The organism is Streptomyces sp. NPDC000941, from assembly GCF_053599555.1.
The window spans coordinates 55881-112767 of record NZ_JBSFMM010000005.1 but is presented as its reverse complement, the minus strand read 5'-3'; the positions used below and the strand labels follow the sequence as shown (position 1 = coordinate 112767).

Here is a 56887-nt window from a genome sequence, read left to right as displayed (position 1 = left end):
CGATCAGAAGCTTCTGACAGCCTCGGTTTCAGGCGGATGGCAGTTGAAGATGATCAGGGGGACCACGGCACATGGCAGTCAAACGCGGCTGTTGCGAGCACGGTCCAGGTAGTCGGCCAGCTCTCGCCAGTCGTCAGCCGGAGCACCGGAATCTTCAGCCATGGCGGCCGGATCATCACGCCAGGCAGCCCTGACACCAGCGGAAATATCGGCATCGCCGCCGGTGAACAACGCGCTCAGCTCATCCATGCGGGCCACCAGTCGGCGGACCTTCTGATCAGCCGGAGGAGTTCCCGCCGCACGGAGCCGGTCGGCCCTCCGGTACAGCTCAGGCCACTCGACCTCAAGCAGGTAATGCATCGCAGGCCCCAGGGCGGCGGCACGAGTGCGCAGGACCTGAACCTGGTCGGCATCCAGGTGGCGGCCCAGCGTGTGCATGCCCTCCGGACCGGTGCCTCCGATCGCCCGCAGCGCATCGAGCAGATCCGTAGCTGCCGGGGCCCGGTCGGCCGACAACTCGTCACCAAGTCGTATGAGGCGCTCCCGCAGGACACCGAGCGCGGCGATGGATGCCTCCACACCGGCCAAGTGGTCCCGGACCAAGCGCGCCGGGTCGACCCCGGCGTCGAGGCAGACGGCGATGGCGTCCAAAGCGAGCCCCAGACTGCGCAGCGCCAGCACCTGATAAAGACGGACCAGGTCTTCTTCGCTGTATTCCCTGTGCCCTCCCGTAGTGCGCTGTGAGGGGCTGAGCAGGCCGATGGTGTCCCAGTGGTGCAGCGTGCGCACGGTCAGCCCGCTGGCTTCGGCAAGCCGACCTACTTTCCAGGTTGCAGAAGTGGTCATGGAGCAACGATGCATCCTCACACCGCGTGAGGTTCAAGCCGTAACAGCGACCGATCCTGCTTCTTGAACACGTTCTGGGGAAGTAACCACTGGCCGTGTTCATCGGTCGGTCAGGCCACGGGGTGCGCGACGACCGGGGCCGCCGGGGGACCCGCCCCCGCGCCCTGGAGAGGTGACTGGGGCAGGGGGCGGGCGGCCGTCTCAGGAGCGCTTGAAGCGGTTCGGGTTGTTGTGTTCGCGATGGCGGGGGCACTGGCATGGTGGCCATGCCTGTCCTAGTCCGTAGGGGTCGGTCTTCTCCCCGACGAGGACGGTCACCATCGCGCGCCGTGCGGTGACGATTCCGTCGCGCGCGACGGTGTAGACGCGCATGGTCATCTTTGGTCGTTCGCCCCCGTCGGGTTGGTTGTCGGCGTTCACCGGCTTCCCCTCTCCCTCGACCGGTGCGAGGAGCTGGAGCACCGTGCGCAGGATCCGCTTCACCGCGTCCAGGTGGTAGGCCAGTTCTTCCGGGGCGGCGGTGGCGAGTTCGAGGGATTCGGCCCCTGCCAGGGTCTCGACCAGACCACCCAAAACCGCCGATCCCGCACCAGCCCCCGCACCCGCAAACGCCAACGCGACCGCTACCCATCACACACACCAGCCACCCCACCTCACAGAAAGCCACCTACGAGATCAACATCCACACCCCCGTGACAACCCTCAACACCACCTAACCTCCCGGCATTGACCTCCGGGTCCAAAGCGCCAGCAGCGGGAAGGAAGGGGGCGGCTGGCCCCGTGTCCCGATTCCTTGACCCGGTGGGTGGTTGAGCTCAGGACAGGCTCCGCTGCGACTGCTGCCGCGCGGGGGGCTGGGCGGTCAGTCCAGCGGTGCGCTGGACCGGGGGTGCGGGAGCGCGACAGATGAGCGAGCACCGGCAGCCAGGACCGCCTCTCCACCCACCTGCTCTCAGAAAGACGTTTGATGCAGTACTTGATGTAGAGCAAGTAGTTTTTTGAGAGGGGGCGGGTGGAGGACCCGAACCGGACCGGCGTCCACCGCTTCGGGCGCCCATCCGCCGTCCCCCCGCCCGCGAGCCGGTGACGACCCCTTGGGCTGGACGGCGACGATGCCCCCGGCGCCCCCTTCCCTTCCCGTTGTTGGCCGCTGTGCGCCGAAGGCGCGAGACGATGCCCGCACGCGGCGTCCGGACCATGCCGTCCAGCGATCGCCGGCCCGTTCGTCGCGCTCGCGCGCTCCCGGCACAGCGCACCGCTGGACCGACCGGCCAAGCCACCGCGCGGCAGCAGCTGCGGCGGAGCGCAGCGGAGCCAGTCGTAAGCTCAATCACCCACCGGGCCAAGGAACCGGAACACCGGGCCGGCCGCCCCCTTCCCCTCCTGCTGGCGCTTTGGACCCGCAGGGTCCGAGACGAAACCCGCACCCGCACAAGCCGAATGCCGCGAGACGGCGCACAGGCGCAGCCAACCCGCAGCGCAGCTCCTCCGTGGTCTGCCGGACGCTGGTCAGCGCCGGGTCCACCTGCCGGCCCGCCGCCTGGAGGGCCGCGCGGCAAGGACGGGCCCTGGGGGGCGGATGGGTCAGGTGGTCGTGCCCGGTCGCTGCCGGGGCAGTTCGGCGTGCCGTACCGCGTCGGAGGCCAGCGCCATGGCCGCGCCCAGGCCGGCGAGGCCGCCGCAGCCGATGAACACCGGGGCTGCGCCCCAGACTCCGATGGCGGCGCCGACGAGGGGATAGCTGAGGGGCGCGAGACCGACCATGGTGAGCATGACGACGGAGGTCACCCGGCCGAGATAGGCCGGGTCCGTCGCGGTCTGGATGAGGGCGTTGCCCAGGCTGCTGAAGACGCCCGCGTTCAGCCCGATGACCGCGGCCAGTACCGCGGCGAGCCAAAGGGTGGGCACCAGCGCGATGGTGGCCGCGCCCGCGCAGCCCACGAGCAGTGTCCCGCCCATCGTCAGGCCGGCACGGGGCAGCCAGCCGGCGATGGCGAGCAGTGAGGCGCTGGCCGCGGCTCCTGCGCTGAAGCTGCCGACGATCCAGCCGTAGCCGGAGGGGCCCCAGCCGCGTTCGGCGTTGAGGAGCACCATGCCGACGTTGAGGGTGCCGATGAGCCCGAGTTCGCAGATGGCACTGGCAGCGACGAGCGGTCTTATGAGGCGGTGGTGGCGGATGTAGCGCAGGCCGTCGACCAGGTCCTGCCGCGCGGTGCCGGGCTCCGGCCGCTCCGCGTCGGGCGACCCGAGGGGCCGTATCCGTAGCGTCAGCAGGAGCGGCAGGGACAGTGCGAAGAGCAGGCCGGCGACGGTGAAGGCGGCCGCAGGTCCACCGAGTCCCATGGCCAGGCCGCCGATCGGCGGGCCCGCGATCTGGCCGAGGCGCATCGACAGCGAGCGCATGCCGGTGACCCGGGCCAGCTGGTCAGGGTTGGTGATCCGGGGCGGGAGGGCACCGACAGCGGGTACGAACAGCGCGTCCACGGCGCCGAAGACGAGCGCCACCGCGACCAGGATCCACAGGGCCGGCGCCGTCAGCGCGATGGCGGTGGCCACCGCCAGGATGAGCAGACAGCGCAGCGCATCGCTGCCGAGAATCACCCGGCGGGGGTCGAACCGGTCGGCCACCACGCCCCCGGCGAGCATGAGTAACGCCCGTGGCAGCGCCCCGGAGGCCATGACGAGGCCGACTTCGGTAGGGCCGGCGGCCTTCTGGGCGGACCAGCCCAGGGCGACGAAGTACACGCTGTCGCCGACGAGAGAGACGGTGTATGCGGCGAGCCAGCGCAGCACGTTGCCGTCGCGGTGGGCCGGTGTGGTGGCGCGTTCGGGCAGGGCGGTCTCGGCGGCGGCCATGGTGGGCTCCTGGGCTTCGGCGCTTCGGCGCTTCGGCGCTTCGGCGTTTCGGTGCTTCGGTGCGTCGCGGATACGGCTGTGTCAGGGCCGGAAGGGGAAGCCGTAGAGGTGCACGGACACGTGCTCGCGGTCCTCGGTGCCGGTGCCGGTCCCGGCGTCGCCGGCCGCCTTGGCGGCCTTGCCGCGCTCCCGCCAGCGCCGGGCCAGCGCCTCGAGTTCGTCGCTCATCTCGGCGAGTTCGGCCGGGGTGAGGTCGAGCAGCCACTCGGAGCTGAAGGACGCGTCGGTCCACGCCTTTCCCCAGGCGGACTTCTGGTCGAGATATGCGCGGTACTGGACGATGCGGGTGTCGAACATGCCGCGAGTCACCGCGCTGACGGCGGCGGCGCCCTCGGGCGTGTCCGCGAAGTCCGAGTCGCGGAAGCCCCAGCCCTCCTCGGACGCCACCTGCCACCACCGCTCGCGGCCGTCGGTGCCCTGGCCGCTCGCCTGGGTCACGAAGCCGTGCTCGGCCAGTTTGCGCAGGTGGTAACTGATCAGCGACGGCGTCTCGTCGACATGCTCGGCGAGCTGGGAGGCGGTCGCGGTGCCCGCGGCGTACAGCAGCCGGTAGAGCCGCATCCGCAGCGGGTTCATGAACGCCCGCAGCCGTGACAGCTCGGTGATCTGCTCGGGCTCGTGCTTCGGTCGCATGCCCTCACCGTAGGTATGAAGCGAAAACTTCGCAATAACTGCTTCAGAGTTGGGGCTGCGAAGCTCTTGTGTGCCCTAACAGATGCACCCCCGCTGCTGTGGGCGGCGGGGGTGGATTGTCGGTCAAAGGCGCGACCGAGGCGGTCAGCCGAGGCCGTCAGCCGAGGGCGTCGAGGTCGACGATGTCCCCGGTCGGGGCCTTGGCGTCGACCGGCTTGTCGAAGTCGCCGAACGTCACCGTGCCGGGCTCCTTGCCGCCCTTGATGACCATCTTGAGGATGTACGGCTTGCCCTCGGTGGCGACGTAGGTGGTGTACGTCTCGTCGCCGTCGGTCTCGGTGAGGGTGATGGCGGGCTTGCCGTCGACCGTGGTGGTCTCGCCCTTGCGGGCGAGGTTGGGGCCGGCCTCGAAGCCGGACAGCATCGTGTCGGAGTCGCAGGCGCTGGCGAAGTCCTTGAAGTCGGAGCCGGACGCCTTGGACTTGGTCCAGCGGTCGCCTATCGTGTCGGCCGCCGCCGCGCCGTCCTCGCCGCCCTGGGACTTCCAGAAGGCACGGTCGAACTTCATGTAGATCAGGTCGCCGGTTTTGACCAACTCGACCTTGCCCTCGGTGCCGAAGGACATGTTGCCCACGCACTCGCCCTTGTTGTCCGAGGACATGCGGTACTTCATGGGGCCGCCGTCGACCGTGCCGTCCAGGGCCGTGGTCAGGGACGTCGCCGACTTCATCGCCTTCATCGCCTTGTTGGCGATCTCCGGCCCTGTCAGCTTCTCCAGCTCGGAGCCGGGGGCCTTGGGGGCCTTGCTGGAGGATGTGGCCTTCGAGCTCGCCGAGGCCGACTGCCCGGACTTGCCTTCCTCGCCGCCCTTGTCGTCGGTGCCGCAGGCGGTCAGGGCGAGTGCGGTCACGGCGCACAGCGCCGCCAGGGTCGTGGTGGAGCGCATTAGCTCGTCTTCTTCCAGTTCTTGCAGCCGTTGGTCTTGAAGTATCCGTCGCCGGCGGCGATGGTCACCACGCCGTTTCCGGAGACGTTTTCGTTGGCGATGATCGAGTCGATGCCGTGCAGGGCGTCCTTGCCGCGCTCCCAGTAGCAGGTCGCGTCATTGGCGTTGCCAGCCGACTTGTACGTACCGGGGGCGATGTCGGCCCCGATCCGGTACATGCCGCCGTTCCCGTCCACCTCGGACTTGGGGGTGCCGGAGGCCTTGGCGGGGACGGCCGCCCAGTCATGGCAGCCGTTCGACTTGAAGATCTTGTCGCTCGCCTTGATCGTCACATAGGCGTTGCCCATGACGTTGTCGTTGGCGATGAGCGAATCGGTCTCGCCGCTGGAGTCCTTGGCACGCTCCCAGTAGCACATGCCGTCGGTGTTGTCGGTGGACATATAGGTGCCGGGCTTGACGTCGGAGCCGACCTGGAAGGTGCCGTCGCCGCCGATGGCGGGCTCGGCCTTGGGCTTGTCACCGCCCTTGTCACCGCCCTTGTCGCCATCCTTGCCACCGGACTTCGAGCCCCCGCCGGACGTGGCCCCCTGGGCCGCGGTGTCCTTGCTCTTGTCCTTGTCGTCGTCTCCTCCGCCTCCCGCCAGGGCGCCGCCGATGGCGATCACCACGACGAGCGCCCCCGCCCCCGTCAGGACCTTGTGCCGGGCAAACCAGTTCTGCTTCTGCTGCTGCGACATGCGACAGCCCTCCCCTTCTGAGTCCATCCCGGAGCCGGACCGGCCTCCGTGAACCGATGGGTCAATCACAGCAGAGTCTGTGAACCGAGTCAACAAGAGTCAGCGTCGAGGTAGGATTCACAATGTGAACGGGTCTCTTTGAAGATCGCTTTCGGTATGCTCGATGTGACAGCCGCACCACCGGACGGAGTCAGCCAGGTGCCCGACAACGCAGCAGAGGTGACCGCCGCCGGGATCGCCCGGCTGGCCGGGGTCGGCCGCGCCGCCGTCAGCAACTGGCGGCGCCGCCACGCGGATTTCCCCAAACCGGTCGGCGGCACCGAGACCAGCCCGACCTTCGCCCTCGGCGATGTCGAGCAATGGCTGCGCGACCAGGGCAAGCTCGCCGAGGTGCCGCTGCGTGAGCGCGTCTGGCAGGCGCTGGCCGGGCATCCGGACGGGGCCGCCGCCGCGCTCGGCCCCGTCGGCGCCGTACTCCTCCTCGTACGGGACCGGCCCGCCCAGTGGCGCCGGCTGAGCGACGCCACCGACCCGCAGCTGGCCGAACTGCTGCCGTCCGCGCTCGCCCCGGTGCTGACCGCCCGGCTCGGCGAGGACCACCCGGTGCCCGTCGCGGACCCGGCCGGGTTGCGGCCCTTCGTACCGCTGCTGCGCCAGGCCGTCGAGCTGGCCGCGGAGACCGGTCCGCGCGAGATGTATGAGTTCCTGATCGGGCGCCATCTGGATGCCAACCCACGGCAGTACACCGTCACCCCGCCCGAACTCGCCGAGCTGATGGCCGCCCTGGCGGGTCCGGCGGGCGAGTCGGCCGGCGCCGCCCCCACCGTTCTCGACCCCGCCTCGGGCACCGGCGGGCTGCTGTGGGCCGTGCTGCGCACCCATAGCGTGGCCACGCTGTACGCCCAGGAGCTGGACCGCGACCTCGCCGCGCTCACCGCGCTGCGGCTGGCCCTGACCCACGAGGGCCAGGGCACACGGGTGCGGGTGCACGGCGGCGACAGCCTGCGCGCGGACGCCCTGCCACAGCTCGCCGCCGACGCGGTCGTCTCCCATCCGCCGTTCAACGAGCGCAACTGGGGCCACGACGAGCTCGCCTACGACCCCCGCTGGGAGTACGGCTTCCCGGCCCGCACCGAATCCGAGCTCGCCTGGGTCCAGCACGCCCTCGCACACCTCCGCGACGGCGGCACCGCGGTACTGCTCATGCCCCCGGCCGTGGCCTCCCGCCGCTCCGGCCGCCGTATCCGCGCCGATCTGCTGCGGCGCGGCGCGCTGCGGGCCGTGGTCGCGCTGCCCGCCGGGGCGGCCCCGCCGTACGGGATCCCGCTGCATCTGTGGGTGCTGCGCCGCCCCGGGGCCGGACAGCCCACCGCGCCGCGGCTGCTGCTGGTCGACGCCGCGGCGGCCGTGGCGTCGGCGGCGGGCCCGGCGGACGGCCCGGCGGCGGTCCCCGGATACCCGGCGGGCGCGGCCTCCCCGGGCCGGGACAAGCTGCCCTGGCAGACCGTGCGCGACACCGTCCTCGACGCCTGGCGCGCCTTCGACGGCGTCGACGGCGTCGGCAGTGAAGGGGGCGACGGGGGCGATGGGGCTCCGGAGCGGGCGGGCGTGTGCCAGGTGCTGCCCGTCATCGAACTCCTCGACGACGACGTCGACCTCGCCCCCGCCCGCCATCTGCCGTCGCCCGCCGCGGGCGGCGGCGCCGAGGAGCTGGTCGCCGTACGCGACCGGCTCACCGCCACCCTGGCCCGTACGGTCGAGCTGACCCCCGTCGCGCCCGGCGGCCCGGATGTCCTGGAAGAGCAGCCGCAGGGCTCGCGCTGGCCCATGACCACGGTCGGTGAACTGGCCCGTGCGGGCGCCCTGGTGCTGCGCACCGGCGGCGCGGTGACGGTGCCGGGGCTGGGGCGGCAGTCGGCGGGCTCGGAGCCGGAGGCGCCCCCGGTGCTCACCGAGGCCGACGTGCTCGCCGGAACCGGCCCCACCGGCGCCCGCCCCGCCCCCGCAGCCGGTGAGCGGCCCGAGGCGGCCGCCGAGGAGCCGGTGCTGACCGAGCCGGGCGATGTCGTGGTGCCGCTCGTGGGCGGCGGTACGGTCGCCCGCGTGGTGGACGAGGCCGCGGCCGGGGCCCTGCTCGCCCGCAATCTGTGCCTGTTGCGGCCCGACCCGCAGGCGCTCGACCCGTGGTTCCTCGCCGGGTATCTGCGCGGCGGCGCCAACCAGCGGCAGGCCAGCAGCTACGCCTCCACCGCCACCCGGCTCGACGTACGCCGACTGCGGCTGCCCCGGCTCCCGCTCGACGAACAGCGGCGCTACGGCGAGCACTACCGCACCCTCGCCTCCTTCGAGGAGGCGCTGAGGCTCGCGGGGCGGCTGGGGGACCAGTTGGTACGGGGGCTGTACGACGGGCTGGCCGACGGTACGGTCCAGCCCCATTGATCACGATTGTGTGATCAAAGAGACGGCGGATCCGTACAACCCGGGCTCGGCCCGCCACGTCGATGTATACGCTCAAGCGCGCACGCACGCGCGCGAGCACCCCTCGGCACCAGGTCCTCCAGGAGCAGCCATGCACGGCCCCGCCCCCGCGCCGCCGCCCCGCCCCGCGTCCACCGCGACGGTGGCCATCCTGCGGGTCGTCTTCGTCGGCCTGTCGTTGCTGACGTTCGGCCTGCTGTCCTGGGTGACGATGATGCGCGTGGCCATCCTGCGCCGCCGCGCGCTGGACTGGCTGCTGTTCTGGGGCACGTGTGTGGTGGTGGTGCTCGCCTTCGTGGAGTTCGGGACCGGCCCCGACGAGCCCGACGCGCTGGCGTACGCGACCCTGACGGGGATGTTCCTGCTGTCCTGCGCCGTGGCGACGCACTTCCTGATCGTCGACATCAAGCACCACCGCCCGGCGGCCATCGCCGCGCCGGGGGTGGGGCCGTACGTCCCGCCGGGGTATCCGACCGGGCCCGTGCCGTACGGCTATCCGGTCCCGCCCCACCAGCACCAGGCCGTACCGCCGCAGCAGCCGCTCCAGCCGCCGCAGCCCCTGCCGCCGCACCAGCCCGTCCAGCCGCAGCCCCAACCCCAGGCTCAGCCGCAGCCCCAACCGCAGCCGCAGCCGCAGCCCCAACCCCAACCGCAGCGCATCCAGCGCGTACGCGCCGAGCTGGATGAGCTCAGCGACTACCTCCGCAGAGAGCAGGGCCGTTGAACGGACGCGTCGTCGCCGACCGCTATGAGCTGGCCACGCTCCTCGGCCAGGGCGGCATGGGCCAGGTGTGGACCGCGTACGACCGGCGTCTCGACCGCCGGGTCGCGGTCAAGCTGCTGCGCCCCGACCGGATGGCGATACCCAGCGACGGCGGCGACGGCGTCGACGATCTGCGCCGCCGTTTCGTACGCGAGTGCCGGGTCACCGCGCAGGTCGACCACCGCGGTCTGGTCACCGTCCACGATGCGGGCAGCGATGGCGACGACCTGTATCTGATCATGCAGTACGTCGAGGGCGCCGACCTCGCCGACCACCTCGCCGAACACGACCCCTACCCCTGGCAGTGGGCGGTGTGCGTGGCGGCGCAGCTGTGCGCGGTGCTCTCCGCCGTCCACGCGGTGCCGATCGTGCACCGCGACCTCAAGCCGCGGAACGTGATGATCCGCCCCGATGGTTCGGTGACCGTCCTCGACCTCGGCGTCGCCGCCGTCCTCGACACCGACACCACCCGCCTCACCCACACCGGCTCGCCCATCGGCAGCCCCGCCTATATGGCCCCCGAACAGGCCATGGGCGGCGCCGTCGGCCCGTACACCGATCTGTACGCGCTGGGCGTGCTGATGCATGAACTCCTCATCGGCGATGTGCCCTTCGTCGGCTCCACGGCCCTGGGTGTGCTGCACCGCCATCTCTACGAGCCGCCGGTCCCGGTCCGCCAGGCGCGGTCCGAGGTGCCCGAGGCGCTGGAGGCGCTGGTGCTGCGGCTGCTCGCCAAGGACCCCCAGCACCGGCCGGCCGACGCCCAGGAGGTCTACCAGGCGCTGGTTCCGCTGCTGCCGTACGCCGCCGCGGCGCCCGGTGTCGCCGCCACCGGCCCGATGGACCCCACCCGCCCCTTCCTGCGCCCGCACGCCCCCTGGCCGGACCGCCCAGGACCGCCGGCGGCCGCTGCTGTTCCGTCGGCGGCGCCCCCCGCCGCCCCGGCCCGGTCGGATGTGGCGGGGGCCGTCGACGAGGTCAAGCGCCTGCTGGACCAGGGGTGGATCACTCAGGCCGTGGACATCCTCGGCGCGATCCTCCCGTCGGCCGCCGCGGAACACGGCGAGCTCTCCCCGGTCGTACGGTCGCTGCGCAAGCAGTACGCGGTGACGCTCATGGACGACGGGCAGTACCGCCGCGCCCTGCCCGAGCTGCGCAGGCTCGCCGACGAGTACGCCGCCGAGTCGGGCCCCGAGGCGCTGCGCAACTCCCTCCAGTTCCGCTACGAGGCGGCCCAGTGCCTCGAACAGCTCGGCGAGGCGGCCCAGGCGCTGCTCGAATACCGCACCTTGCTCCCGTACTTCGAGCAGTACGCGGCCACCGACCCGGCCACACCGCTGGAAATCCGCCGCAGGATCGGGCACTTGCTGCTCTCCCTCGGCGACCGCCCGGCCGCCCACGACATGCTCGCCCGCCTGCTGTTCGACGCCGAGCGGCTGCACGGTCCGCACCACCCCTTTCCGGAGGAGATCCGCCGCACCTTGCACTGGCTCGGGCAGGTCCGGGGCTGAGCGGCCCCGGGGAAGTGGCCGGAGCCGTGGCGAATCGTTGTCGAATCAGTGGCTTAGGCCGCGCCGACTCCATACCATCGATCAAGCCAGGTCGATCTATGCCGGGAGACTTGATGCTGCATCCCTTTGGGGGGCGTCCCCCATACCGCCGCACGAAAGCGGCTTCGCCGCGCGGCCGCGCCACCCTCGCCGTCCCTGCCGCGTCCGCCATGCTGCTCGCCGCCCCGTTGCTCACGGCCTGTGGCAATGACGCGCACCCCGGGGCGGCCGCCGTCGTGGACGGCAGCCGGATCACCGTCTCGCAGCTCCAGGCGCGGGTCAACGACGTCCGGGACGCGCAGCGCGACTCCGCCAAGTCCGAGCAGTTGGTGGCCAACAGCGGTCAGCTGAGCCAGAACACCCTGATCCGCATGATCCAGTTCCGGGTGATCGAGCGGGCCGGCCAGGACAACGGGGTGCGGGTGACCCGCCGCGATGTGCAGCAGTGCCGCAAGGCCGTCGAGTCGGCGGGCGGCGCAGAGGTGCTGCGCGGCCTGCAGACGGGGCAGACGACGAAGTGCGACCCGACCGGCGGGGCACAGCCGGGCGGCGCCGCGGCGCTGCGCGACTTCTATCTGGAACAGGGCATCGCCCCGGACCGGATCGACGACGCGCTGCGCATGGAGCTGTTGCGCAACGGCCTGGTGCACAAGCTCGGCACCGCCAAGGTCAACGCGGTCTTCGCCGCCACCTCCAAGAAGCTGGCCATCGACGTCAACCCGCGCTACGGGACGTGGGACGACACCCGGGGCACAGCGGTGCTGACCAAGGAGTCCTGGCTGCGGACCTCCGAGGACGCGAATCAGCAGGCGTAGGTTACGTTTCAAGGGTGACCGCCTCCGAAGCCCCGGGCACCGCCCCTGCCGCAGGCCCTACCGGCCGTATCGTCCTGCTCACCACCAGCCACCGGGTGGCGCCCGGGCTGCTGTCATGGCCCGCGTGGCAGACGCTGCACGGCGCGGACCAGGTGCTGTGCGCGGACCCGGCCCATCCGCAGCTGCCGTATCTGCGGGATGCGGGCGTCGAGGTGGCGGAGGCGGCGCCCGGTGCGCGCGAGCTGGTCGACTACTGCACCACCGCGCCGGGCCGCACCGCAGTCGTGCTCACCTCGGCGGACGGGGAGTCCGCGCTGACCGACGGGCTGGCCAGGCTCGCCGGGTCCGGCCGGGAGCGGATGCCGGACCTGGAGCTGCTGCCCGGCGCGTACGACCTGCCGGGCGCCCGGCTGCTCGACCTGGTCCAGGTGATGGACCGGATCCGGGTCGAATGCCCGTGGAGCGGCGCCCGCACCAGCGAGGAGCTGGTGAAGTACGGCATCGAGGAAGCGTACGAGCTCGTCGAGGCCATCGAGCAGGGCGACCGCGAGGCGCTGCGCGAGGAGCTGGGCGATGTGCTGCTGCAGGTCGTCTTCCACGCCCGGATCGCGCAGGAGGACCCGGACGAGCCGTTCTCGATCGACGAGGTGGCGGGCGGGATCGTGGACAAGCTGATCCGCCGCCATCCGCATATCTTCGGCGAGGAGGCGGCCGAGACCGCCGAGGACGTCAGGGAGCACTGGCTGCGGACCAAGGCGGTCGAGAAGCGGCGCGACTCGGTCACCGACGGAGTGCCGCTCGGCCAGCCCGCGCTCGCGCTGGCCGCCAAGCTGGCCTCCCGCGCCCGTACGGCGGGTCTTGAGGTGCCGCTGCCCGCGGGGGAGGACGTCGGCTACGAACTGCTCGCCCTGGCGGTGCGGGCGGCCGAGCGGGGCGTCGAGCCGGAGACGGCGCTACGCGCCGCGGCCCGTACGTACCGGGACGCGATCCGGGCGGCCGAAGGGGTGGGCGGCGGCGGGGAGTAGCGTCCTGGTCGCACACCCCGTGTCCCAACAGCAGATACCCGCCCCATGGGGCGGGTATCTGCTGTTGGGCACGTCACACTTGTCACGCCTTCCACCAGGTCAGGAACGAGCTCCAGAAACCTGCCTTCTGGGGTTTCTGGTGCGCCGGAGCCTGAGTGCTGGCGGTCGTGTCAACTTCCGGAGAAGCGGGAGAAAGCGTGTGCTTTTCCGCAGGTGCCGGCGTAAAGCGGGTGGGAAGGGCGGTGAGCGCCCGGTGGAAGCAGCCCGGGCGCCAGGTCAATGTGTTGGCGGGCACGGCGAGTTCGACATCGGGTAGACGGTTGAGCAGCTTCTCGAGGGCCGTGAGGGCGATCAGCCGGGCGGGGTCCTTGGCCGGGCACGCGTGCGGCCCCGCGCCCCACGCCAGGTGTGCCCGTTTGCTGGACAGTTGCCGAGGTGCGGACACCGCGGGATCCGTGTTGGCGGCGGCGAAGCTGATCATCACGGGATCACCTGCCCTCAGGGTGATCCCGGCGATCTCGGTGTCGTGTATCGGATAGTGAACGGCGTAGTTGGCGATGGGCGGGCTGTTCCACAGGACGTCGTCGATGGCGTCCTCGACCAGAAGCCCACCGCCGTGCTGGTCGTTCGCGTAACTGTCTTCGGTGAGCAGCAGGTGGAAGGCGTTGGCAATGAGGTTCTGCTGGGGCTCCGTGCCGGCACCCATGAGCAGCACCAGCTGATGGATCATCTCCTCGTCACTCAGCCGCGACGGATGCTCCATGAGCCAGGAGGTGATGTCCGCCCCCGGCTGCTGCCGCTTGACCGCGATCAGCTCAAGAAGGCTCTGGGTGACCTCCGCGTTCGCCTTCTCCACGTTGATGCCGTCGAACAGGTCGGCCAATCCCGACACCAGCCGGTCACCGATTTCCGCAGGGCAGCCGATGAGCTCATTGAAGACCAGCAGCGGCACCAACTTGGCGTAATCGTTCAGGAGGTCGGCGCTGCCCCGGGCGCTGAACTGGTCGATCAGGTAATCAGTGATCCGCTCGACTTGGCGGCTCACATGGTGGCTGTCCAGGCTGCCCAGGCTGTGGGTCACCGCCTGACGGAGCCGCATATGGTCCGCGCCATCGGCGAACAGGGCGTTCGGCCGGTACCCGATCAAGGCCAGAACCGGACTGTCCTGTGGAACCCTGCCCTCGTTCAGGGCGCGCCAGCGGCGTGAGTCCTTCGCGAAGGTGTCGGGGTTCTGTAGTACCTGGAGGGCCGCCGCGTAGGATGTGACGAGAGTGGCCTCCACTCCCGGAGCCAGTTCGACGGGCGCGACCGGCCCGTACTGACGCAGATGCGCGTAATAGGCGTCCGGCTTGGCGGCGAACTCGGGGCCGTACAGCGGCACCCGCTGGCCGCTGCTATGTGCTGGGCAACCGGGTGGTGGTTCGGGGAGAGCCGATTGGTTGTTCATGCTTGCTCCTAGCGGGCACGATCCTGCAGATAACGCACCAGCGTGATCAGCGCGTTGGCCGATGACTTCTCATCGCGCGCGTCACAGGTGACGACGGGGGTGTCCGGAAGCAGATCGAGAGCTTCACGCAGCTCATCGTCGGAGCGGTCCGGTGTGCCGTCGAAGTGGTTCACGGATATCGCGTAGGGGAGTCCGTACTGCTCGACCAGGTCGATGACGTCGAAGGACTCCTTGAGGCGCTCGGGGTCGACCAGTACCAGCGCCCCGAGGGCGCCGCGGGTCATGTCCTCCCAGACCTGCACAAAGCGCTGCTGTCCGGGGGTGCCGAACAGATACAGGACAAGCCGGTCGCTGAGGGTGAGCCGGCCGAAGTCCATGGCGACGGTGGTCGTGGTCTTGCCCTGGACACCGCGCAGATCGTCGATATGAGCCGCCGCCTGCGTCATGGTTTCCTCGGTACGCAGCGGGGGAATCTCCGACATGGTGCCGATGAAGGTCGTCTTGCCCACCGCGAAATGCCCCACCACCAGGATCTTGGCAGCTATCTGCACATTGTTGCGCAGATAGACGTCCTCATCCGAAGCGGGCCTGGAGACCATCGAGCACCTCCTGAAGGACCGATACGTCGACGAGTTGGGCGGGGGGCGCCGGGGCGCGCGTGACGAGATAGCCGTCCGAGGAGAGATCGGACAGCAGAACCTTCACGATGCCGATGGGAAGTCCCAGGTGTCCCGCGATTTCGGCGACCGAGAGATAGCCGCCGCCGCACAGGTCCAACAGGCGGAGCTTCTCCGGGTCGTAATGGCTCGGCGGCCGTCTTTCGGAGGCGGTGACCAGTGTGATCAGATTGAACTGGTCGTTCTCCGGCAAACCGCGACCGTTGGTGATGACGTACGGTCGCACTAAGGGCGCGGCCTCTGGCTCTTGCTCACCCGGTGTAATCATGCCTGAATACTTGTGTTCTCTCGAGGCGGAGTGCTGAGGGCCTTCCCGAGCTGGCCGACGAGCTGCTGCATCCGGAAGGTGATGTCCGCCATGTCGACATCGGGGGCGGACGAGACGGCCAGATAGGCGCCTTCTCCGGCGGAGATCAGAAAGACCCAGCCACCGTCGAACTCCACCAGCGTCTGACGCCAGCTCATCCGGGGATCGCCGCAGAAGCTGGACATCGTGCGGCTCAACGACTGGATGCCGCTCATCGCCGCGGCGATCGAGTCGGCCTCGTCCTTCTGGACGTCTTTGGAGCGGGCCATCAGCAGACCGTCGGCGGAGACCAGGAGCGCATGGCGCGCGCCTGGTACCTCCAGGGCGCTGTCAAGCATCCATGACAGATCGTTGTTCACGAAAGATCGTGCCCTTCCCTGCTCGGGTTTGCGGAGCGGCCGGACTGAGTGCCGCGCTGGAAGGCGCCCATGATCGAGGCGGTTTCCTCGCTCGACCGGGCCTGGGCGGGCGTGAAGTCCGCTTTGGGCACGATGGAGATCGAGCCCTTGCGCCGGCGTTTGGGCAGTCCCCCGGAGGTGGAGGGGTCGGCGGGAGTCTCCTCGTCGCGGCCGCGGTCGCGGTCGCGGGCGGCGGGCTGGGCGGCCGCCGGCGGCTCCTCCGGCTCGGGCATGTTGGTCAGAAGGTCCTCGGGCAGAAGTACCACCGCTCGCACACCACCGTAGGGAGAGGCCGAATCCACGGAGACAGTGAAGCCATATCGGGCGGCGAGCACACCGATGACCGCGAAACCGAACTGCGGGGGGTTTCCCAGGCCCGTGACGCCCGACGCGCGCTTGGAAGACAGGAGCTCATCGGCCCTGTTCTTCTCTTCCTCGTTCATACCGACACCGGCGTCGTCGATGATGATGCAGACGCCCTTGGGCACGGTGCGGATGGTGATGTCGATCGGGGAGTCGGGCGCCGAGTAGCTGGTCGCGTTGTCCAGCAGTTCGGCCAGCGCCAGCGCGACCGGTTCGACGGCGCGGCTGACCACCGCGAAGTTGGACTGGGAGCGGATCTCGACGCGGGTGTAGTGACGGATACGGCCCTTGGCGCTGCGGACCACGTCGTACACCGAGGCGACGGTGCGCTGACGGCCGAGCCAGCCGTCACAGAGCACCGCGATGGACTGGGCACGTCGGCCGAACTGCGAGTTCATGTGGTCGATCTCGAGGAGGTCCTGGAGCATGTGGTGCTCGCCGTACCTCTCCTGAGTCTTGGAGATCGCCAGCTGCTGCTCGTTGGCGAGACCCTGGAGCGTGCGCATCGCGGACTTCAGCGCGCTCTTGGTGGCCTCTTCCGCGCGGGTATGGGCTTCCTGTACCGAGGCCGAATAATTGCTCTCAAGCTCGGTATAGCGATTCTGGAGCTCGGTCTTCTCGTTGACGAGCTGTGTACGCGCCTTTCTCCCGCGAAATATGGCAGTTGCGGCGAGAGGGGTACCAACGATCAGAGCCCAGAGCGCTGGATCCTGTATGTATTGCGTCATGAGACTCTCTTTAAGCGACTAGACCGCCAGGGACTGAAAGGGTTTCGCACGGTGCGTTCCGAATTCGTGGGCGGGACGGCGGCGAGTCAGTGTCCGGACGGCGCCCGCTCGGCTCGAGGACAGCGCGCACGTCTCCACGGCGCCAGCGCGGGGGCATCGGTCTGCCGGATCGGCCCCACATGCCCGACTGGCGGCATAATGCTCCTCAGAGTGATGACCCTTTTCGGCTTTTTGCCGGATCGCCGCGTGTCTACGCGCCCATGGCTCGCCTGGCAAGCGCGGTGATCGTATCACCAGGGTCAGGGGCCGATGTGCATGTGCCTCCGGCCCATTCGCGTACCTGACGCCGATTCAGCCATCTGCTCTTCGCCGGGTGTTCGCGGAGGCGGCCGGGGTGCGGCAGGACATCGCGTGGCCGGGCGAGCCGAGGGTGCTGCCGGGGGTGCCGCCGGGGGTGCGGTGGCGGTCTGATATCGGCCAATCGGGCCGCGCTCGAGCGGTCGATCGGGCATCCGCACGGACATCGGATAAACGCCCGGCGTTTATGCCCTTTTTATGCGGAATCAGAGATTCCGGACCTTGCCGTATTGTCGGGGGATGTCAGACCGGCACCACCCCGCCTACTCCCCGACCCTTTTCAGCTGGGAGTTCGCCACCGATCCGTATCCCGCGTACGCCTGGCTACGGGAGCACGCACCCGTCCATCGGGCCACTCTGCCCAGCGGAGTCGATGCGTGGTTGGTGACCCGCTACGCCGACGCTCGGACCACGCTCGCCGACCCTCGGCTGTCGAAGAATCCGATTCATCACAGCGAAGCCGCCCACGCCAAGGGCAAGGTGGGCATTCCGGGCGAGCGCAGTGCGGATCTCATGACACATCTGCTCAATATCGACCCGCCCGACCACACCCGGCTGCGGCGGCTGGTGTCCAAGGCGTTCACCCCCCGCAGGGTGGCGGCCTTCGCCCCGCGGGTGCGGGAGTTGACCGACGGCCTCATCGACGGGTTCCGGATAAGAGGAGAGGCGGATCTGATCCATGAGTTCGCCTTCCCGCTGCCCATCTACGCCATCTGCGATCTGCTCGGCGTACCCCGGGAGGACCAGGACGACTTCCGGGACTGGGCCGGGATGATGATCCGGCACGGCGGCGGGCCGCGCGGCGGGGTGGCCCGGGCGGTGAAGCGGATCCGCGCCTATCTCGCCGATCTCATCCACCGCAAGCGGGAGTCGCTGCGCGAGGATGGAGAGGGGAAGGCAGACGACCTGATCTCCGGGCTGATCCGCGCCAGCGACCACGGTGAGCAACTGACCGAGAACGAGGCCGCGGCCATGTGCTTTGTGCTTCTGTTCGCGGGTTTTGAGACGACCGTGAATTTGATTGGCAATGGCATCTATGCGCTGCTGCGCGACCCCGTCCAGTGCGACCGGCTGCGGCGGGCCGCCGAGGAAGGGGATGAGGGGCTGCTGACGACCGGTGTCGAGGAACTGCTCCGCTATGACGGGCCGGTGGAGATCGCGACCTGGCGGTTCGCCACCGAACCCGTGGTGATCGGCGGGCAGCGGATCGCCGTGGGCGAACCGGTGCTGGTGGTGCTCGCCGCCGCCGACCGCGACCCCGAGCGCTTCGACTCACCCGATGTGCTCGATCTCTCCCGGGCCGACAACCAGCACCTCGGATACGGCCATGGCATCCATTACTGTCTGGGCGCACCACTGGCCCGTCTTGAGGCCCGGACCGCCATCGGCACCCTGCTGCGGCGCCTGCCCGATCTGCGGCTCGCGGTGGAGCCGGAAGAGATCCGCCGGCGCGGCGGTCTGATCATGCGCGGGCTGCGTGAACTGCCCGTGGCCTGGGGCCCGATCACCTAGCAAACGCCCTTGGTGCCCGGCATATGTGACATAACGTCAACGACGTGATCACTGCGTGACCTGGGATACATCTGCTTGTGATGATCAGATGGCGTCGCTATGTTCAACCGACGACTCAGCCGCCACACGAGAGGCAGAACGCATGCGCTCCGGGAACGGTCGACACCGCCGCCCCCGTCAGGCTCCGGCAATCGTGATCGCAGCGGGGGTGACGGGTGCGAGCATCGCCATGCCGCTCTTCGGCGCCGTCGGCGCCCAGGCCGCGGACACCACCCAGGCGTGGGACCGCGTCGCCGAATGCGAGAGCGGTGGGATGTGGAGCGCCAACGGAGGCAATGGCTTCTATGGCGGTCTGCAGATCACCTTGGACATGTGGAAGAAGTACGGCGGCCAGCAGTACGCCCCGCGCCCCGACCTCGCCAGCCGCTCCCAGCAGATAGCCATCGCCCGGGCGATCCTCGCCGACCGCGGCCCGGACGCCTGGCCGAGCTGTGCGCTGGACGCCGGGCTCGCCGGCCTCGGCGACGCGCTGGATGTGAACCCCGGCGGGAAGGGGACGCCCGAAGCCAAGGAGGGGGCACCGCCCAGCGGTAGCTGGGGGACGGAGGAGCCCACCGGGATCGGCGACTCCGATACGGACGACGCGTCCGACGACTCCAGTCGGGGCGATCGGTCGGACAGCTCCGATGGTTCCGGTAGTTCCGAAGATTCCGATACGTCCGACAAGACCGGTAAGTCGGACCCCTCCGCGACTCCCGGCGACAAGTCCGGTGAAAAGGGTGGGAAGTCGGGCGCTTCCGGCGAAGCGTCCCGCGACGAGGGCGACTCCGCGCCCGACAAGGGCGACGAGCGCTCCGACCGCGACGCGAAGGGCGAGGACTCCGCCACCTCTCCCACCGGCCGTCACCGCGGCGCGCCCGACGCCCGCGAGCAGGGCTCCGCGGGCACGGCGGACGACGACGCCCGGTCCTCGGGCCGCCATGCCTCGCGCGACGACGCGGAGCGCACCGAGATCCCCGTTCAGCCCCTCGGCCGCGAGGACTACACCGTGCGCGGCGATGACAGCTTGTCAGACATCGCGGACGACCGAGACGACCAAAAGGCTGACGGAGGGCGGCCCGAGCTCTACGAGGCCGACGAACCGCTCATCGGAACCGACCCGGGCCTTATCCATCCTGGTCAGCGTCTCGATCTCGGCGCCAGGTAGCGGCAGTTCGGGATGAATTGCCCGATCTGGCGGTGGTGAGACATACATCTCGTCACATCGCCCGGCGTGCGTAGCCTGTCCGATCTTTCCGCACCCGGCCTCACCTGCGTAGATGTGGGATGGCTGGGTGCGGATACGGCCTCATTCGCTGGGATGTCGGGGTTTGAACCTCATCGGAAGGTGTGTTTAACGTCTTTCCGCTCGCCACCGCGGGCACCGTCGATCGTCACGCCGAGTCCTGCCGGCGGTCGGGGGGAAACCGACGCTTATGCGCCGAAGGCAGGAGCGGGGGAACCAAGGTAGGCGCCGTAGCGGCCTGGAGACGGGCCCGTTCGGCTCGGGGTGAAGCCAGGGTGCGGTCAAGCCGCATCTGGGCCGGGCAACTCACAGTCCGAACCCGACAGCTCACCTCGTAGGCGTCGGTGAGGAACGAACATGCGTAACGACAAGGGTAAGCACCGCCGTCCCTCCAAGGTCACCCGCATCGCCGCGCTCGCCGGCGTCGCTGGTGCGGCCGTCGCCGCACCGCTCCTGGGGGCCACCTCCGCCTCGGCCGCGACCACCGCCCAGTGGGACACGGTCGCGCAGTGCGAGTCCGGCGGCAACTGGTCGATCAACACCGGCAACGGCTTCTACGGCGGCCTCCAGTTCACCAACTCCACCTGGGCCGCGTACGGCGGCACCTCCTTCGCGGCCCGCGCCGACCTGGCCACCAAGGACCAGCAGATCCAGATAGCCGAGAAGGTCCTGGCCGGACAGGGCAAGGGCGCCTGGCCGGTGTGCGGCACCGGCCTGACCACCGGCGGCACCCCGACCCCCTCGACGTCCACCACCCAGCCCGCCCAGCCGGCCGAGACGGCCAAGCCCGCGCAGCCCGCCAAGCCGAAGGCGCAGCCCCGCGAGGAGAGCGAGCACGCCGGGCGCGGGCACGCCCGCCACGCGATCAAGAAGGGCGACGGCGAGTACAAGGTCAAGTCCGGCGACACCCTCTCCAAGATCGCCGACGCGCACCACGTCGACGGCGGCTGGAAGAAGCTCTTCGAGCTGAACAAGGACATCGTCGAGGACGCCAACCTCATCTTCCCGGGCCAGCTGCTCCACCTCTCCTGACCCACCCGGCCGGGCCTCCCCCCACCCCGGCAGCCGGGCCTCCCCCCACCCCGGCACCCTCCCCGGCCCCAACACCCCCGAAGACTGCCCCGGCCGGGCGCGCCGCCCCCCAAGCGAGGCGCGCCCCGCCGGGGCTTCGTCGGGTGGGCACTCCGGGCCCGTTAGGCTCATGCCGCAGAGACAGACCCATACGAAGGAGATCCTCGTGTCGTCCATCGACGTCGTCGTAGCTCGCGAGATCCTCGACTCGCGAGGCAACCCCACGGTCGAGGTCGAGGTCGGCCTCGACGACGGCAGCACCGGCCGTGCCGCCGTGCCCTCCGGTGCCTCGACCGGCGCCTTCGAGGCCCTTGAGCTCCGCGACGGCGACAAGAGCCGTTACGGCGGCAAGGGCGTCGAGAAGGCCGTCCTGGCCGTCATCGAGCAGATCGGTCCGGAGCTCGTCGGCTACGACGCCACCGAGCAGCGCCTGATCGACCAGGCGATGTTCGACCTGGACGCCACCCCGGACAAGTCCTCGCTCGGTGCCAACGCGATCCTCGGCGTCTCGCTCGCGGTCGCGCACGCCGCCTCCGAGGCCTCCGACCTCCCGCTCTTCCGGTACCTGGGCGGCCCCAACGCCCACCTGCTGCCGGTCCCGATGATGAACATCCTCAACGGCGGCTCGCACGCCGACTCCAACGTGGACATCCAGGAGTTCATGATCGCGCCGATCGGCGCCGAGTCCTTCTCCGAGGCGCTGCGCTGGGGCACCGAGGTCTACCACACCCTGAAGTCGGTGCTGAAGGAGCGGGGCCTGTCCACCGGCCTCGGCGACGAGGGCGGCTTCGCGCCGAACCTGAACTCCAACCGCGACGCCCTGGACCTGATCGTCGAGGCGATCAAGAAGGCCGGCTACCAGCCGGGCCAGGACATCGCGCTGGCGCTCGACGTGGCCGCCTCCGAGTTCTACAAGGACGGCGCCTACACCTTCGAGGGCCAGACCCGCAGCGCCGCCGAGATGACCGCGTACTACGCCGAGCTGGTCGACGCGTACCCGCTGGTCTCCATCGAGGACCCGCTGAACGAGGAGGACTGGGACGGCTGGAAGACGATCACCGACCAGCTCGGTGACAAGGTCCAGCTGGTCGGCGACGACCTGTTCGTCACCAACCCGGAGCGGCTGGCCCGCGGCATCGACAGCAACACCGCGAACGCGCTGCTGGTCAAGGTCAACCAGATCGGCTCGCTGACCGAGACCCTGGACGCCGTCGAGCTCGCCCAGCGCAACGGCTTCAAGTGCATGATGTCGCACCGCTCCGGCGAGACCGAGGACGTCACCATCGCGGACCTGGCCGTCGCCACCAACTGCGGCCAGATCAAGACCGGTGCCCCCGCCCGCTCCGAGCGCGTGGCCAAGTACAACCAGCTGCTGCGCATCGAGGAGATCCTCGACGACGCGGCGGTGTACGCGGGCCGCTCCGCCTTCCCGCGGTTCAAGGGCGCGGTCCTCAAGGGCTGAGCTCCGCCGAGCCTGACGCACGTCCCCGGCCACGGTCCCGTACCGTGGCCGGGGACGGCGTACGCAGCGAAGTCACGACCGGGGAGGCGACGTGCCGGCGGATCGGGATCGGTTCTCCACCGCGACCAGGCTCAGGGCGCTCGGCGAGCACGCCGCGGCCCGTGTCTACCGCGCCCGTATCCGACGCCGCCGCAGCCGGCTCACCGGCCGGGCCGCGCTGCTCGCGCTGGTCGTCTGCTCGCTCGTGGTGGCCCTCGCGTACCCGATGCGGCAGTACATCTCGCAGCGCTCGGACATCTCCGACCAGCGGCGCCAGGCACAGAAGGAGCGCGAGGACGTCAAGCGGCTGCGCGAGCAGAAGGCCAGGCTCCAGGACCCCGCGTACGTCCAGCAGCAGGCCCGTGAGCGGCTGCACTTCACGCAGCCGGGGGAGACGGGCTACAGCGTGGTCGACGGCAGTGGCCGGACCGAGCGCTCCGCCGACCAGGGCGCGGCCGACCGCCCGTGGTACAGCAACATGTGGCGAACCGTCGACCAGGCTGACCAGGCTGACAGCGCTGACCAGGCTCACAGCGCTGGTGCGGCGGACGCCGCTGACAAGGCCGATACCGCGGGCCGTGTGAAGCGCTGACCGAAGAACCGGCCGCCGGAGGCGACCGGCCCCGAACCGATCGAAGAGAACTTCCGACCCATGCACACGCCCCCTCCGCAGACGGAGCCCACCGCGCCCACCGACGCGGACATCGCCGCCGTCAAGGAGCAGCTGAACCGCCTTCCGCGCGGGCTGCGCGCCGTCGCGCACCGCTGCCCGTGCGGCAATCCGGACGTCGTGGAGACCGCGCCGCGGCTCGAGGACGGCTCGCCCTTCCCGACGCTCTACTACCTGACCTGTCCGCGCGCCGCCTCCGCGATCGGCACGCTGGAGGCCGAGGGCGTGATGAAGGAGATGACGGCCCGGCTGGCCACCGACCCCGAACTGGCCGACGCCTACCGGGCGGCCCATGAGGACTACATAGCGCGCCGTGACGCGATCGAGGTGCTTGAGGGCTTTCCGAGCGCGGGCGGTATGCCGGACCGGGTCAAGTGTCTGCATGTCCTGGTCGCCCACTCGCTCGCCGCGGGCCCCGGGGTCAACCCGCTCGGGGACGAGGCCATCGCCATGCTGCCGAAGTGGTGGGCGAAGGGGCCGTGCGTGGCCCCGTGCGGCGCTGTGACGGACGACGCGGGGGACAGATCATGACCCGCGTCGCGGCCGTGGACTGCGGCACCAACTCGATCCGGCTTCTGGTGGCCGACGCCGATCCGGCCACCGGCCGGATCACCGAGCTCGACCGCCGGATGCGCATCGTCCGGCTCGGCCAGGGCGTGGACCGCACCGGGCGGCTGGCCCCCGAGGCGCTGGAGCGCACCTTCGCGGCCTGCCGTGAGTACGCGGAGGTGATCGGCGGGCTCGGCGTGGAGCGGGTCCGCTTCGTCGCCACCTCCGCCTCGCGCGACGCGGAGAACCGCGAGGAGTTCGTACGCGGGGTCGTGGAGATCCTGGGCGTGGAGCCCGAGGTGATCAGCGGCGACCAGGAGGCGGAGTTCTCCTTCACGGGCGCCACCAAGGAGCTGACGGACCGTGCGGGGTTCGCCCGGCCGTATCTGGTGGTGGACATCGGCGGCGGCTCGACCGAGTTCGTGGTCGGCGACGACCATGTGCGGGCCGCGCGCAGCGTGGACATCGGCTGTGTGCGGATGACCGAGCGCCATCTGGTCGTGGACGGACGGATCACCGATCCGCCGACGGTCCATCAGATCGCCGCCATACGGGCGGATATCGAGCGGGCCCTCGACGTCGTCGAGGAGACGGTGCCGATCCGGGAGGCGGGTAGTCTGGTCGGGCTGGCGGGTTCGGTCACCACCGTCGCCGGTATCGCGCTGGAGCTGCGGGAGTACGACCCCGCCGCCATCCACCACTCGCGCGTCTCCCTGGACCAGGTCCGCGAGATCACGGACAAGCTGATCGGCTCCACCCATGCCGAGCGGGCGGCGATCCCCGTGATGCACGAGGGCCGGGTGGATGTGATCGCCTCGGGTGCGCTCGTACTGCTGACGATCATGGAGCGGTGCGGGGCTCAGGAGGTCGTGGTGAGCGAGCACGACATCCTCGACGGGATCGCCTGGAGCCTCGCCTGACGGGGTCCGGAGGGGGTGTGGACCCCCTGTGAGGGGCCGGTGGAGACCCGGGCGCGAAAAAGTTCGTGAAAAGCTTCACATGAAAAAGGCCCCTGGTGACCGCCTGGTGTGAGTCCGGAGGCCGGTTCGGCGGCGGTTTCGGGGGCCGGGCCCGTCCGGCGGCCCCTGCGACACCTGTTTCGGCCATATGACAGACCCGTCCCGGACCCCGGTGGTCTACTCCCGCGTTGCCTCACAAGTGCAGATCAGCGGGGTTGTCAACGCGCCGCCGGAGCTGGTGGTTCCCCTGTGCGGATATGGCGTGTGTCACGGGGGCCGCGGAGTGTAGCAGACCCTCCCACCATGCTTGTGAAGGGGCTCACGAGGCACCCCCCTGAGGGTGCTGGATACTCGAAACATGAGCACCACGGAGCGTCCCAGGATCCTCGTTGTAGGCGGTGGGTACGTAGGCCTGTACGCGGCACGCCGCATCCTGAAGAAGATGCGGTACGCCGAGGCGACCGTCACGGTCGTCGACCCCCGGTCGTACATGACGTACCAGCCCTTCCTCCCAGAAGCTGCGGCCGGCAGCATCTCCCCGCGCCACGTCGTGGTCCCGCTGCGGCGCGTGCTCCCCAAGGCGGAGGTCCTCACCGGCCGGGTGTCGACCATCGACCAGGACCGCAAGGTCGCCGTCGTCCAGCCGCTCGTCGGCGAGGCGTACGAGCTGCCCTTCGACTACCTGGTCGTCGCTCTCGGCGCCGTCTCCCGCACCTTCCCGATCCCCGGCCTCGCCGAGAACGGCATCGGCATGAAGGGCATCGAGGAGGCCATCGGCCTGCGCAACCACGTCCTCGAGCAGCTCGACAAGGCCGACTCCACGACCGATGAGGACATCCGCCGCAAGGCGCTGACCTTCGTCTTCGTCGGCGGTGGCTTCGCGGGTGCGGAGACCATCGGCGAGGTCGAGGACATGGCGCGCGACGCCGCGAAGTACTACCCGAACGTGAAGCGCGAGGACATGCGCTTCGTCCTCGTCGACGCCGCCGACAAGATCCTCCCCGAGGTCGGCCCGAAGCTCGGCCAGTGGGGCCTGGAGCACCTGCAGAAGCGCGGTGTCGAGGTCTACCTCAGCACCTCGATGGACTCCTGCATCGACGGCCACGTCGTGCTCAAGAACGGACTCGAGGTCGACTCCAACACGATCGTGTGGACCGCCGGCGTCAAGCCCAACCCGGCGCTCGCCCGCTTCGGCCTGCCGCTCGGCCCCCGCGGCCATGTGGACACCGCGCCGACGCTGCAGGTGCAGGGCACCGAGTACATCTGGGCCGCGGGCGACAACGCCCAGGTGCCGGACCTCGCCGTCGGCGAGGGCGCCTGGTGCCCGCCGAACGCCCAGCACGCGCTGCGCCAGGCCAAGGTGCTCGGCGACAACGTGATCTCGGGTATGCGGGGCTTCCCGCAGCGCGAGTACAAGCACGCCAACAAGGGCGCGGTCGCGGGGCTCGGTCTGCACAAGGGCGTCGCGATGATCGTCCTCGGCAAGACCAAGATCAAGCTCAAGGGCCGGCTCGCCTGGTACATGCACCGTGGCTACCACGGCATGGCCATGCCGACCTTCAACCGCAAGATCCGGGTCTTCGCCGACTGGACGCTGGGCATGTTCCTCAAGCGCGAGGTCGTCTCCCTCGGCGCCATGGAGAACCCCCGCGAGGAGTTCTACGAGGCCGCCGCCCCGGTCTCCGCGGCCGCCGCCGCCAAGCAGGCCGAGAAGGCCAAGGCCTCCTAGCACCGCGATAACCGCGGCAACCGCGGCAACCGCGACACCTCTGAACGCCGAAGGGCGTCCGCCATCCGTGGGGCGGACGCCCTTCGGCGTTGTGCCGACGGATGGTTTTGCCGATTCCAGACGTGTCGGCGGGACTGTACGGCGGGCCTCATGGTGTTTACGTGGTGAGTGAATCTTCCTGACTCACCATCACGGAGGTGTCTGATATGCCCGACGCCGCCCAGCGGCTCGCCGCACTGGCCGAGGAGGGGCTGGGAACCCCGCTCCCGATCCGGATCCGCGCCTGGGACCACAGCGAGGCGGGCCCCCCGCACACCCCCGTCCTGGTCGTAAGGCGCCGCAGGGCGCTGCGCAGGCTGCTGTGGAAACCGGGCGAGCTGGGCCTGGCCCGCGCCTGGGTGGCCGGCGACCTCGACGTCGAAGGCGATCTGTACGAGGCCCTGGACCTGATGGCCGGACTGGTGTGGGAGCGCGACCCCACAGCCCAGCGGCAGTCGAAGGCCGCCGCCGCCCTCAAGGCGCTGCGCGACCCCGCGCTGCGCTCCGCCGCCCGCACCCTGGTCGGCCTCGCGGGGCCCGGGCTGCCGCCGCCCCCGCCCCGCGAGGAGGCGCGCCGCACCTGGCGCGGACCGCTGCACACGCTGCGCCGCGACAAGGAGGCCATCAGCCACCACTACGACGTCGGCAACGACTTCTACGAGCTGGTGCTCGGCCCCTCCATGGTCTATTCGTGCGCCTACTGGGAGGGCACCGAGGCCGAAGGCGCCACGCTCGAGGACGCCCAGCGCGCCAAGCTCGACCTGGTCTGCCGCAAACTGGCGCTCAGGCCCGGCCGGCGGCTGCTGGACGTGGGCTGCGGCTGGGGCTCGATGGTGCTGCACGCGGCGCGCGAGTACGGCGTGCAGGCCGTCGGCATCACGCTCTCGCAGGAGCAGGCGGCGTACGCCCGTAAGCGCGTCGCCGACGCCGGGCTCACCGACCAGGTCGAGATCCGGGTCCAGGACTACCGCGAGGTCACGGACGGCCCGTACGACGCGATCTCCTCGATCGGCATGGCCGAGCACGTCGGCGCCGCGCGCTACGCCGAGTACGCGGCCGACCTCCACGCCCTGCTCAAGCCCGGCGGCCGGCTGCTGAACCACCAGATCGCGCGGCGCCCAGAACCGGACGAGGAGGCGTACCACGTCGACGAGTTCATCGACCGCTACGTCTTCCCCGACGGCGAACTCGCCCCGGTCGGGCGGACCGTCACCCAGCTGGAGGAGGCGGGCTTCGAGGTGCGCGACGTGGAGGCGATCCGCGAGCACTACGCCCTCACGCTGCGCCGCTGGGTCGCCAATCTGGAGGCCCACTGGAAGCAGGCTGTACGGCTCACCTCGCCGGGCCGGGCCCGGGTGTGGCGGCTGTACATGGCGGCCTCGGCGCTGTCCTTCGAGCGCAACCGGATCGGGGTGAACCAGGTCCTGGCGGTCCGTACGCCGGACGGCGGCGCGTCCGGTATGCCGCTGCGGGCCCGCGACTGGCGGGGCTGAAACGCCCTGAAACGCCCTGAAACGGCCTGAGAAGCACAAGCGCCGGACGGGCTCGGCCCGTCCGGCGCTCAGGGGTGGGGCGAGCGGCTACTGCGACTTGATGGCCGCCAGCATGTTGAGCTTCGCCGCCCGCCGGGCCGGCCACAGCGCGGCCAGGATGCCGACGAACGCGGCCAGCACCAGGAAGACGGTCATCCGCCCCCACGGCAGCACCAGTTCGTAGGTGGGCAGCCCGTTCGAGATCAGCTCACCGGCGGCCCAGCCGAAGAAGACGCCGAGGCCGATGCCGAGCACCCCGCCGAAGAGCGAGATGACCAGCGACTCCAGCCGCACCATGCGCTTGATGCCGCGCCGGTCCAGACCGATGGCCCGCAACATGCCGATCTCCTGGGACCGTTCGAAGACCGACATCGCGAGAGTGTTGATGACGCCGAGCACCGCGACGATGACGGCCATGGCCAGCAGCCCGTAGAGCATGTTCAGCATCAGGGTGAAGAACTGCGCGATGCCGTTGGAGATGTCCTGCTTGTCCTGGACCTGGATCGCGGGGTTGTCGCCGAGCGCCTTCTCGATGGCGTTCTTGGTGGCGTCGGAGGCCCCGTCCTTGGTCTTCACCATCACCTGCATATCGGTCACGGTGCGCATATGCGGGGTGAGGGTGGTGTTGTCCAGCATGATGCCGCGGATCATCTGGTTGCCCTCGTAGACGCCCGCGACGCTCAGCCGGCCCTTGCGGCCGTCCTCGTAGGTGACCGTGAAGGCCGAGCCGCGCTTCCAGCCGTTGCGGTCGGCGGTCTTGTGGTCCACCACGACCTTGTCGCCGCCGAGCCCGGCGAAGGAGCCCTCCTTGAAGTCGACGCCGACCAGCTTCTGGATGGTCTTGCCGTTGACGCCCGTCAGGTACTCGGTGTCGCCGTCGATCCGGGACGCGGAGTTGCGCAGTGGGCTGAGGGCGGTCACCTGGTCGAGCTTGCCCAGGGTCTGCTCCACATCGGGCGACAGCGGGCGGACGCCGTCGAAGCCGCCCAGGCTGACCACGTAGTCCGACTTGAGGGCGCCGGTGGCCAGGTTGTCGATGCCCTTCTGGACGCTGCCCGCGATCACGGTCATGCCCGTGATCAGCGTCAGCCCCACCATCAGCGCGGAGGCCGTGGCGGCGGTACGGCGCGGATTGCGCACCGCGTTCTGCCGGGCGAGCTTGCCGGAGATCCCGAAGGCGCGCAGCAGCGGGGCGGCGGCCGCGATGAGCGGCCGGGACAGCAGCGGGGTGAGTACGAACACCCCGACCACCAGGACGGCCGCGCCAAGACCCATGGGGAGCTTGCCGTCGCTGCCCATACCGCTTCCGGCCAGTACGCCCGCCGCACCGGCCCCGGCGAGGACGGCGCCGATGGTGTTCCGTACCACCAGGCCGCGGGTGGTCGGCGCGGCGTGCACGCTGTTCATCGCGGCGACCGGCGGGATCTTCGCGGCGCGGCGGCCCGGCAGCCAGGCGGCGAGCACCGTGACCACGACGCCGACCACCAGCGAGACCGCGATGGCGGTCGGGGAGACGACCAGCGGGCCGTCGGGGACGGTGGCCCCGGTGGAGTTCAGCAGCGAGCGCAGCCCGGCGCCGATGCCGATACCGGCCGCAAGACCGGTGACGGCCGCGACCGCGCCGACGGCGGTGGCCTCGATCAGCACCGAGCGCGTCACCTGGCGGCGGGAGGCGCCGACGGCGCGCATCAGGGCCAGTTCGCGGGTGCGCTGGGCGACCAGCATGGTGAAGGTGTTGGCGATGATGAAGACGCCGACGAAGAGCGAGATCCCGGCGAAGACCAGCATGCCGGTCTGCATACCGCTCATCTGCGTCTTGATCATGGCGGCCTGGTCGTCGGCGAGCTTCTGACCGGTGGTGGCCTCGGCCAGCTTCGGCAGGATCTTGTCGACGCCCGACTTCAGCGTGGCCTGCGAGGTGCCCGCGGCGGCCCTCAGGTCGATCTCGTCGAACTCACCCGGCTTGGCGAACAGCCGCTGGGCGGTGGGGGTGTCGAACAGCACCAGGCTGCCGCCCGCGGCGACATTGCCGTCGTCGGTGGTGAAGACGCCGACGACCTTCTCCTTGCGCACCGGGCCGTCCACGGACAGCCGGACCGCGTCGCCCACCTTGTAGTGGCCGCGGTCGGCGGTCTTGGAGTCGAGCGCGACCTCGCCCGCGGACTTGGGGGCGCGGCCGTCGGTCAGCGTGTAGCGCGGGTCCTTGCCGCCGGTGCCCGGGTAGTAGTTGCCGCCGGTGTTGGCGAAGCCGTTGCCCAGCAGGTCGCCCTGCTTGTCGGCGACGGCGGTGTAGCCGGAGACGGCGCCGGTGGCCGAGGCGGCGCCGGGCACCTGGCCGGCCTGGTCCAGCAGGCGCTGGTTCAGCCGGGGCGCGGCGCCGGGGTTTCCGGCGTCGTCGTCGGACTTGTGCGGCTTTATAGCGACATCGACGCCCGCGAAGCCCTTCTCGGAGCTCTTCTGGTAGGCGCTGGAAATGGTGTCGGTGAAGACCAGGGTGCCGGAGACGAAGGCCACGCCGAGCAGAACGGCGAGCACGGTCATCATCAGCCGGGCCTTGTGCGCGAGCACGTTGCGCAAGGCGGTACGGAGCATGGTCAGTCCAAGTGAGGGGGGCGGCTGGGGCGTCAGGAGGCGTACGGGCGCGGTCAGGGGGCGTGTACGGGCGCGGTCGGGCGGCGTACGGGCGCGGTCGGGCCGACGCGTGCGAGTCGGGTCGACGGGCGCGGGTCAGGCCGACAGGTGTGGTCGGGCCGACCGGCGCGTCCGGCTCAGCTGGTACGGCCCTTGGCGTCGAAGCGCTTCATCCGGTCCAGGACCGCGTCGGCGGTCGGGTCGCGCAGCTCGTCGACGATCCGGCCGTCGGCGAGGAAGACCACCCGATCGGCGTAGGCGGCGGCGACCGGGTCATGGGTGACCATGACCACCGTCTGGCCCAGTTCGCGCACCGAGTTGCGCAGGAAGCCGAGGACCTCGGCGCCGGCCCGCGAGTCCAGGTTTCCGGTCGGCTCGTCGGCGAAGATGATTTCGGGCCTGCCGGCCAGCGCACGGGCCACCGCGACACGCTGCTGCTGACCGCCGGAGAGCTGGGCGGGACGGTGCTTGAGCCGATCGGACAGGCCCACGGTCTGCACCACCTGGTCCAGCCACGCCTTGTCGGGCTTGCGGCCGGCGATGTCCATCGGCAGCGTGATGTTCTCCAGCGCGTTGAGCGTGGGCAGCAGGTTGAACGCCTGGAAGATGAACCCGATCTTGTCGCGCCGCAGTTGGGTGAGCTTCTTGTCCTTGAGCGAGGTCAGCTCGACATCGCCGATCCGGGCCGAGCCGCCGGAGACCGTGTCCAGGCCCGCCATGCAGTGCATGAGGGTCGACTTGCCCGAACCCGACGGGCCCATGATGGCGGTGTACTCGGCCTGCTGGAACTCGACGGAGACACCGTCGAGGGCGACGACCTGGGTCTCGCCCTGCCCGTAGACCTTGGTGAGGTCCGTGGCCCGCGCCGCGGCGGTGGCGCGGGCGGCGGCGGCCTGGACGCCGGAGGGGGTCGTGGTCACGGTGGGGGCTCCTGTCGTGCGGTCGGGGACTTCAAGGCTTTAAGGCGTTCCTCCCATGGTCCTCGACATAGAGGGGGCCGGTATCAGTCCGCGCTCCGGTTTCCGTACGGGACTCGGGACGTATGCCCCGGCCCCCGCGTCCTCCTTGGGGAGGAGAAAACCGTTCTTAAAGACTGAGCGGGAGTGAGTCCTGCTTCCAGGGCTCGTGCTCAGCCGAACGTCCCGAACGGTGTTGGGCGTTCTGGTCGGCCGCTTTCACGCCGCGTCCAGCGCCGACGGATCGTGTCCGTGGTCCGGGGATGCGGGGGCGGTGTCCCTCACGCCCTGGTGCCACCGGTCCGGCCTGGACGGTCCGATGCCCCGCACGATCACTCTGGTCGTGCGGGGGCGGTGCCGTCCGACGTCGGATCGGGTGCCCCAGGGCGCGTCGTGCGATCGCCACGGCGGCAGCGTCGTGGCGGGTGGTCTTCCTGGTTGTGGTGGTGAGGGGTTTCTGCCAGTGCTGGGCGCCCCAGCGGCTGGTGTAGGCGGGGTCGACGGCGATGACAGGGATGCCGAGTTCGGCCGCCATGGACAGCAGCCGGGCCCGTAGCTTGCTGACGGGCATGCCGGAGATGAGGTTGCGGAACCGCTTCTTGCGGCCGTGCTTCTCGCGGGTGGTCTCCGTCTGGAAGTCGAGGTCCTCGACCGCGATGGCGAGGTGGTGGCGCTTGGCGAAGTGGAGCAGGCGGATCAGGGCGTGGCGGACCTGGGCGTCGCGGTGGGCGGCGGTGCCAGACAGGTCGTAGTCGAGCCGGAGTGGTTCACCCACGGGGTTGCCGTGTGTGTCCAGCCGCCAGGCGGCGAGGTGGTCGGCGTTGGTGTCCACCCCGATCAGACCGCCCGCTCGGGCCGCTTCCAGGGGGACGGTCTTCACCGGGGGGTTGGTCCAGGAGGCGGTCACATACCAGCGGCCCCGGTCCACGTCTTCGTGGATGCGGTAGGCGACGGCCCGGTTGGCTGCCACGCGGTCGGCCCACTGCTCACCCCGGTCTGCTCACCCCGGTGCGCGAACGCCACGCGGCCGGTGAGGACGTACCGTCCGTGCGGGGCGTTCGCCAGATGCGCCAAAGGGGTGGGCAGCTTGATCGAGATCTCGCCGTCGGGGGTGATGCGGATGGTCTCGTTGCCGAACGGTTTGCCGGACTCGCCGTCCGCGGCGAGGAACCGGCGCCCGGCCTGCCACCGTGCGCGCCACCGCTCCTGGGTGAGCTGTGCTTGCTGGAGGTGGTGGCGGGTGTTCAGCAGTTGTTTCCCGCCGCGCGTCACGTGCACGAGGCCGGCGTCACGGTCGGCCCGCACCTGCTGGAGCCGGTCTTCGAGCACGCCCAGGTGGCGCTTCTTGGCATGCCACTCCCGCGAACTGCGGTAGCCGCCCGGCGCCTGCCTGGTGCCCTTGGCGCCCACGGGCTGGGACAGGCGGTGGTTGATGGTGTCGATCCCGGCTTGAAGGTTCTGGATGTGGGCGAGCTGGCCGCGCCGGGCCAGTGCCCACTGATCGTGGGTGGCCTTCGTGATCGACCCGGCCCAGCGGGAGGACGACTCCCGCGTCAGGACACGCTTGCGCTCGGCCCACCGCTCACTGTCGTGCTCCAGCCCGACCGCACACCGGGCCTTCAGATCACGCGAGGCCAACGAACTGAGCAGGTCACCGACCAGGCGTAGCGCCGTCTCGTCCGCAGTGGTCAGGTGCTTGAGGCGGGTGCGGATGGCGACCCCGGAGGGGCCGGGCACCACGAACGGCGCCGCAATCTCCCGCAACCCGCCCACCCCGTCACCCCCACCCCGGTGCCGCAGAAATCCGTCACCACACCCAACGACCACCACCGGTGAAGGTCACGCATTCGATGCGAGAACTCCCGTTCCCCGCCCCGGCACGCGATCCCGCCCCTTCCCCAAGGCTCACTCAAACGCACCAGAACACACTCAACCGCCATCCAATGCCAACTGCTCACAACCCCCCGTCCGGGGGCGTCGAGATTGCGTCAATCCCTGCCATGTGGGTGGTGCGGCATATGGGCAGGTCCGATGGACGCGGGTGTGTGCGGTTGCCCCGACCCGATGCTGATGCACCCTCAGTTGCCAATAAAATAAGACAACCTCGGTTCGTCGATCCGCTGTTCGGGGGCGTGCCCCCGGATAGGCTCGTGATTGCTTTCCTATGGGGAGGGACGTACGCGCTCGTACGGCCCAGGGAGCCGCTGGCCCGGATGGTGGAATGCAGACACGGCGAGCTTAAACCTCGCTGCCCTTCGCGGGCGTACCGGTTCAAGTCCGGTTCCGGGCACACCCAGACCTTGTTGCCGCACGCTGCGTGCGCATCCGGTCGCCCAACGTCTACCGCGCGGGGCCCGCATGGGCCTCGCGCCGTTCGCGCGCGCGTGGAAATATCCTCCCTGGGCACTAGGGTGCTTTCTTTGCTTACCTATTACTCTGTAGTCAAGGTCGCGCAGGGCGGCCATGGAGGAGTGAGATGAGGAGCAGCAACCCGGTCTTCTCGCGACGGGGGTTCAGCCGCGACGGCGGCTACGCGGGCTTCGGCGCGGCACCGCAGGCCGGGGGCCCCGCCGCAGTCCAGGGCAACCCGTACGCGCAGACGCAAGCACCGACCAACCCTTACGCGACCGGCGACCAGCAGAATCTGACGCCCGAGCAGCTGCAGCAGATGTACGGCGCGCCGCCGGCGGGCCCGCTGCAGACCGGCCGGATGACGATGGACGACGTCGTCATGCGCACCGGTATGACGCTGGGCACCGTCATCCTCGCCGCCGCGGCTGCCTGGATCATGGATCTGCCCGTCGGCGTCGGCTTCGGTGCCGCGCTCGTGGCGATGGTGCTCGGCCTCGTCCAGTCGTTCAAGCGCAAGGCATCGCCCGCGCTGATCATGAGCTACGCCCTCTTCGAGGGCGTTTTCCTCGGCGTCATCAGCCAGGTGTACAACGACCGCTGGTCCGGCATCCCGATGCAGGCCGTGCTCGGCACGATGGCTGTCTTCGTCGGCGTGCTCGCCGCGTACAAGACCCGGCTCATCCGGGTGAACGCGCGATTCCAGCGCTTTGTACTGGGCGCGGCCATCGGCTTCCTCATCCTGATGTCGGTCAACCTGCTGTTCGCGGCCTTCGGCGGCGGTGACGGCCTCGGCTTCCGCAGCGGCGGCATGGGCATCCTGTTCGGCATCATCGGCGTGGTGCTCGGCGCCGCGTTCCTGGCGCTGGACTTCAAGCAGGTCGAGGACGGCGTCCGCTACGGCGCTCCGCGCGAGGAGTCCTGGCTGGCCGCGTTCGGTCTGACCCTGTCGCTGGTGTGGATCTACCTGGAGCTGCTGCGGCTGATCTCCATCTTCCGGGACTAGATCTTCGGGGGCTGGATCTTCCGGGATCTTGCCCTCGGGGCCTGGTCTTCCAGGTCCTCTGAGTGATCACGAAGGGCCCGCGGGGCAGGTCGCCCCGCGGGCCCTTCGCCATGTTCCGTTGTGTCGGGGGAGGGGGATGGGGGAGGTCAGAGCAGCTTGCGCGCGGCCCGCCTCAGATCGTGCTCATGAATGATCGCCTTGGCGTGGCCGTACGCGAGCTGGTGTTCACCGCGCAGCCAGCTGACCTTTTCCTCGAAGCGGAAGAGGGCAGGTCCTTCGTCTACGGTGCGCAACCATTCGGCGACTTCACGGCCGGTGCATTGGGGGATTCGGGAGAGCAGGTTCCGGTGGGTCTCTTCGGAGAAGGATTGGGACATCGGCGCCTCCGACGCGTCCGTTTTCCAGGCCGTTCTTCATGGCCCGGGTGCGGTCCTTCAGCTCACCGTGCCTGACTGTTCGGCCGTTGGCAACAGTCCGTGGGTGGCGCATAGGCTCGCGATGTGAATGATGTGACCCCTCTGCTGACCGCCGTCGACCGGCTCGCGGACCGCCTGCGCGCCCTTCCGCAGTCTTGTCTGGACCGGGGCGTGGCGGCCGAAGGTCTGGCGCTGGCAAGGGAATTGTCGGTGCGGGCCCAGCGGCTCGAGGAGCCCGGGAGCGGCTCGAGGATCATGCCGGACGCGGGGATGTTCGCGGTCGCGGACCAGGTGGCGGTGGCCGGTCATGATTTGGCGCATGCGCTGGAACGCGCGCCGGAGGGCGGCGGGCGAGGCGGCGCCGGGGGCGCCGGGGAGGCGCTGGACTCCGCGGTGGCGCTGGTGGAGGCCACGGCCGGGCGGTGCGGCCTCTGAGCGGTGGCTGCCGCGGTCTCTCGGCGGTTTTGGCGTCTCTCGGTGGCTCTCTGGGGGGCCGAGAACGGGCCTGAAGCCGCCTGTGAGGGCTTTGTGAGGGGTTTGTGGGCCGGTGGGGGGCTACAGCGAGGCGATGACGCGGTCGGCGAGGACGTACACCTGCTCGTCCCCGCAGCCGAAGGTCAGCGCGTAGGCGCCGAGCACGCCGGAGCTGCCCAGCAGCACCGGGGTGGGGCCTTCGAGCAGCGCGTCGGCCAGCCGCTCCGCCGTCTCGCGGTGGCCGGGGGTCATGCAGACCGTGGTGCCGTCGGCGAAGACGTACACATCGAGGGTGCCAAGCGGGCCGGGGCGTACGTCGGCGAGCGGGATATGGGCGTCGGCCAGCGCGGTGAGCCGGGCGACGGTCCGGTCGTGGTCGGCGACGCCGGGGTGCGGCGAGAAGTCGGGGTGCGAGGGGTGGCGCCGGCGCGCGGCCGCCAGCTCGGCCGACTCGACGGCCTCGGCCGCGGGCTCCGTCCCCAGCCGCTCGGCGTCCAGGCGCTCCGTGCCCAGGCGCTCGGTGTCCAGGTCGAGGTCCACCTCGATCTCCGTGCCGATCTCCGTGCCGACCTCCGTTGCGGCCTCGGGCTGCCGGTCCGGCTCTCCGGCGGGGTCCAGGGTGTCGGGGCCGAGCGCGTCCAGGTCGAGCAGCGGCTCCACGCCGCCCGGGTCGGCCTGCCGGGGTACGTATGGGACGAGGTCCGTCTGGGGCTCCTCGCCGAGCCCTGCCAGCCTGCCGAGCAGCGGATGCGCGTCGGTGGCCGACGCGGTGTCCCGGGCCTCCTGTGCGGCCCAGAACGCCCGCGCCTCGGCCAGCTCGCGCTCCCGCTCCTCGGCGAGCGCGTCGGCGACGGCGGCGCGTATCTCGGCGGCGGGGGAGGCGGCGCGGGGCGCGGGGACCGCGACGGCGTCCGGCTCGCCCGCCCGGTCCGCCCCGCCGTCCGGGCCGGCGGTGGGAGTGTTCGCCGCGAGCTCGGCGCGCAGCTCGGCGATCTGTCGCCGTACGCCGCGGGCGGTGAGCAGGGCGGAGGTGCCCACGGCCGTGGCGGTGGCCGCGGCCAGGAGGGCGGCAAGAGTCATGGGGCTCACTGACTTCACTCCCGGTTCCGGTAGATCCCCCGAATTCCTACCTCAGCTTGGCCTGCGGTGCCGACCCGTGTCAGTGCATAACATCACCAAGTGGACGGGAATCGGGCTCGGCAGATGCGGAGGATGCCCGGGATACCGCCGCTGAGCTGGGCTTACAACACTCCCCCAGGACGTTGGTCACATCCTGGGGGAGATTCGGTCACGACTCATCTGCTGGACTCAGCCGCTCCGCTCAGCTCAGATTCAGCTCAATTCAGGCGCTCGTGCTCGTGGTCGCGCTTCGCTTCGCTTCCGCTGCGGGCAGGTGCCGCCCTCGCGCGGCGGAGCCGCATATCGATAGGGGCCCTCGGGCGCCCCCTACCCTCCGCTCAGCTCAGCTCAGCCGCTCCAGCACCATGGCCATGCCCTGGCCGCCGCCCACGCACATGGTCTCGAGACCGAACTGCTTGTCGTGGAACTGAAGCGAATTGATCAGCGTGCCGGTGATCCGGGCGCCGGTCATCCCGAAGGGGTGGCCCACGGCGATTGCGCCGCCGTTCACATTGAGCCGGTCCAGGTCGATGCCCAGGTCCCGGTAGGACGGGATGACCTGCGCGGCGAACGCCTCGTTGATCTCGACCAGGTCGATGTCGCCGATCGACATCCCGGCGCGGGCGAGCGCCTGCTTGGACGCCTCCACCGGCCCGTAACCCATGATCTCCGGCGAGAGCCCCGAGACACCGGTGGACACGATCCGCGCCAGCGGAGTCACGCCCAGCTCGCGCGCCTTGGTGTCCGACATGATCACCAGCGCGGCGGCGCCGTCGTTGAGCGGGCAGCAGTTGCCCGCGGTGACCAGACCGTCGGGGCGGAAGACCGGCTTGAGGCCGCGTACGCCCTCCAGTGTGGTGCCCGCGCGCGGTCCGTCGTCCTTGCTGACGACGGTGCCGTCCGGGGTGGTCACAGGGGTGATCTCGCGCTCCCAGAAGCCGTTCTTGATGGCCTCCTCGGCGAGGTTCTGCGACCGTACGCCGAACTCGTCCATCTCCTCGCGGGTGATCCCCTTGAGCCGGGCCAGGTTCTCGGCGGTCTGGCCCATCGCGATGTACGCGTCGGGGGTCAGACCGTCTTCGCGCGGGTCGTGCCAGTCCGTGCCCTCCTGCTCGGCGCGCGCGGCGGTGCGGGCCTCGGCGTCCGCGAAGAGCGGGTTGTGGGTGTCCGGCAGCCCGTCCGAGGTGCCCTTCACCGAGCGGGAGACCATCTCGACGCCCGCCGAGATGAAGACGTCGCCCTCGCCCGCCTTGATCGCGTGCAGTGCCATCCGGGAGGTCTGGAGGGACGAGGAGCAGTAGCGGGTGATGGTGCAGCCGGGGAGGTGGTCCATGCCCATCTGCACGGCCACGATCCGGCCCAGGTTGTGCCCCTGCTCGCCGCCCGGCAGACCGCAGCCGAGCATGAGGTCGTCGATGTCGCGCGGGTCGAGCTCGGGGACCTTGGCGAGCGCCGCCCGGACGATCTCGGCGGTCAGGTCGTCCGGCCGCAGGTCCTTGAGGGAGCCCTTGAAGGCGCGGCCGATGGGGGAGCGGGCTGCAGAGACGATCACGGCTTCGGGCATCACGGCTCCAGGGGGCGCGAGGGCTGGCGGGACTCTGAGGGAAGTTACCCGCACGTATGGCGAGGGTCACGGCATCGGGGCTGTGATGCGGGCCTCTTTTTCCAAGCGTATGCTCAGCGCCGCGCGTGCCCTGGAGTCATTGAGCGGCTTTAGTGGCTTATCGGGTCGCCGGGGGCGGGCCCGTGGAGGACGGGGCCTCGGTCGCGCTCGGGGCCGCGGACGCACGCTCCCCCGGGGTGCGGCCGTCGCGGCGCAGCAGCCGGGCCCAGGGGCCGCGGGCCGCGGTGACCTCGGTGCCGCCCTCGGCCGCCGCCGCGGCCGCGGCCTTGGCCACCGGCAGGATGCCCACGTCGCGGGTCTCCTCGGGCTCCTCGGGCCACAGGCCGAGCGCCCCGCACAGCGTCGGCAGCACGGCCATCGCGGCGGTGGCGTACCCCTCGGCCGAGGGGTGGTAGTTGTCGGGGCCGAACAGCTCCCGCGGGTTGGCCGCGAACTCGGGCCCGAGCAGATCGCCCAGCGAGACCGTACGGCCGCCCTGCTCGACCACCCCGATGGTCTGCGCGGCGGCCAGCTGGCGGCTGAGGCGGCGGGCGACCCAGCGCAGCGGCTGGTAGACGGGCTCGATGGTGCCGAGATCAGGGCAGGTGCCCACCACCACCTCACAGCCGCCGTCGCGCAGTCTGCGCACCGCCTCCGACAGCAGCCGTACGGACTGGGCGGGCGGCATGCGGTGGGTGACGTCATTGGCGCCGATCATGATCACGCAGATGTCGGGGCGGGCCGCCGGATCCTGGAACACCAGCGTGACCTGGCGCTCCAGGTCATTGGACTGGGCGCCGGGCTGGGCCACGTTGTGCAGATCGACGGGGCGCTCGGAGACCGCCGCGAGCCCGGAGGCGAGCAGCGCGCCCGGGGTCTGGCTGGGCCGGTGCACGCCCTGCCCGGCGGCGGTGGAGTCGCCGAGGAAGGCCAGCCGCAGCGGCGGCCGGCCGGTGTGCAGGACGAAGTCGAAACCGTATCGGCCGTCGGCACGCGGGGGCGGGTCCTCGGATCCGCCGACCACCCGCTTCGCATGGGAGACCTCGGTGAGCAGCAGAACGGCGGCCACGCCGCCCAGCAGCCCGATGCCGCCGCCTCCGTATGCCGCCGCGGCGGCGATCCGCCGCGCGACCCTGGCTCTCGACATAGACATGGCTCCGGCCCACCTCCGTCCACGCGTCTTGCTCCTTTGTACCCTTTTTTGTACGACTTGCTAACCACTTGCCGCCCGGCTTGTTGCCGCGTTCGCGCCCGGGCGCGATGCGCCGGCCAAGCCGGTCAAGCGGTCACGGTGCGCAATAAGCTGGGCAGCACGGGCCCGCGACAGCGGCCGCCCTGACCGCGGAGATCCCGCTGATATCGGACCTGGAGCAGGTGTGCAGTACTACGATTCGATGATTGAGCTGGTCGGCAACACCCCGCTGGTGAAGCTCAACAGCGTCACCGAGGGCATCCGGGCGACCGTTCTGGCCAAGGTCGAGTACTTCAACCCGGGCGGCTCGGTGAAGGACCGCATCGCCGTACGGATGATCGAGGCCGCCGAGCGCTCCGGCGCGCTGCAGCCGGGCGGCACGATCGTCGAGCCGACCTCCGGCAACACCGGCGTCGGCCTGGCCATGGTCGCCCAGCGCAAGGGCTACAAGTGCATCTTCGTCTGCCCCGACAAGGTGTCCACCGACAAGATCAATGTGTTGCGGGCGTACGGCGCCGAGGTCGTGGTCTGCCCGACGGCCGTGGACCCCGAGCACCCCGACTCGTACTACAACGTCTCGGACCGCCTGGTGCGCGAGACCCCGGGCGCCTGGAAGCCCGACCAGTACAGCAACCCCGACAACCCGCGCTCGCACTACGAGACGACCGGCCCCGAGCTGTGGGAGCAGACGGAGGGGAAGATCACCCACTTCGTCGCGGGCGTCGGCACCGGCGGCACGATCAGCGGCACCGGCCGCTACCTCAAGGAGGTCAGCGAGGACCGGGTCCAGGTCGTCGGCGCCGACCCCGAGGGCTCGGTGTACTCCGGCGGCAGCGGCCGCCCGTATCTGATCGAGGGCGTCGGCGAGGACTTCTGGCCGACGGCCTACGACCGGACCGTCGCCAACCGGATCGTCGCGGTCTCCGACAAGGACGCCTTCCAGATGACCCGGCGGCTCGCCCGCGAGGAGGGGCTGCTGGTCGGCGGCTCGTGCGGGATGGCCGTGGTCGCGGCGCTGCGGGTGGCCGAGGAGCTCGGCCCCGACGATGTGGTGGTCGTGCTGCTCCCGGACAGCGGCCGCGGCTACCTTTCCAAGATTTTCAACGATGAATGGATGGCGGACTACGGCTTCCTGGAGGAGGAGGGCCCGGCGGTGCGCGTCGGCGATGTCCTCCAGGGCAAGGAGGGCGGGCTGCCCTCGCTGGTCCATATGCACCCGGACGAGACGGTCGGTCAGGCGATCGAGGTGCTGCGGGAGTACGGCGTCTCGCAGATGCCCATCGTCAAGCCGGGCGCCGGGCACCCGGATGTGATGGCCGCCGAGGTCATCGGCTCCGTGGTGGAACGCGAGCTGCTGGACGCGCTGTTCGCGCAGCGCGCCGCGCTGACCGACCCGCTGGAGAAGCACATGAGCGCGCCGCTGCCGCACGTCGGCTCGGGCGAGCCGGTCGAGGACCTGATGGCGGTGCTGGGCGGGGCGGACGCGGCCATCGTGCTGGTGGAGGGGAAGCCGACCGGAGTGGTGAGCCGGCAGGACCTGCTGGCGTACCTGGCGAAGGGTCAGCGCTAGCCGCCGCCTCGGGGCGCAACTCCCGCTGCGGAAAAGGTCGTACGCCCTTCCGGTAAGTGGTACGTGGGTGTCACGCGCTCGCAGCACGGGCTTAACACAGCTCCGGCAGATTAGTGGGTGTCGGAAAGGACGACACCGACACCCGAAAGCGGCGACAAGGACCTCCGGAGCGGCTCCCGGACCTCCATGGTCGCCCCGGACGTGGCAGCCAGGCCTTGACCCGGCCCGCGTCCCTCGCGGGGACCGCCGTCGTCCCGCCCTCGGTGCTCACACCGGGGTGCGGCGGTTCCCGCGACATATTTATGCCGTCATTTACCCGTCCCACTCGCTGTGCGACTTCTCGCGGCGCAGGCGGCGCAGCCAGGCGAACCCTCCGGACGCGTGCACCGCGTTGACCGCGACGATGCCGACCCAGGTCACCACCAGCCCCGGCAGCCCTCCCGCGTTGACCGCGGCGATCGCGGAGAGCGGGATGGCCAGCACGAGCGAGGTCGCGACGAAGGCGAAGCGCTCGCCGAACCCGATCCCGACACCGGTCCCCTGGCCTGGCCGGCCCGGCCCGTGGGGGCGGGTGCCGCGGGCGGCGGCCATCTGCTGCTCGGCCAGCTGCCGCCGCACCTGGCGGTCCGCGGTGTCGTTGAACCGCTGCTCGACCTTCTCCATGAAGGAGTCGACCAGCTCCGTCTCGTACTCGGCCCCCAGCTCCTTGCGGGTCTGGAGGGTCGCGTCGAGGTCCCGCTTGAGATCGGCGTCCCGGCTGTCCATGTTCCGACGGTACGGTCTCAGGGACGTGTTGTCGGTGGGGCTAGCCCCCCGAAACGCGTGGGGGGACAGGTGCCCGTACCTCCCGGCCCGCTGTGGAAGGAGCCAGTCCGTGTCCGCACCTCTGCTTACGTCCCTCGCCGAGCCGGGAGGCGCATCGGGAGCCGCATCGGGAGGCGACCGCCCCGACGCGCTCACCGTGGGCGGCCGTGCCTGCTCCCGCGAGGAACTGCTCGGCGCCGCGGGCGCGGTCGCGGCCCGGATCGCCGGGGCGCCGGTCGTCGCCGTACGGGCGAGCCCGACGGCGGAGACGGTGACGGCCGTGGTGGGCGCGCTGCTCGCCGGGGTGCCCGTGGTGCCAGTACCGCCGGACTCGGGACCCGCGGAACGGGACCACATCCTCCGGGACTCCAAGGCCGCGCTGCTGCTGACGGGTGCGGGGACAGGTGCGGGGGAGGACGCCGGTCCCGCCGCCCCCGTCGAGACCGTCCCGGTGGACCTGGCCGAGCGCGCGGCGTGGAGCGGGCCGGAGCCGGACCCGGAGTCGACGGCGTTCGTCCTCTACACCTCCGGCACCACCGGCGCGCCCAAGGGCGCCCTGATCTCTCGGGGCGCGGTCGCCGCCGACCTGGACGCGCTGGCCGGGGCCTGGGCCTGGACGGCGGAGGACACGCTGGTCCACGGCCTGCCGCTGTTCCATGTGCACGGGCTGGTGCTCGGTGTGCTGGGCGCGCTGCGGGTGGGCAGCCGCCTGGTGCACACCGGCCGGCCGACCCCCGCGGCGTACGCGGCGGCGGGCGGCAGCCTGTACTTCGGTGTGCCGACGGTCTGGCACCGGGTCGTCCAGGACCCCGACGCGGCCCGCGCCCTGTCCGGCGCCCGCCTGCTGGTGTCCGGCAGCGCCCCGCTGCCCGCGCCCGTCTTCCGCGATCTGGAGCAGCTGACCGGGCACCGGCCCGTCGAGCGCTACGGCATGACCGAGACGCTGATCACCATCAGCACCCGCGCGGACGGCGAGCGCCGCCCCGGCTATGTCGGCACCCCGCTGTCAGGCATCCGTACCCGGATCGCCGCCGAGGAGGGCGCGGAGATCGGCGAGTTGCAGCTCACCGGTCCGACCCTGTTCGACGGATACCTCAACCGCCCCGAGGCGACCGCGGGTTCGTACACCGAGGACGGCTGGTTCCGCACCGGCGATATCGCCGCCATCGAGCCGGACGGTTTCCACCGCATCGTCGGCCGGGCCTCCACCGATCTGATCAAGTCCGGTGGCTACCGCATCGGCGCGGGCGAGGTCGAGAACGCGCTGCTCGACCACCCGGCGGTGCGCGAGGCGGCGGTTGTGGGCGCCCCGCATGAGGAGTTGGGCCAGCAGATCGTGGCGTACGTGGTCGCCGACGGGGTGAGCGAGACGGAGCTCATCGACTTCGTGGCCGGACAGCTCTCCGTCCACAAGCGTCCCCGCAAGGTCCGCTTCCTGGAGGCGCTGCCGCGCAACGCCATGGGCAAGCCCCAGAAGAAGCTGCTGCCCCCGGCCTGAAAGGCATTGAGGGCAGCGCTTCGCGAGGTGCTATCCCTTGGTGAGGCCGTTCCGCTTCGCCCAGTCCGCCGCCACGTCGTCCGGGTCCTTCTTCTCCACGTCGACCAGCTTGTTCAGCTTGGCCAGCTCCTGCGTGGTGAGCGCGCCGCCCAGCCGGGCCAGGGCCCTGCGGACCTTGGCGTCGGCCTTGGCGCTGCGGATGACGGGGACGATGTGCTGGGCGGGGATGAGCTGCTTGGGGTCGGCGAGCATGATCCAGCCGTTGGCCTGGATGTCGGGGTCGGTGCTGAAGAGGTTGGCGACGTCGACGTCGCCCTTCTTCAGGGCGCCCTTGACCAGCGGTCCTGAGGCGTCCAGCGACTTGAACTCCTTGAAGGTGGTGCCGTACACGGACCTAAGACCGACCAGGCCGACGACCCGCTTCTTGTCCTCCGCCGGGCCGCCGAAGACCAGCTTGCCGTCGAGCTTGTGGAGGTCGGCGAGGCTGCGCAGCCCGTGTTTGTCGGCCGTCTCCTGGGTGACGGCGAAGACGTCCTTGTCCTCGGCGGCGGCGTAGGGGAGGGCTTCCAGGGCGGTGGGGAGGGCGACGGCCAGGGCGTTCTGCAGATCGCCGGCCTCCGTCTGCTTCGCGGTGTCGTCGAAGTGCAGCAGCAGGTTGCCCTGGTATTCGGGGAGCAGGTCGATATCGCCCTGCTGGAGGGCGGGGATGACGATCTCGCGGGAGCCGAGGTTGGGGCGGACGCTCGCCTTGACGCCGGCGCCGCGCAGCGCCTCGGCGTAGAGGTAGCCGAGGATCTGGTTCTCGGTGAAGTTGGCGGTGCCGACGACCAGGCCGCCCGAGCTGCTGCCGCCGCCGGAGCCGCCACCGCCGGAGCCTCCGTCGAGCGAGGTGACGCCGCCGCAGGCGGCGAGGGCGGGGAGGGCGGCGGCGCCGAGGAGGCCGCCGAGCAGGGCCCGGCGGGTGGGGCGGGGAGTCCCAGAGGCCTGGGAGGCCTGATGGTTCAGGGGGGTCATGGCGGACTACTCCTCAGTGCGAGTGGGCGTGCGAGGGCGCGGGGCGGTTGCGGAACAGCAGGCGCTGCACTCCGGCCAGCGCCAGGTCGAGGGCGATCGCCAGTACGGCGACCAGCACCGCCCCGCCCAGCACCTGCACCAGGTCGCGCTGGGCGAGCCCGTCGAAGACGTACCGGCCGAGCCCGCCGAAGCTCACGTACGCGGCGATGGTGGCGGTCGCCACCACCTGCACGGCGGCCAGCCGCAGCCCGGTCATGATCAGGGGGAGCGCGAGGGGGAGCTCGATCTGGAACAGGACCTGGTGGGCCCGCATGCCCTGGCCGCGCGCGGCGTCCTTGACCTCGGGGTCGACGGCGGCCATGCCCGCGTAGGTGTTGGTGACGATGACCGGCACCGCGAGCGCGACCAGCGAGATGTACACCGGCCACATGCTCAGCCCGCTGGCCAGGAAGACCAGGGTGACAAGGCCGACCGTCGGCAGCGCGCGCCCGAAGCCGGCGAGGTTGATGGCGAGGAAGGCGCCGCGGCCGGTGTGGCCGATGAGCAGGCCGACGGGGAGGGCGATGAGGGTGGCGACGAGGGTGGCCAGCAGCGAGTACTGGGTGTGTTCCAGGAGGCGGGTGGCGATGCCCTCGGGCCCGGACCACTGGGATCCGCTGGTGAGCCAGTGGACGAGGTCCTTCAGCAGCTCGATCATGTCAGGCACGCCTCCTCAGCCACGGGGTGCACAGCCACTGGACGGTCACCAGTACGGCGTCGGCGACCAGCGCGAGCACCAGGGACAGGGCGACTCCGGCGACGACGGGGGTGGGGTAGTTGCGCTGGAAGCCGTCGGTGAAGAGCTGGCCGAGGCCGCCGTATCCGATGTAGCTGGCCACGCTGACCAGCGAGATCGCCATGACGGTGGCGACCCGTACGCCCGCCATGATCACCGGGAAGGCGAGCGGCAGCTCGACGGTGAGCAGGGTGCGCAGCGGGCGGGTGCCCATGGCCTTGGACGCCTCGCGGACCTTGGTGGGGACGCTGTCCAGGCCCTCGACGGTGTTCCGGAGCAGCACGACCAGCGTGTAGACGGTCAGGCCGGTGATCGCGGTGGTGCGGGTGAGGCCGGTGACCGGGAGCAGCAGCACGAAGATCGCGATGGACGGGATGGTGAACAGGACGTTGGACAGCCCCAGCAGCAGCCCCCGCAGCGGCCGTACCCGGTGCGCGACCACGGCCAGCGGCAGCGCGATCAGCAGCCCGAAGAGTACGGAGGGGATGGCGGTGGACAGATGGTCGACGGTGAGCCGGACGAGGTCGTCGCGGTGGTCGGGAAACCAGTCCCAGTCGATGGTCATGCCGTCACGCTCGCGGCGGCGTCCTGGGCGTCGGGGTCCTGGGGGTCTTCGGAATCCCGCGAGCCGGAATCCTGCGAGCCGGAATCCTGCGAGCCGGAGTCCTGCGTCGTGGCGGCCCGCGCGGCCGCGGCGTGGCGCCGCCCCGCGTGCTCATGGATCAGCTCGCGGTCGGTGACGCCGGTCAGAACGCCCTCCGCGTCCACCCGGGCGACCAGCCCGGCCGGGGAGGCTATCGACTCGTCGAGGGCGGACAGCAGGGAGTCGCCGTCGCGCAGCGCGCGCACCGGCAGCAGCGGGGCCCGGTCGCCCTGCGGACCCTCGGTGTCCCGCCAGCCCATCGGCTCGCCGCGGTCGGAGGTCACCAGCAGCCAGCGCCCGCCGTCCCCCTTCGAGCCCGCCTCGGCGGTCGGCGCGGGGCGCTGCGGGACGTCGGCGAGCGTGGAGAGCGAGAGCAGCTTGAGGCCGCGCTCGGCGCCGAGGAAGCCCGCGACGAAGTCGTCGGCGGGGTCCGCCAGCAGCTCGGCCGGCGGGGCGCACTGCACGAGGTGGCCGCCGGTGCGGAAGATCGCGATCCGGTCGCCGAGCCGTACCGCCTCGTCGATGTCGTGGGTGACGAAGACCACGGTCTTGCGCAGCTCGCTCTGCAGCCGCAGCAGCTCGTTCTGGAGCTGGGTCCGTACGACCGGGTCGACCGCGCCGAACGGCTCGTCCATCAGCAGCACCGGCGGGTCGGCGGCCAGCGCGCGGGCGACGCCCACGCGCTGCTGCTGTCCTCCGGAGAGCTGATGCGGGTACCGCTTGCCGGCGTCGGCGGTCAGGCCCACCAGCTCCAGCAGTTCGGCGGCGCGCGCCCGCGCCTTGCGGCGGCCCCAGCCGAGCAGCAGCGGGACCGTGGCGATGTTGTCCAGCACCGTGCGGTGCGGGAACAGCCCGGCCTGCTGGATGACGTAGCCGATGCCGCGCCGCAGCTCGGCGGCGTCGGCCTTGCGTATGTCACGGCCTCCGACGCTGATCGTGCCGCTGCTCGGGTCGACCATCCGGTTGACCATCCGGAGGGTGGTGGTCTTACCGCAGCCGGAGGAGCCCACGAGGACGGTGATGTCGCCCTCGGGGAGTTCGAGATCGAGTTTGTCGACGGCAGTGGTGCCGTTCGGATAGTGCTTGCTGACGTGCTTGAAGCTGATCATCCGCTTCCCCTTGCCCTGTCTGCATATAGTCATGCACAGTCATAGGCGAGTGAATAGAAGTCAAGAGTTTGGCGTTAATCAACGGTTACTTCTGCTCACAATCCGGGACGGAATGCATGTCTGCGTCCGGTAAGGGTGCGGATGGAAGGGGCTGCTCTGGATGTTGTCTCAGATTCTGGACTCGGCGGGCACGGCGGGTGACGCCGCGCCGCGCATCGTGCTGGACGGGCGGACCCTGCGCGTCGTCGATGTCGTACGCCTCGCCGACCGTACGGGCCGCCCCGCGGCCCCCGATCCGGCCGCCCTCGCCCGCGCCGAGCGCGCCTGGGAGACCGCGAACCGGCTGGCCGCCAGCGGGCGCGTCTACGGCCGCAGCACCGGCGTCGGCGCCAACCGCACCGAGGACGTCGGCGCCGCCGACCAGGACCACGGCCTGCGCCTGCTGCGCAGCCACGCCGGGGCCATCGGCGCGCCGCTGCCCGCCCGCGAGGTCCGCGCCATGCTCGTCGTACGCGCCAACCAGTTGCTCGCGGGCGGCGCCGGGCTGCGCCCCGCCGTCGTCACCGCCCTCGTCGAGGCCCTGGCGCGCGGCGCCCACCCCGTCGTCAACGAACACGGCGCGGTCGGCACCGGCGACCTCGCCGCACTCGCCCAGACCGGCCTCGCGCTCGTCGGCGAACACCCCTGGGACCTCGCCGACGCCGCACCGGGCGGCGGCGCCCCCGCGCCCATCGAGCTCGACAGCAACGACGCCCTCGCCCTGATCAGCAGCAACGCACTCACCCTCGGCCAGTCGGCGCTCGCGCTGGCCGAGCTGCGCCGACTGCTGACCGCCTCGCTCACCGTCGCCGCGCTCTCGCTGATCGCGGTCGGCGGCTCACTGGAGGCCTACGCCCAGCCCGTGCACGAGGCCCGCCCGCACCCCGGCTCCGTCGAGGCGGCCGCCCGGATGCGCGCCCTGCTCGGCGCCCCGGCCCGCCCGACGCCGCCGCTCGGCCGGATCCAGGACCCGTACGGCTTCCGCTGCCTGCCGCAGATCCACGGCCCGGCGGCGGACGCGGCCGACGCGCTGGAGCGGGTGCTGACCATCGAGTTCAACGCCGCCGCCGAGAACCCGCTGATCTGCCCCGACGACGAGGCCGCCTACCACCACGGCAACTTCTACGCCGCGCACACCGCCCTCGCCCTCGACCACTTCCGGCTCGCCGCCCTGCAGACCGCCCGGCTGTCCACCGCCCGGCTCGCCGCGCTCTCCGAACCGGAATTCACCCGGCTGCGCCCCTTCCTCGGCGACACCGCGCCCGCCAGCTCGGGCGTGATGATCCTGGAGTACGCGGCGGGGGCGGCCCTCGGCGAGATGCGGGCCGTCTCCCACCCGGCCTCCCTCGGCCACGCCGTGCTCTCGCGCGGCGTCGAGGAACAGGCCAGCTTCGCCTCGCTCGCCGCCCGGCAGACTCTGCGCGTGGTCGACAACTACCGGCAGGTGCTGGGCTGCGAACTGGTCGCGGCCGTACGGGCGCTGCGCCAGCGCGGTCTTGAACCGGACCCCGAGCTGCCGGTCGGCGCGGCCTACGCATTGGCCGAGAAGGCGCTCGATCCGAGGATGGAGGACCGTCCGCTGACGCAGGATGTGGCGGTGGCCGCGGGCCTGTTGGACGGGCTGGCGGACATGAGCGGCATGAGCGCGGAGATTTGATGGGGCCCGGGAGGGCGGAGAGGGGCAGGAGAGAACGATGAGTACGGATACGGGGGCGTCGGCGGAGGCCCGGCTGGTCGGTGCGGCGGGTGCGGCGGGTGCGGCGGGTGCGGCGGGTGCGGCCGGGGCGGGCGACGCGATCGGGGCGGCCGGCGCGGACGAGGCGGCCGGGGCGGGCAGTGGCGCCGCGCGGCTGCAGCAGCTCTTCGAGGGCCACCGCCTGACGCCCACCCAGCGGCGCATCGCCCACTGCATGGTGCGGCGGGCGGCCGACGCGCCGTTCCTGTCGAGCGTCGAACTCGCCGAACTGGCCGGCGTCAGCCAGCCGTCGGTGACCCGCTTCGCGGTCGCCCTCGGCTTCGACGGCTACCCGGCGCTGCGCAGACATCTGCGGGAGGTCGCCCCCGCCGCCGTCGCCGAGCGGGTCGCGGGCGAGGACGCGTACAACGAGTACCAGCAGGCGGTGCAGTCGGAGATCGACAACCTGCGCCATCTGGCGTCCCTCCTCGCCGACCCGGCCCCGGTGGCCCGGGCCGGGCGGCTGCTCGCCGAGTCCCGGCCGCTGCCGGTCCTCGGGCTGCGCGCGGCCTCCGCCCAGGCGGGCGGCTTCGCGTACTTCGCGCGCAAGGTCCACCCGGACGTACGCCTGCTGGACGAGGGCGGCACCATGCTCACCGACCGCGTCGACGCCGCCGTACGCGCGGGCGCGAGCGCCCTGCTGTGCTTCGCCCTGCCGCGCCATCCGCGCGAGGTCGTCGAGGGCCTGGAGTACGCCCGGTCCGCCGGGCTGACCGTGGTGACCGTCGCCGACAGCGCCTTCGCGCCGGTCGCCCGCCACAGCGATCTGCTGCTGCCCGCGGCGGTGGGCACCGGCCTCGCCTTCGACACGGCCTGCGCGCCGATGCTGCTGGGGCGGGTGCTGCTGGAGGCGATGTGCGACGCGCTGCCGGAGGCACAGGCGCGGCTGGAGGAGTTCGACGCGAAGGCCGCGGAGCGGGGGCTCTTCGTGGAGTAGGCGTGGAGTAGGCGCGGAGTAGGCATGGAGTAGGCGCGTCTCACGGAATTCTCACACCTGGTGACTAGAGTCCGGTGCCCGAACGGATGTATGTACGGCTTGAGCATGAGCCGAATTGGTTGACCAGGAGGAGGTCTGTCGTGGGGCGCGGGGCATATGCGCTGGCCCGGGTGGCCGTGGTGGTACGGGCGCCGGCGGGGTGGCTGTGGTGGCCGGGAGTACTGGCCGCCGGCGTCGGGGTGTCGGTGCCGGGGCTGACGGGCCGCCGGATCGGAGTGCTGGCCGGAGCGGCGCTGTTCCTGATCGCGGCGGCCGTGGCCTTCCTGGTGCGCCGGGGACGCTATCTGGAACTGGCGCGCGCCGCCTCCCGGGCGGGCAAGTCGGTGTTCCTCCAGGACCGGGCGGTGACGGTACGGGCCCGGCGGCGGGCGCTCCGCTGGTGGCTGCTGCTGGCGTTCGTGGCCGCGGTGGGGTCGTCGTTCGCCGTACCCGCGGCCGCGGGGATGCTGCTGGCCGGGATCGGCGCCGGTCTGTGGGCCAAGGCGCTGTGGCTGGGCCGCTGGGAGCAGGCCAACGACGTGCTGCTGTGGGTGCGCACGGAGTGGGTGGCCCACGGCAAGCCGGCGGGCAAGGGCGTCAGCGCCTACCAGACCACGGGGATGGTGGCCGGCGACGCGGGGCCGGGCGGCGCCCGGCGGGGCCGCGCCTGGCGGGGCCGCACGACGGCCGGGGTGGCGCGCTGACGTGTCACCTGGACCGGCGTGCGGTGCGTGCGGTGCTCTCATGTGACCTGGCGAAGGACCATGCGGAACGGCGGGGGTCGGGAAGAAACCCCCGGACGGTCACCGGGAGACGTGCGCCGGCGTGAACTCGACCGGCAGGGCGGCCACGCCGCGCATCCAGACGGACGGCCGCCACTCGATCTCGTCGGCGGGGAGCGACAGCACCACATCAGGGATCCGGTCGAGGAGCACCTCGATGGCCGCCTTGGTGATGATCTCGGCCAACTCCGGCGCCGGCTCCGGGCAGCGGTGCTCACCGTGGCTGAAGGACAGATGGGCCTGGTTGCCGGCGGAGCCGGCGGTGAAGTCCGGCCGCACCTGCGGGTCGGTGTTCGCGGCGGCCAGGCCCAGGATGACGCAGTCGCCCTTCCTGATCTGCTGGTTGCCGAGCTTGGTGTCCTGGGATGCCCAGCGTCCGATGAAGTTCTGGGTCGGAGTGTCCTCCCACAGCACTTCGGTGAGCGCCTGGCTGACGCTGCGGCGCCCGCCGGAGATCGTGACGGCGAACCGGTCGTCGGTCAGCATCAGTCGCAGGGTGTTGCCGATCCAGTTGGACGTGGGCTGCTGACCGGCGGCCATGATCGAGATCATGTCCTGGATGATCTCTTCGTCGCTGAGCCGGGCCGGGTGAGCCGCCATCCGTGACGGCACGTCCGCCTTGGGCTCACGGCGGCTGCGCTCCACCAACTCCGCCATCTTGGCGGCTATTCGGCCGTACGCCGCGACAGCTCCTTCGCCGTCGTCCAGCGAGGCGGTCATGTCCCGCTCCAGGTCGGCCGTCTCGGAGGGTTCAAGGCCGCAGATCCGGGCCACCACGCGCAGCGGGACCTGGCTCGCGTACTCGGCCATCAGCTCGGCCCGGCCGCTGCCCGCGAAGGCGTCGATCAGCTCGTCGGCGACCCGCTCGCTGTGCGCGCGCACCTCGAACTGGTCCGTTGCCGACAGGGCGTCGCTGATCGCCCCCGAGCGCCGCTGGTGCTCCGCGCCCTCGGTGAACAGCACGGACGGCTGATAGCCGACGAACGGCAGCAGCGGCCAGTCGTCCGGGATCCGGTCCCAGGCGTGCCAGCGGCGGGAATCGCGGGCGAACAGTTCGGGGTTGGTGGTGACGTGGTGCACCTCGCGGTAGCCGAGGACCAGCCAGGCGGGGATGTCGCCGTCGAGCAGGACCGGGGCGACCGGCCCGTGTTCCCGCCGCAACTGCCCGTACAGCTCGGCCGGATCGGCCTGGAACCGCAGGGCGTGCATGCGTACGGCGCCGGGGTTGTGGGCGGGGCAGCCCATGGGGGGCGAGGGGACCTGGGGATGATTCATGCGGTGTGCTCCTGAGCGGGCAGCACGTTTGCCGGCGCGCCGAAGGAACCCCGCATCGCTCGAACGATCGACCGGCTCACCGTGCACGGGGCTGGCGTAGGGCCGCCCGACCATGCGGAACCTTAGGTTCCATTTCGCGGACGACCTGGGCAGAAGGCTAACAGCCACCCCTCGTGGAAAGGGAAGTTGTTACCGTCCACGCCCATGCTGGGCGGCACCGCGGGGAGATCTCGCGGGCAACTGCGGGGGAGCGGTCACAGCCCCGACAGCGCGCCCATGTGCTCGCCGCCGCTCTCGGCGACGATCTCGTCGAGGGACTGCGGGGAGCGTACGGGGGCGAAGCACACGCGGCCGTTCTTGCCGCCGCTGCCGCCGCCGGAGACCGAGAAGCCGTAGATCCCGGGGCGGGGCAGGCTGTTGTAGGCGAAGTGGTTGGAGAAGTAGTAGGCGCCCGTGTCCAGCAGCCCGACCAGATCGCCCGCCTTCAGTTCGGGCAGCGGCCGGTTCACGGCGACCAGGTCGCCCGCGAAGCAGCAGGGCCCGGCGACGTCCTGGGCGACCGGGCCGTCCGGTCCGGTCGGTTTGGGCGCGCCTTCCCAGTCATAGGCCACCACCCGCAGCGGCCATGACTCCGGGGCGAACACGGTGCGCGTGGCCAGCTGAGCGCCCGCGTGGGTGACGGCGATCGGCCGGCCGCCCGCCGACTTGGCGTACTCCACACGCGCCAGCACCGTGCCCGACTTGGCGATCAGCGACCGCCCGAACTCGGTGACCAGCCCGTACCGGCCGTCGAACAGCCCGGGGACGGTGTCGCGCAGCAGCAGGGCGTAGTCGAGGTAGTCGGGGGTGATCTCGTCGGAGGCGAAGTTGACGGGCAGCCCGCCGCCGATGTCGAGCGTGTCGATCTGCTGTCGGCCGACCGTCCGGTTGATCTCCTCGGCGAGCTCGTACGCCGCCCGTACGCCCGCCGCCATCAGCTCCAGCGGGCAGCCCTGCGAGCCCACGTGCGCGTGCAGCCGGGTCAGCCAGGGCCGCTTCGTGAACGCGTTCACAACCCACTCGCGCGCCCCCGGGTCCAGCAGCGCCACCCCGAACTTCGAGGTCGCGGTGGCGGTGCTGAGCGCCCCGATGCTGCCGCCGCCCACCTGCGGATTGACCCGCAGCCCGAGCGGGCCGGGCGGCAGGGCGAGCCCGGGGCCCGACCGTGGCCGTACGAGCGCGTCGAGGCGCGTCAGCTCCTGCGGGTTGTCGGCGTTGACCGCGATGCCGAGCTCGATGGCCTCGCGCAGTTCGGCGGTGGTCTTGGCGGGCGCGTCGAGCACGATGTGCTCGGGCCTGACCCCCGCGGCCCGGGCCAGGGCCAGCTCGCCGGGGCTGGCCACCTCGCAGCCGATCCCCTCGTCGGCCAGCAGCCGCAGTACGGGGACCAGCGAGGCGGCCTTGACGGCGAAGGCGTGCAGTACGGGTGTGCCCGGTGCGGTCACCTCGTCGAAGGCGGTCCACAGCTCGGCCGCGGCGGCCCGGATGCCGGCCACGTCCAGCAGCCCGACGACGGGCTGATCGGGCCCGATCAGCCCCTGCTCCACGGCGGCCCGCACCGCCCGCTCCCGCCGGACGGCCGCCTGCGCGCCCGCCCCTGCCCCCGTCGCCACCGGATTCGATGTCATGGTCACCAGCCAACCACCATGCGTCCCGGCCGCCCAGCCTGTCCCGCCCGTTGTCCCGCGTGGTGGGCCAGGTGGGTTTCCCCTGTGACGACAGGGCCTAGCCCGGCCTAGCCCGCCGCGGGGGTTCGCGTGGAGTCCAGGTCGCGGCCGAGGTCGCGCAGCGGGCCGCCGACCCGCTGCGCGAGCCCGTCGCGCAGCCCCGTCAGCCGCTCGATGCGCTCGTCGAGATACGCCAGCCGACGCCGGACGATCACGCTGGGGAGGGTGCACAGGCCCGGCTCCCCGTCGGTCCGGGGCTCGCTGGGCGCTGGGCGGTCGCGGCGGTTCGCGGGGAGCGCTTCGATGGCCGCCACCAGGGTCCGTACGTCCTCTATGGTCAGGCCCGCCGCCAGCAGCTCGCGCACGGCGCGCAGATGCCGTATGTCCTCGGCCGTGTAGTCGCGGTGGCCGGAGGATGTGCGGCGCGCGGTGAGCAGTCCGCGCTGTTCGTAGTAGCGCAGCGCCCGCGGTGTCAGCCCGGCGGCAGCGGCCGCGTCCCCGATCCGCATGGGTCCCCCGTTCCCTCTGTGCCTTTCCGCCCGGCGCCATTGTCGCGCCGAGCCGCCTACAACTCCACCAGCACCGCGCCCACATGGCGGCCCTCGACCAGTTCGCACAGTGCGCGCGGCGCCTGCTCGACGCCCCGCAGCCGGGTGTGCGGGTAGGTCATCGTGCCCTCGCGCAGCGCGCGGCCGAATTCGCGCTCGTACTGCGGATACGCGTCCATGTGGTCGAAGGCCGCGGTGCCGCGCAGTGTGATCCCCCGGGCGATGAGGTCGAAGGTGCTGATCGGGACGGTGGCCATGGCGTCGCCGGTGAGCTGCGCGGACAGCGCGCCGACGAGGGCGAAGCGGGCGCCCCGGCGGGCCACGGCCAGTGCGGCCAGCAGCTGTTCGCCGCCGACGTTGTCGAAGACCGCGTCGATGCCGTCCGGGGCCGCCTCGCGCAGCTGGTCCTCGATCGGTCCGGCGCCCCGGACGACGGCCGCGTCGTAGCCGAGCTCCTTGACCAGGTGTTCGGCCTTGCGCGGGGAGCCGGTGGAGCCGATGACCCGGGCGGCGCCGTGCAGCCGGGCGAACTGCCCGGCCAGGGTGCCGACCCCGCCGGCCGCGCCGCTGACGAACACGGTGTCCCCGTCCCGCACCTCGGCCCCGCGCACCACCCCGAGCCAGGAGGCGAAGCCCTGCGACAGATACGCGGCGGGGTCGGGCAGCGCCCCCGGGCTCAGCCGCTCCGCCCCGGCGGCGTCCACGACCGCGTACTCGCGCCAGCCCAGCCGGTGCCGGACCAGCTCGCCGGGGGCGAGGTCGGTGCCGGGTGCGGCCGCGACCACTTCGCCGATGGCGGGGCCGTGCATCGGGTCGCCGGGCCGCTGCAGCAGCTGGGTCAGCGCGAAGCTGTCGGGGTCGGCGACGGTCAGGGGGCGCATCACGGCGGCGACGTTCATGAGCCGGTTGCGTACGAGCACCTGTCCGGGTCCTGGCTCGGGCACCGGGGCGGTGGTGATCTCGAAGTGGTCGGTGGTGAGCGTGTCCTCGGGCCGGGCGGCCAGCAGCACCTGGCGGTGGGTGGCGGGCACGGCGGCCGGGGTGGGCTCGGGCAGCGGCATGGAGCGCTCCTCGGTGCGGTGGGAGTGGCTGAGGGAGTGGGAGTGGAGTCGGAGTAGCGGTGGAGTAGCGGTGGAGCGGAACGCCGAGACGGTAAGACCTGACGTATACGTCAACCGCAAGCCCGTCCCCCGGAACACTCCGCGAGGCGCTATTGACTAGCTCTATTCATCAAGGTGAAGATGTGAATATCTCGATCCAGTCGACGGCAGGGAGGCACGGCCCATGTCAGGACCGCGACCCGTACGCGCACCACGCGGCACCGAGCTCAGCGCCCGGGGATGGCAGCAGGAGGCCGCCCTCCGGATGCTGCAGAACAACCTCGACCCGGAGGTCGCCGAGCACCCGGACAAGCTCGTGGTCTACGGCGGCACGGGCAAGGCGGCCCGCGACTGGCGCTCGTTCGACGCCATGGTCCGCACGCTGACCACGCTCAAGCAGGACGAGACGATGCTGGTCCAGTCGGGCCGGCCGGTCGGCGTGATGCAGACCCACGAATGGGCGCCGCGCGTGCTGATCGCCAACTCCAACCTGGTCGGCGACTGGGCCAACTGGGAGGAGTTCCGCCGCCTGGAGGCGCTGGGCCTGACCATGTACGGCCAGATGACCGCGGGCTCGTGGATCTACATCGGCACCCAGGGCATCCTCCAGGGGACGTACGAGACCTTCGCCGCGGTCGCCGCCAAGAAGTTCCACGGCACCCTGGCCGGGACCATCACCCTCACCGCCGGGCTCGGCGGCATGGGCGGCGCCCAGCCGCTCGCGGTCACCATGAACGACGGCGTCGCCATCTGCATCGACTGCGACCCGCGCGCCATCGAGCGCCGTATCGAACACCGCTACCTTGACGTACGGGCCGACAGCCTGGACCACGCCCTCCAGCTGGCCGTCGAGGCGCGCGACGCCAGGCGGCCGCTGTCCATCGGCGTCCTGGGCAACGCGGCCGAGCTGGTCCCCCAACTGCTCGCGATGAACGCCCCCATCGACATCGTCACCGACCAGACCAGCGCCCACGACCCGCTGTCGTATCTGCCGCTGGGCGTGGACTTCGACGAGATGGCCTCGTACGCGGCCGAGAAGCCCGCCGACTTCACCCAGCGGGCCCGCGAGGCCATGGCGAAGCACGTCGAGGCCATGGTCGGCTTCATGGACGCGGGCGCCGAGGTCTTCGACTACGGCAACTCGATCCGCGGCGAGGCCCAGCTGGCCGGCTACGACCGCGCCTTCGCCTTCCCCGGCTTCGTACCCGCGTACATCCGCCCGCTCTTCTGCGAGGGCAAGGGCCCCTTCCGCTGGGCCGCTCTGTCCGGCGACCCCAAGGACATCGCGGCCACCGACAAGGCCATCCTCGACCTCTTCCCGGAGAACGAGTCGCTGGCCCGGTGGATCAAGCTGGCGGGGGAGCGGGTCCACTTCCAGGGCCTGCCCGCCCGGATCTGCTGGCTCGGCTACGGCGAGCGCGACAAGGCGGGCGAGCGCTTCAACGAGATGGTGGCCGACGGCACGCTCGCCGCACCGCTCGCGATCGGCCGCGACCACCTGGACTGCGGCTCGGTGGCCTCCCCGTACCGCGAGACCGAGGCGATGCTCGACGGCTCGGACGCGATCGCGGACTGGCCGCTGCTCAACGCCATGGTCAACGTCGCCTCCGGCGCGTCCTGGGTCTCCATCCACCACGGCGGCGGCGTCGGCATGGGCCGCTCCATCCACGCCGGCCAGGTCACCGTCGCCGACGGCACGCCGCTGGCGGGCGAGAAGATCCGCCGCGTGCTGAC

48 protein-coding genes, 1 tRNA gene, 1 pseudogene and 1 riboswitch (1 of these 51 running past the window's edge) are annotated in these 56887 nt (G+C 71.1%); of the genes and pseudogenes, 23 read left to right on the top strand and 27 right to left on the bottom strand.

Going from position 1 to position 56887, the window contains the following annotated elements:
* Window positions 1–78: 78 nt before the first annotated feature.
* The 6 genes from ACWDSL_RS03450 to ACWDSL_RS03425 all read right to left on the bottom strand — a co-directional run bounded on the left by ACWDSL_RS03450 (window position 79) and on the right by ACWDSL_RS03425 (window position 6078).
* Window positions 79–846 (bottom strand): MerR family transcriptional regulator, encoded by a 768-nt coding sequence (locus ACWDSL_RS03450; protein ID WP_450481239.1) that lies wholly within the window; start codon window positions 844–846, stop codon window positions 79–81.
* A gap of 201 nt (window positions 847–1047) precedes the next feature.
* Window positions 1048–1419 (bottom strand): hypothetical protein, encoded by a 372-nt coding sequence (locus tag ACWDSL_RS03445; protein WP_450481237.1) that lies wholly within the window; start codon window positions 1417–1419, stop codon window positions 1048–1050.
* 1011 nt (window positions 1420–2430) lie between these two features.
* Window positions 2431–3702: an MFS transporter gene (locus ACWDSL_RS03440; RefSeq protein ID WP_450481235.1), complete on the bottom strand. Its 1272-nt coding sequence runs from the start codon at window positions 3700–3702 to the stop codon at window positions 2431–2433.
* Window positions 3703–3783: 81 nt separating this feature from the next.
* On the bottom strand, window positions 3784–4395 hold the full coding sequence (locus ACWDSL_RS03435; protein WP_450481233.1) for an ArsR/SmtB family transcription factor: 612 nt from the start codon (window positions 4393–4395) through the stop codon (window positions 3784–3786).
* 157 nt (window positions 4396–4552) lie between these two features.
* Window positions 4553–5341 carry a hypothetical protein gene (locus tag ACWDSL_RS03430; RefSeq protein WP_450481231.1) on the bottom strand — a complete coding sequence of 263 codons (789 nt, stop codon included), beginning with the start codon at window positions 5339–5341 and terminating at the stop codon, window positions 4553–4555.
* Window positions 5341–6078: a hypothetical protein gene (locus ACWDSL_RS03425; RefSeq protein WP_450481229.1), complete on the bottom strand. Its 738-nt coding sequence runs from the start codon at window positions 6076–6078 to the stop codon at window positions 5341–5343. Before ACWDSL_RS03425 ends, ACWDSL_RS03430 begins: the two co-directional genes overlap by 1 nt.
* A gap of 156 nt (window positions 6079–6234) precedes the next feature.
* Between ACWDSL_RS03425 and ACWDSL_RS03420 the strand changes: the two genes are divergently transcribed.
* The 5 genes from ACWDSL_RS03420 to ACWDSL_RS03400 all read left to right on the top strand — a co-directional run bounded on the left by ACWDSL_RS03420 (window position 6235) and on the right by ACWDSL_RS03400 (window position 12709).
* Complete coding sequence (locus ACWDSL_RS03420; RefSeq protein WP_450481227.1) at window positions 6235–8517, top strand: HsdM family class I SAM-dependent methyltransferase; 2283 nt, start codon at window positions 6235–6237, stop codon at window positions 8515–8517.
* Between the two features lie 130 nt (window positions 8518–8647).
* Window positions 8648–9280 (top strand): hypothetical protein, encoded by a 633-nt coding sequence (locus tag ACWDSL_RS03415; RefSeq protein ID WP_450481225.1) that lies wholly within the window; start codon window positions 8648–8650, stop codon window positions 9278–9280.
* A complete protein-coding gene (locus ACWDSL_RS03410; protein WP_450481223.1) occupies window positions 9277–10830 on the top strand; it encodes a protein kinase domain-containing protein in 1554 nt (517 codons plus the stop codon). The genes ACWDSL_RS03415 and ACWDSL_RS03410 overlap by 4 nt, the downstream gene beginning before the upstream one ends.
* A 113-nt stretch (window positions 10831–10943) precedes the next feature.
* On the top strand, window positions 10944–11684 hold the full coding sequence (locus tag ACWDSL_RS03405; protein ID WP_450481221.1) for a SurA N-terminal domain-containing protein: 741 nt from the start codon (window positions 10944–10946) through the stop codon (window positions 11682–11684).
* 14 nt (window positions 11685–11698) lie between these two features.
* Window positions 11699–12709 (top strand): nucleoside triphosphate pyrophosphohydrolase, encoded by a 1011-nt coding sequence (locus ACWDSL_RS03400; RefSeq protein WP_450481219.1) that lies wholly within the window; start codon window positions 11699–11701, stop codon window positions 12707–12709.
* A gap of 82 nt (window positions 12710–12791) precedes the next feature.
* Here the strand turns inward: ACWDSL_RS03400 and ACWDSL_RS03395 are convergent, their stop codons facing one another.
* From ACWDSL_RS03395 to ACWDSL_RS03375, 5 genes are read right to left on the bottom strand one after another with little or no spacing between them, the layout of a single operon-like run.
* Window positions 12792–14156: a cytochrome P450 gene (locus tag ACWDSL_RS03395; protein WP_450481218.1), complete on the bottom strand. Its 1365-nt coding sequence runs from the start codon at window positions 14154–14156 to the stop codon at window positions 12792–12794.
* Between the two features lie 8 nt (window positions 14157–14164).
* Complete coding sequence (locus ACWDSL_RS03390; protein WP_450481216.1) at window positions 14165–14755, bottom strand: GTP-binding protein; 591 nt, start codon at window positions 14753–14755, stop codon at window positions 14165–14167.
* Window positions 14730–15101, bottom strand: a complete 372-nt coding sequence (locus ACWDSL_RS03385; RefSeq protein ID WP_043487028.1) for a DUF742 domain-containing protein — start codon at window positions 15099–15101, stop codon at window positions 14730–14732. Before ACWDSL_RS03385 ends, ACWDSL_RS03390 begins: the two co-directional genes overlap by 26 nt.
* Window positions 15098–15499, bottom strand: a complete 402-nt coding sequence (locus ACWDSL_RS03380) for a roadblock/LC7 domain-containing protein (RefSeq protein WP_014177157.1) — start codon at window positions 15497–15499, stop codon at window positions 15098–15100. Before ACWDSL_RS03380 ends, ACWDSL_RS03385 begins: the two co-directional genes overlap by 4 nt.
* Window positions 15496–16629, bottom strand: a complete 1134-nt coding sequence (locus ACWDSL_RS03375; protein WP_450481213.1) for a sensor histidine kinase — start codon at window positions 16627–16629, stop codon at window positions 15496–15498. Before ACWDSL_RS03375 ends, ACWDSL_RS03380 begins: the two co-directional genes overlap by 4 nt.
* Before the next feature lie 597 nt (window positions 16630–17226).
* On the opposite strand from ACWDSL_RS03375, the gene ACWDSL_RS03370 reads away from it, so the two are divergent.
* The 9 genes from ACWDSL_RS03370 (at window position 17227) to ACWDSL_RS03330 (ending at window position 27794) form a co-directional block, all read left to right on the top strand.
* Window positions 17227–18498 (top strand): cytochrome P450 family protein, encoded by a 1272-nt coding sequence (locus tag ACWDSL_RS03370; protein ID WP_450481211.1) that lies wholly within the window; start codon window positions 17227–17229, stop codon window positions 18496–18498.
* Window positions 18499–18706: 208 nt separating this feature from the next.
* Window positions 18707–19705, top strand: coding sequence for a transglycosylase family protein (locus tag ACWDSL_RS03365; protein ID WP_450481209.1), 999 nt, complete (start codon window positions 18707–18709; stop codon window positions 19703–19705).
* Between the two features lie 261 nt (window positions 19706–19966).
* Window positions 19967–20139: riboswitch (cyclic di-AMP (ydaO/yuaA leader) on the top strand.
* 1 nt (window position 20140) lies between these two features.
* Entirely contained in the window at window positions 20141–20815 is a 675-nt protein-coding gene (locus tag ACWDSL_RS03360; RefSeq protein ID WP_450481207.1) for a transglycosylase family protein, read from the top strand.
* A gap of 205 nt (window positions 20816–21020) precedes the next feature.
* Window positions 21021–22316, top strand: a complete 1296-nt coding sequence (gene eno / locus ACWDSL_RS03355) for a phosphopyruvate hydratase (protein ID WP_450481205.1) — start codon at window positions 21021–21023, stop codon at window positions 22314–22316.
* 91 nt (window positions 22317–22407) lie between these two features.
* The gene (locus ACWDSL_RS03350; protein ID WP_450481203.1) at window positions 22408–22947 is read left to right on the top strand and encodes an FtsB family cell division protein; all 540 of its coding nucleotides are present in this window, start codon (window positions 22408–22410) and stop codon (window positions 22945–22947) included.
* 60 nt (window positions 22948–23007) lie between these two features.
* Window positions 23008–23556: a DUF501 domain-containing protein gene (locus ACWDSL_RS03345; RefSeq protein ID WP_450481201.1), complete on the top strand. Its 549-nt coding sequence runs from the start codon at window positions 23008–23010 to the stop codon at window positions 23554–23556.
* A complete protein-coding gene (locus tag ACWDSL_RS03340; protein ID WP_450481199.1) occupies window positions 23553–24494 on the top strand; it encodes a Ppx/GppA phosphatase family protein in 942 nt (313 codons plus the stop codon). Before ACWDSL_RS03345 ends, ACWDSL_RS03340 begins: the two co-directional genes overlap by 4 nt.
* Before the next feature lie 397 nt (window positions 24495–24891).
* A complete protein-coding gene (locus ACWDSL_RS03335) occupies window positions 24892–26262 on the top strand; it encodes an NAD(P)/FAD-dependent oxidoreductase (RefSeq protein ID WP_450481197.1) in 1371 nt (456 codons plus the stop codon).
* A 206-nt stretch (window positions 26263–26468) separates the two neighbouring features.
* Window positions 26469–27794, top strand: a complete 1326-nt coding sequence (locus tag ACWDSL_RS03330; protein ID WP_450481283.1) for a class I SAM-dependent methyltransferase — start codon at window positions 26469–26471, stop codon at window positions 27792–27794.
* An 87-nt stretch (window positions 27795–27881) separates the two neighbouring features.
* Here ACWDSL_RS03330 and ACWDSL_RS03325 read toward each other — a convergent pair whose 3' ends face one another.
* The 3 genes and pseudogenes from ACWDSL_RS03325 to ACWDSL_RS03315 form a co-directional block, all read right to left on the bottom strand.
* Window positions 27882–30425, bottom strand: coding sequence for an ABC transporter permease (locus ACWDSL_RS03325; RefSeq protein WP_450481195.1), 2544 nt, complete (start codon window positions 30423–30425; stop codon window positions 27882–27884).
* Between the two features lie 176 nt (window positions 30426–30601).
* Window positions 30602–31384: an ABC transporter ATP-binding protein gene (locus ACWDSL_RS03320; RefSeq protein ID WP_450481193.1), complete on the bottom strand. Its 783-nt coding sequence runs from the start codon at window positions 31382–31384 to the stop codon at window positions 30602–30604.
* 166 nt (window positions 31385–31550) lie between these two features.
* Window positions 31551–33193 (bottom strand): annotated as a pseudogene (locus ACWDSL_RS03315) (IS200/IS605 family accessory protein TnpB-related protein).
* 434 nt (window positions 33194–33627) lie between these two features.
* On the opposite strand from ACWDSL_RS03315, the gene ACWDSL_RS03310 reads away from it, so the two are divergent.
* A tRNA-Leu gene (locus ACWDSL_RS03310) sits at window positions 33628–33710 on the top strand.
* Between the two features lie 186 nt (window positions 33711–33896).
* Window positions 33897–34775, top strand: a complete 879-nt coding sequence (locus ACWDSL_RS03305) for a Bax inhibitor-1/YccA family protein (protein ID WP_450481191.1) — start codon at window positions 33897–33899, stop codon at window positions 34773–34775.
* Window positions 34776–34921: 146 nt separating this feature from the next.
* Here the strand turns inward: ACWDSL_RS03305 and ACWDSL_RS03300 are convergent, their stop codons facing one another.
* Window positions 34922–35152, bottom strand: coding sequence for a DUF4287 domain-containing protein (locus ACWDSL_RS03300; RefSeq protein ID WP_450481189.1), 231 nt, complete (start codon window positions 35150–35152; stop codon window positions 34922–34924).
* Window positions 35153–35275: 123 nt separating this feature from the next.
* Here ACWDSL_RS03300 and ACWDSL_RS03295 point away from each other — a divergent pair, with 123 nt between their 5' ends.
* Window positions 35276–35626, top strand: coding sequence for a hypothetical protein (locus tag ACWDSL_RS03295; RefSeq protein WP_450481188.1), 351 nt, complete (start codon window positions 35276–35278; stop codon window positions 35624–35626).
* Window positions 35627–35746: 120 nt separating this feature from the next.
* Here the strand turns inward: ACWDSL_RS03295 and ACWDSL_RS03290 are convergent, their stop codons facing one another.
* The 3 genes from ACWDSL_RS03290 to ACWDSL_RS03280 all read right to left on the bottom strand — a co-directional run bounded on the left by ACWDSL_RS03290 (window position 35747) and on the right by ACWDSL_RS03280 (window position 39540).
* Complete coding sequence (locus ACWDSL_RS03290) at window positions 35747–36745, bottom strand: hypothetical protein (protein ID WP_450481186.1); 999 nt, start codon at window positions 36743–36745, stop codon at window positions 35747–35749.
* A gap of 382 nt (window positions 36746–37127) precedes the next feature.
* The gene (locus ACWDSL_RS03285; protein WP_450481184.1) at window positions 37128–38348 is read right to left on the bottom strand and encodes an acetyl-CoA C-acetyltransferase; all 1221 of its coding nucleotides are present in this window, start codon (window positions 38346–38348) and stop codon (window positions 37128–37130) included.
* A 157-nt stretch (window positions 38349–38505) separates the two neighbouring features.
* A complete protein-coding gene (locus tag ACWDSL_RS03280; protein ID WP_450481182.1) occupies window positions 38506–39540 on the bottom strand; it encodes an SGNH/GDSL hydrolase family protein in 1035 nt (344 codons plus the stop codon).
* A 223-nt stretch (window positions 39541–39763) separates the two neighbouring features.
* On the opposite strand from ACWDSL_RS03280, the gene ACWDSL_RS03275 reads away from it, so the two are divergent.
* A complete protein-coding gene (locus ACWDSL_RS03275) occupies window positions 39764–41149 on the top strand; it encodes a cystathionine beta-synthase (RefSeq protein ID WP_450481180.1) in 1386 nt (461 codons plus the stop codon).
* Between the two features lie 312 nt (window positions 41150–41461).
* On the opposite strand, the gene ACWDSL_RS03270 is transcribed toward ACWDSL_RS03275, so the two are convergent.
* Window positions 41462–41914 (bottom strand): hypothetical protein, encoded by a 453-nt coding sequence (locus ACWDSL_RS03270; RefSeq protein WP_450481178.1) that lies wholly within the window; start codon window positions 41912–41914, stop codon window positions 41462–41464.
* 109 nt (window positions 41915–42023) lie between these two features.
* Between ACWDSL_RS03270 and ACWDSL_RS03265 the strand changes: the two genes are divergently transcribed.
* Complete coding sequence (locus tag ACWDSL_RS03265; protein ID WP_450481176.1) at window positions 42024–43451, top strand: acyl-CoA synthetase; 1428 nt, start codon at window positions 42024–42026, stop codon at window positions 43449–43451.
* 30 nt (window positions 43452–43481) lie between these two features.
* Here the strand turns inward: ACWDSL_RS03265 and ACWDSL_RS03260 are convergent, their stop codons facing one another.
* The 4 genes from ACWDSL_RS03260 to ACWDSL_RS03245 are packed head-to-tail and all read right to left on the bottom strand — an operon-like array spanning window position 43482 to window position 46992.
* Entirely contained in the window at window positions 43482–44465 is a 984-nt protein-coding gene (locus ACWDSL_RS03260) for an ABC transporter substrate-binding protein (protein WP_450481174.1), read from the bottom strand.
* 13 nt (window positions 44466–44478) lie between these two features.
* Entirely contained in the window at window positions 44479–45162 is a 684-nt protein-coding gene (locus ACWDSL_RS03255) for an ABC transporter permease (RefSeq protein WP_450481172.1), read from the bottom strand.
* Window position 45163: 1 nt separating this feature from the next.
* Window positions 45164–45805 (bottom strand): ABC transporter permease, encoded by a 642-nt coding sequence (locus ACWDSL_RS03250; protein ID WP_450481170.1) that lies wholly within the window; start codon window positions 45803–45805, stop codon window positions 45164–45166.
* Window positions 45802–46992: an ABC transporter ATP-binding protein gene (locus ACWDSL_RS03245; protein ID WP_450481168.1), complete on the bottom strand. Its 1191-nt coding sequence runs from the start codon at window positions 46990–46992 to the stop codon at window positions 45802–45804. The genes ACWDSL_RS03250 and ACWDSL_RS03245 overlap by 4 nt, the downstream gene beginning before the upstream one ends.
* Window positions 46993–47152: 160 nt before the next feature.
* Here ACWDSL_RS03245 and ACWDSL_RS03240 point away from each other — a divergent pair, with 160 nt between their 5' ends.
* The 3 genes from ACWDSL_RS03240 (at window position 47153) to ACWDSL_RS03230 (ending at window position 50446) form a co-directional block, all read left to right on the top strand.
* Window positions 47153–48688, top strand: coding sequence for an aromatic amino acid ammonia-lyase (locus ACWDSL_RS03240; RefSeq protein ID WP_450481166.1), 1536 nt, complete (start codon window positions 47153–47155; stop codon window positions 48686–48688).
* 37 nt (window positions 48689–48725) lie between these two features.
* Window positions 48726–49703: a MurR/RpiR family transcriptional regulator gene (locus tag ACWDSL_RS03235; RefSeq protein ID WP_450481164.1), complete on the top strand. Its 978-nt coding sequence runs from the start codon at window positions 48726–48728 to the stop codon at window positions 49701–49703.
* Window positions 49704–49843: 140 nt separating this feature from the next.
* A complete protein-coding gene (locus tag ACWDSL_RS03230) occupies window positions 49844–50446 on the top strand; it encodes a hypothetical protein (protein WP_450481163.1) in 603 nt (200 codons plus the stop codon).
* A gap of 99 nt (window positions 50447–50545) precedes the next feature.
* Here ACWDSL_RS03230 and ACWDSL_RS03225 read toward each other — a convergent pair whose 3' ends face one another.
* The 4 genes from ACWDSL_RS03225 to ACWDSL_RS03210 form a co-directional block, all read right to left on the bottom strand.
* Window positions 50546–51799 (bottom strand): cytochrome P450, encoded by a 1254-nt coding sequence (locus ACWDSL_RS03225; protein WP_450481162.1) that lies wholly within the window; start codon window positions 51797–51799, stop codon window positions 50546–50548.
* Between the two features lie 254 nt (window positions 51800–52053).
* Window positions 52054–53466, bottom strand: coding sequence for a diaminopimelate decarboxylase (locus ACWDSL_RS03220; protein WP_450481161.1), 1413 nt, complete (start codon window positions 53464–53466; stop codon window positions 52054–52056).
* Window positions 53467–53573: 107 nt separating this feature from the next.
* Window positions 53574–54014 carry a MerR family transcriptional regulator gene (locus ACWDSL_RS03215; RefSeq protein WP_450481160.1) on the bottom strand — a complete coding sequence of 147 codons (441 nt, stop codon included), beginning with the start codon at window positions 54012–54014 and terminating at the stop codon, window positions 53574–53576.
* A gap of 56 nt (window positions 54015–54070) precedes the next feature.
* Complete coding sequence (locus ACWDSL_RS03210; RefSeq protein WP_450481158.1) at window positions 54071–55114, bottom strand: MDR family NADP-dependent oxidoreductase; 1044 nt, start codon at window positions 55112–55114, stop codon at window positions 54071–54073.
* A gap of 223 nt (window positions 55115–55337) precedes the next feature.
* Here ACWDSL_RS03210 and hutU point away from each other — a divergent pair, with 223 nt between their 5' ends.
* Window positions 55338–56887, top strand: partial view of a urocanate hydratase gene (gene hutU / locus ACWDSL_RS03205; RefSeq protein ID WP_450481156.1) — the 5' portion only. The gene runs 115 nt beyond the window's last position; the window shows 1550 of its 1665 coding nt (coding positions 1–1550); its start codon is at window positions 55338–55340; its stop codon lies beyond the right edge, outside the window.

Excerpts from the sequence above, each read along its gene's own strand:
- ACWDSL_RS03450 (WP_450481239.1), bottom strand. The coding sequence starts at position 846 with ATGACCACTTCTGCAACCTGGAAAGTAGGTCGGCTTGCCGAAGCCAGC.
- ACWDSL_RS03440 (WP_450481235.1), bottom strand. The coding sequence starts at position 3,702 with ATGGCCGCCGCCGAGACCGCCCTGCCCGAACGCGCCACCACACCGGCC.
- ACWDSL_RS03435 (WP_450481233.1), bottom strand. The coding sequence starts at position 4,395 with ATGCGACCGAAGCACGAGCCCGAGCAGATCACCGAGCTGTCACGGCTG.
- ACWDSL_RS03430 (WP_450481231.1), bottom strand. The coding sequence starts at position 5,341 with ATGCGCTCCACCACGACCCTGGCGGCGCTGTGCGCCGTGACCGCACTC.
- ACWDSL_RS03425 (WP_450481229.1), bottom strand. The coding sequence starts at position 6,078 with ATGTCGCAGCAGCAGAAGCAGAACTGGTTTGCCCGGCACAAGGTCCTG.
- ACWDSL_RS03420 (WP_450481227.1), top strand. The coding sequence starts at position 6,235 with ATGCTCGATGTGACAGCCGCACCACCGGACGGAGTCAGCCAGGTGCCC.
- ACWDSL_RS03415 (WP_450481225.1), top strand. The coding sequence starts at position 8,648 with ATGCACGGCCCCGCCCCCGCGCCGCCGCCCCGCCCCGCGTCCACCGCG.
- ACWDSL_RS03405 (WP_450481221.1), top strand. The coding sequence starts at position 10,944 with ATGCTGCATCCCTTTGGGGGGCGTCCCCCATACCGCCGCACGAAAGCG.
- ACWDSL_RS03395 (WP_450481218.1), bottom strand. The coding sequence starts at position 14,156 with ATGAACAACCAATCGGCTCTCCCCGAACCACCACCCGGTTGCCCAGCA.
- ACWDSL_RS03390 (WP_450481216.1), bottom strand. The coding sequence starts at position 14,755 with ATGGTCTCCAGGCCCGCTTCGGATGAGGACGTCTATCTGCGCAACAAT.
- ACWDSL_RS03385 (WP_043487028.1), bottom strand. The coding sequence starts at position 15,101 with ATGATTACACCGGGTGAGCAAGAGCCAGAGGCCGCGCCCTTAGTGCGA.
- ACWDSL_RS03375 (WP_450481213.1), bottom strand. The coding sequence starts at position 16,629 with ATGACGCAATACATACAGGATCCAGCGCTCTGGGCTCTGATCGTTGGT.
- ACWDSL_RS03370 (WP_450481211.1), top strand. The coding sequence starts at position 17,227 with ATGTCAGACCGGCACCACCCCGCCTACTCCCCGACCCTTTTCAGCTGG.
- ACWDSL_RS03360 (WP_450481207.1), top strand. The coding sequence starts at position 20,141 with ATGCGTAACGACAAGGGTAAGCACCGCCGTCCCTCCAAGGTCACCCGC.
- ACWDSL_RS03345 (WP_450481201.1), top strand. The coding sequence starts at position 23,008 with ATGCACACGCCCCCTCCGCAGACGGAGCCCACCGCGCCCACCGACGCG.
- ACWDSL_RS03340 (WP_450481199.1), top strand. The coding sequence starts at position 23,553 with ATGACCCGCGTCGCGGCCGTGGACTGCGGCACCAACTCGATCCGGCTT.
- ACWDSL_RS03335 (WP_450481197.1), top strand. The coding sequence starts at position 24,892 with ATGAGCACCACGGAGCGTCCCAGGATCCTCGTTGTAGGCGGTGGGTAC.
- ACWDSL_RS03330 (WP_450481283.1), top strand. The coding sequence starts at position 26,469 with ATGCCCGACGCCGCCCAGCGGCTCGCCGCACTGGCCGAGGAGGGGCTG.
- ACWDSL_RS03325 (WP_450481195.1), bottom strand. The coding sequence starts at position 30,425 with ATGCTCCGTACCGCCTTGCGCAACGTGCTCGCGCACAAGGCCCGGCTG.
- ACWDSL_RS03305 (WP_450481191.1), top strand. The coding sequence starts at position 33,897 with ATGAGGAGCAGCAACCCGGTCTTCTCGCGACGGGGGTTCAGCCGCGAC.
- ACWDSL_RS03300 (WP_450481189.1), bottom strand. The coding sequence starts at position 35,152 with ATGTCCCAATCCTTCTCCGAAGAGACCCACCGGAACCTGCTCTCCCGA.
- ACWDSL_RS03290 (WP_450481186.1), bottom strand. The coding sequence starts at position 36,745 with ATGACTCTTGCCGCCCTCCTGGCCGCGGCCACCGCCACGGCCGTGGGC.
- ACWDSL_RS03285 (WP_450481184.1), bottom strand. The coding sequence starts at position 38,348 with ATGCCCGAAGCCGTGATCGTCTCTGCAGCCCGCTCCCCCATCGGCCGC.
- ACWDSL_RS03280 (WP_450481182.1), bottom strand. The coding sequence starts at position 39,540 with ATGTCTATGTCGAGAGCCAGGGTCGCGCGGCGGATCGCCGCCGCGGCG.
- ACWDSL_RS03270 (WP_450481178.1), bottom strand. The coding sequence starts at position 41,914 with ATGGACAGCCGGGACGCCGATCTCAAGCGGGACCTCGACGCGACCCTC.
- ACWDSL_RS03260 (WP_450481174.1), bottom strand. The coding sequence starts at position 44,465 with ATGACCCCCCTGAACCATCAGGCCTCCCAGGCCTCTGGGACTCCCCGC.
- ACWDSL_RS03255 (WP_450481172.1), bottom strand. The coding sequence starts at position 45,162 with ATGATCGAGCTGCTGAAGGACCTCGTCCACTGGCTCACCAGCGGATCC.
- ACWDSL_RS03250 (WP_450481170.1), bottom strand. The coding sequence starts at position 45,805 with ATGACCATCGACTGGGACTGGTTTCCCGACCACCGCGACGACCTCGTC.
- ACWDSL_RS03245 (WP_450481168.1), bottom strand. The coding sequence starts at position 46,992 with ATGATCAGCTTCAAGCACGTCAGCAAGCACTATCCGAACGGCACCACT.
- ACWDSL_RS03240 (WP_450481166.1), top strand. The coding sequence starts at position 47,153 with ATGTTGTCTCAGATTCTGGACTCGGCGGGCACGGCGGGTGACGCCGCG.
- ACWDSL_RS03235 (WP_450481164.1), top strand. The coding sequence starts at position 48,726 with ATGAGTACGGATACGGGGGCGTCGGCGGAGGCCCGGCTGGTCGGTGCG.
- ACWDSL_RS03225 (WP_450481162.1), bottom strand. The coding sequence starts at position 51,799 with ATGAATCATCCCCAGGTCCCCTCGCCCCCCATGGGCTGCCCCGCCCAC.
- ACWDSL_RS03220 (WP_450481161.1), bottom strand. The coding sequence starts at position 53,466 with ATGACATCGAATCCGGTGGCGACGGGGGCAGGGGCGGGCGCGCAGGCG.
- ACWDSL_RS03215 (WP_450481160.1), bottom strand. The coding sequence starts at position 54,014 with ATGCGGATCGGGGACGCGGCCGCTGCCGCCGGGCTGACACCGCGGGCG.
- ACWDSL_RS03210 (WP_450481158.1), bottom strand. The coding sequence starts at position 55,114 with ATGCCGCTGCCCGAGCCCACCCCGGCCGCCGTGCCCGCCACCCACCGC.